Source organism: Enterococcus larvae, from assembly GCF_017830045.1.
In the GTDB taxonomy this organism is placed as follows: Bacteria; Bacillota; Bacilli; order Lactobacillales; family Enterococcaceae; genus Enterococcus_L; species Enterococcus_L larvae.
In genome coordinates this window covers 286,141-343,349 of record NZ_JAEDXU010000004.1, presented here as the reverse complement: position 1 = coordinate 343,349, position 57,209 = coordinate 286,141, and the positions used below count along the sequence as shown (strand labels likewise).

Annotated in this window: 60 protein-coding genes (1 of these 60 running past the window's edge); 32 read left to right on the top strand and 28 right to left on the bottom strand. The window is 40.7% G+C overall.

Going from position 1 to position 57,209, the window contains the following annotated elements; all coding sequences use genetic code 11:
• Nucleotides 1-194: 194 nt before the first annotated feature.
• The 3 genes from I6N96_RS10260 to I6N96_RS10250 all read right to left on the bottom strand — a co-directional run bounded on the left by I6N96_RS10260 (nt 195) and on the right by I6N96_RS10250 (nt 2,357).
• The gene (locus tag I6N96_RS10260; protein WP_209557459.1) at nt 195-668 is read right to left on the bottom strand and encodes a GyrI-like domain-containing protein; all 474 of its coding nucleotides are present in this window, start codon (nt 666-668) and stop codon (nt 195-197) included.
• 147 nt (nt 669-815) lie between these two features.
• Nucleotides 816-1,694: a helix-turn-helix transcriptional regulator gene (locus I6N96_RS10255; protein WP_209557458.1), complete on the bottom strand. Its 879-nt coding sequence runs from the start codon at nt 1,692-1,694 to the stop codon at nt 816-818.
• 78 nt (nt 1,695-1,772) lie between these two features.
• On the bottom strand, nt 1,773-2,357 hold the full coding sequence (locus I6N96_RS10250; RefSeq protein WP_209557457.1) for a DUF4291 domain-containing protein: 585 nt from the start codon (nt 2,355-2,357) through the stop codon (nt 1,773-1,775).
• Nucleotides 2,358-2,516: 159 nt separating this feature from the next.
• Between I6N96_RS10250 and I6N96_RS10245 the strand changes: the two genes are divergently transcribed.
• From I6N96_RS10245 to I6N96_RS10235, 3 genes are all read left to right on the top strand, one after another.
• A complete protein-coding gene (locus tag I6N96_RS10245; RefSeq protein WP_209557456.1) occupies nt 2,517-3,065 on the top strand; it encodes a sigma-70 family RNA polymerase sigma factor in 549 nt (182 codons plus the stop codon).
• Nucleotides 3,049-3,915 carry a hypothetical protein gene (locus I6N96_RS10240; RefSeq protein ID WP_209557455.1) on the top strand — a complete coding sequence of 289 codons (867 nt, stop codon included), beginning with the start codon at nt 3,049-3,051 and terminating at the stop codon, nt 3,913-3,915. The genes I6N96_RS10245 and I6N96_RS10240 overlap by 17 nt, the downstream gene beginning before the upstream one ends.
• Nucleotides 3,916-4,002: 87 nt before the next feature.
• Nucleotides 4,003-4,512, top strand: coding sequence for a hypothetical protein (locus I6N96_RS10235; RefSeq protein WP_209557454.1), 510 nt, complete (start codon nt 4,003-4,005; stop codon nt 4,510-4,512).
• A 167-nt stretch (nt 4,513-4,679) separates the two neighbouring features.
• On the opposite strand, the gene I6N96_RS10230 is transcribed toward I6N96_RS10235, so the two are convergent.
• The 3 genes from I6N96_RS10230 to I6N96_RS10220 form a co-directional block, all read right to left on the bottom strand.
• Entirely contained in the window at nt 4,680-5,513 is an 834-nt protein-coding gene (locus I6N96_RS10230) for a MerR family transcriptional regulator (protein ID WP_209557453.1), read from the bottom strand.
• 88 nt (nt 5,514-5,601) lie between these two features.
• Nucleotides 5,602-6,342 carry an ABC transporter permease gene (locus tag I6N96_RS10225; protein ID WP_209557452.1) on the bottom strand — a complete coding sequence of 247 codons (741 nt, stop codon included), beginning with the start codon at nt 6,340-6,342 and terminating at the stop codon, nt 5,602-5,604.
• Nucleotides 6,335-7,057: an ABC transporter ATP-binding protein gene (locus I6N96_RS10220; protein ID WP_209557451.1), complete on the bottom strand. Its 723-nt coding sequence runs from the start codon at nt 7,055-7,057 to the stop codon at nt 6,335-6,337. The genes I6N96_RS10225 and I6N96_RS10220 overlap by 8 nt, the downstream gene beginning before the upstream one ends.
• 230 nt (nt 7,058-7,287) lie before the next feature.
• Here I6N96_RS10220 and I6N96_RS10215 point away from each other — a divergent pair, with 230 nt between their 5' ends.
• Nucleotides 7,288-7,689: a hypothetical protein gene (locus tag I6N96_RS10215; RefSeq protein WP_209557450.1), complete on the top strand. Its 402-nt coding sequence runs from the start codon at nt 7,288-7,290 to the stop codon at nt 7,687-7,689.
• A gap of 156 nt (nt 7,690-7,845) precedes the next feature.
• Here I6N96_RS10215 and I6N96_RS10210 read toward each other — a convergent pair whose 3' ends face one another.
• Complete coding sequence (locus I6N96_RS10210) at nt 7,846-8,601, bottom strand: MurR/RpiR family transcriptional regulator (protein WP_209557449.1); 756 nt, start codon at nt 8,599-8,601, stop codon at nt 7,846-7,848.
• Nucleotides 8,602-8,812: 211 nt separating this feature from the next.
• Between I6N96_RS10210 and pfkB the strand changes: the two genes are divergently transcribed.
• From pfkB to lacD, 4 genes are all read left to right on the top strand, one after another.
• Entirely contained in the window at nt 8,813-9,739 is a 927-nt protein-coding gene (gene pfkB, locus I6N96_RS10205; protein ID WP_209557448.1) for a 1-phosphofructokinase, read from the top strand.
• Nucleotides 9,740-9,812: 73 nt separating this feature from the next.
• The gene (locus I6N96_RS10200; RefSeq protein ID WP_209557447.1) at nt 9,813-11,219 is read left to right on the top strand and encodes a PTS fructose transporter subunit IIC; all 1,407 of its coding nucleotides are present in this window, start codon (nt 9,813-9,815) and stop codon (nt 11,217-11,219) included.
• A gap of 62 nt (nt 11,220-11,281) precedes the next feature.
• A complete protein-coding gene (locus I6N96_RS10195; RefSeq protein ID WP_209557446.1) occupies nt 11,282-11,737 on the top strand; it encodes a fructose PTS transporter subunit IIA in 456 nt (151 codons plus the stop codon).
• 3 nt (nt 11,738-11,740) lie between these two features.
• Complete coding sequence (gene lacD, locus I6N96_RS10190; RefSeq protein WP_209557445.1) at nt 11,741-12,727, top strand: tagatose-bisphosphate aldolase; 987 nt, start codon at nt 11,741-11,743, stop codon at nt 12,725-12,727.
• 100 nt (nt 12,728-12,827) lie between these two features.
• On the opposite strand, the gene I6N96_RS10185 is transcribed toward lacD, so the two are convergent.
• Nucleotides 12,828-13,463 carry a FadR/GntR family transcriptional regulator gene (locus tag I6N96_RS10185; protein WP_209557444.1) on the bottom strand — a complete coding sequence of 212 codons (636 nt, stop codon included), beginning with the start codon at nt 13,461-13,463 and terminating at the stop codon, nt 12,828-12,830.
• Nucleotides 13,450-14,631 (bottom strand): MFS transporter, encoded by a 1,182-nt coding sequence (locus I6N96_RS10180; protein ID WP_209557443.1) that lies wholly within the window; start codon nt 14,629-14,631, stop codon nt 13,450-13,452. Before I6N96_RS10180 ends, I6N96_RS10185 begins: the two co-directional genes overlap by 14 nt.
• A 311-nt stretch (nt 14,632-14,942) precedes the next feature.
• Between I6N96_RS10180 and I6N96_RS10175 the strand changes: the two genes are divergently transcribed.
• The 3 genes from I6N96_RS10175 (at nt 14,943) to I6N96_RS10165 (ending at nt 17,110) form a co-directional block, all read left to right on the top strand.
• Entirely contained in the window at nt 14,943-15,545 is a 603-nt protein-coding gene (locus I6N96_RS10175) for a DJ-1/PfpI family protein (RefSeq protein WP_209557442.1), read from the top strand.
• Between the two features lie 160 nt (nt 15,546-15,705).
• Nucleotides 15,706-16,314, top strand: a complete 609-nt coding sequence (locus I6N96_RS10170; RefSeq protein WP_209557441.1) for a helix-turn-helix domain-containing protein — start codon at nt 15,706-15,708, stop codon at nt 16,312-16,314.
• Between the two features lie 214 nt (nt 16,315-16,528).
• Nucleotides 16,529-17,110 carry a phosphatase PAP2 family protein gene (locus I6N96_RS10165; RefSeq protein ID WP_209557440.1) on the top strand — a complete coding sequence of 194 codons (582 nt, stop codon included), beginning with the start codon at nt 16,529-16,531 and terminating at the stop codon, nt 17,108-17,110.
• 43 nt (nt 17,111-17,153) lie between these two features.
• On the opposite strand, the gene I6N96_RS10160 is transcribed toward I6N96_RS10165, so the two are convergent.
• Both I6N96_RS10160 and I6N96_RS10155 read right to left on the bottom strand, forming a co-directional pair.
• Nucleotides 17,154-17,546 carry a VOC family protein gene (locus I6N96_RS10160; RefSeq protein WP_209557439.1) on the bottom strand — a complete coding sequence of 131 codons (393 nt, stop codon included), beginning with the start codon at nt 17,544-17,546 and terminating at the stop codon, nt 17,154-17,156.
• A gap of 47 nt (nt 17,547-17,593) precedes the next feature.
• Nucleotides 17,594-18,025, bottom strand: coding sequence for a MarR family winged helix-turn-helix transcriptional regulator (locus tag I6N96_RS10155; RefSeq protein WP_245186917.1), 432 nt, complete (start codon nt 18,023-18,025; stop codon nt 17,594-17,596).
• Nucleotides 18,026-18,165: 140 nt separating this feature from the next.
• Here I6N96_RS10155 and I6N96_RS10150 point away from each other — a divergent pair, with 140 nt between their 5' ends.
• On the top strand, nt 18,166-18,465 hold the full coding sequence (locus I6N96_RS10150) for a DUF2316 family protein (protein WP_209557438.1): 300 nt from the start codon (nt 18,166-18,168) through the stop codon (nt 18,463-18,465).
• Nucleotides 18,466-18,610: 145 nt separating this feature from the next.
• Here I6N96_RS10150 and I6N96_RS10145 read toward each other — a convergent pair whose 3' ends face one another.
• Nucleotides 18,611-19,102, bottom strand: a complete 492-nt coding sequence (locus I6N96_RS10145) for a prolyl-tRNA synthetase associated domain-containing protein (RefSeq protein WP_209557437.1) — start codon at nt 19,100-19,102, stop codon at nt 18,611-18,613.
• A gap of 36 nt (nt 19,103-19,138) precedes the next feature.
• On the bottom strand, nt 19,139-19,591 hold the full coding sequence (locus I6N96_RS10140; RefSeq protein WP_209557436.1) for a hypothetical protein: 453 nt from the start codon (nt 19,589-19,591) through the stop codon (nt 19,139-19,141).
• Nucleotides 19,592-20,028: 437 nt separating this feature from the next.
• Here I6N96_RS10140 and I6N96_RS10135 point away from each other — a divergent pair, with 437 nt between their 5' ends.
• Nucleotides 20,029-20,646: a TetR/AcrR family transcriptional regulator gene (locus I6N96_RS10135; protein WP_209557435.1), complete on the top strand. Its 618-nt coding sequence runs from the start codon at nt 20,029-20,031 to the stop codon at nt 20,644-20,646.
• A 34-nt stretch (nt 20,647-20,680) separates the two neighbouring features.
• Complete coding sequence (locus I6N96_RS10130) at nt 20,681-21,370, top strand: M23 family metallopeptidase (protein ID WP_209557434.1); 690 nt, start codon at nt 20,681-20,683, stop codon at nt 21,368-21,370.
• 187 nt (nt 21,371-21,557) lie between these two features.
• On the opposite strand, the gene I6N96_RS10125 is transcribed toward I6N96_RS10130, so the two are convergent.
• Nucleotides 21,558-22,466 (bottom strand): DUF2268 domain-containing putative Zn-dependent protease, encoded by a 909-nt coding sequence (locus I6N96_RS10125; RefSeq protein ID WP_209557433.1) that lies wholly within the window; start codon nt 22,464-22,466, stop codon nt 21,558-21,560.
• Between the two features lie 386 nt (nt 22,467-22,852).
• On the bottom strand, nt 22,853-23,830 hold the full coding sequence (locus tag I6N96_RS10120) for a MerR family transcriptional regulator (RefSeq protein ID WP_245186916.1): 978 nt from the start codon (nt 23,828-23,830) through the stop codon (nt 22,853-22,855).
• Nucleotides 23,831-24,102: 272 nt separating this feature from the next.
• Here I6N96_RS10120 and I6N96_RS10115 point away from each other — a divergent pair, with 272 nt between their 5' ends.
• Together I6N96_RS10115 and I6N96_RS10110 are read left to right on the top strand one after the other, a co-directional pair.
• The gene (locus tag I6N96_RS10115; RefSeq protein WP_209557432.1) at nt 24,103-24,264 is read left to right on the top strand and encodes a hypothetical protein; all 162 of its coding nucleotides are present in this window, start codon (nt 24,103-24,105) and stop codon (nt 24,262-24,264) included.
• Between the two features lie 536 nt (nt 24,265-24,800).
• Nucleotides 24,801-25,595 (top strand): hypothetical protein, encoded by a 795-nt coding sequence (locus I6N96_RS10110; protein ID WP_209557431.1) that lies wholly within the window; start codon nt 24,801-24,803, stop codon nt 25,593-25,595.
• A 165-nt stretch (nt 25,596-25,760) separates the two neighbouring features.
• Here I6N96_RS10110 and I6N96_RS10105 read toward each other — a convergent pair whose 3' ends face one another.
• Entirely contained in the window at nt 25,761-26,279 is a 519-nt protein-coding gene (locus I6N96_RS10105) for a hypothetical protein (RefSeq protein ID WP_209557430.1), read from the bottom strand.
• A 202-nt stretch (nt 26,280-26,481) separates the two neighbouring features.
• Entirely contained in the window at nt 26,482-27,078 is a 597-nt protein-coding gene (locus I6N96_RS10100; protein ID WP_209557429.1) for a TetR/AcrR family transcriptional regulator, read from the bottom strand.
• 512 nt (nt 27,079-27,590) lie between these two features.
• Here I6N96_RS10100 and I6N96_RS10095 point away from each other — a divergent pair.
• A complete protein-coding gene (locus tag I6N96_RS10095) occupies nt 27,591-28,040 on the top strand; it encodes an AAA family ATPase (protein WP_209557428.1) in 450 nt (149 codons plus the stop codon).
• On the top strand, nt 28,030-28,785 hold the full coding sequence (locus I6N96_RS10090) for a tRNA(His) guanylyltransferase Thg1 family protein (RefSeq protein ID WP_209557427.1): 756 nt from the start codon (nt 28,030-28,032) through the stop codon (nt 28,783-28,785). Before I6N96_RS10095 ends, I6N96_RS10090 begins: the two co-directional genes overlap by 11 nt.
• Before the next feature lie 385 nt (nt 28,786-29,170).
• Here the strand turns inward: I6N96_RS10090 and I6N96_RS10085 are convergent, their stop codons facing one another.
• The 8 genes from I6N96_RS10085 to coaA form a co-directional block, all read right to left on the bottom strand.
• A complete protein-coding gene (locus tag I6N96_RS10085; RefSeq protein ID WP_209557426.1) occupies nt 29,171-29,488 on the bottom strand; it encodes a DUF4274 domain-containing protein in 318 nt (105 codons plus the stop codon).
• Nucleotides 29,489-29,854, bottom strand: a complete 366-nt coding sequence (locus tag I6N96_RS10080) for a hypothetical protein (RefSeq protein WP_209557425.1) — start codon at nt 29,852-29,854, stop codon at nt 29,489-29,491.
• Between the two features lie 26 nt (nt 29,855-29,880).
• The gene (locus I6N96_RS10075) at nt 29,881-31,581 is read right to left on the bottom strand and encodes an LXG domain-containing protein (protein ID WP_209557424.1); all 1,701 of its coding nucleotides are present in this window, start codon (nt 31,579-31,581) and stop codon (nt 29,881-29,883) included.
• Complete coding sequence (locus I6N96_RS10070) at nt 31,571-31,933, bottom strand: DUF3958 family protein (protein ID WP_209557423.1); 363 nt, start codon at nt 31,931-31,933, stop codon at nt 31,571-31,573. The genes I6N96_RS10075 and I6N96_RS10070 overlap by 11 nt, the downstream gene beginning before the upstream one ends.
• Nucleotides 31,930-32,247 (bottom strand): TIGR04197 family type VII secretion effector, encoded by a 318-nt coding sequence (locus tag I6N96_RS10065; RefSeq protein ID WP_209557087.1) that lies wholly within the window; start codon nt 32,245-32,247, stop codon nt 31,930-31,932. The genes I6N96_RS10070 and I6N96_RS10065 overlap by 4 nt, the downstream gene beginning before the upstream one ends.
• 389 nt (nt 32,248-32,636) lie before the next feature.
• Nucleotides 32,637-33,608 (bottom strand): hypothetical protein, encoded by a 972-nt coding sequence (locus I6N96_RS10060; protein ID WP_209557422.1) that lies wholly within the window; start codon nt 33,606-33,608, stop codon nt 32,637-32,639.
• A gap of 174 nt (nt 33,609-33,782) precedes the next feature.
• Nucleotides 33,783-35,339 (bottom strand): glutamine-hydrolyzing GMP synthase, encoded by a 1,557-nt coding sequence (gene guaA, locus I6N96_RS10055; protein ID WP_209557421.1) that lies wholly within the window; start codon nt 35,337-35,339, stop codon nt 33,783-33,785.
• A gap of 175 nt (nt 35,340-35,514) precedes the next feature.
• Entirely contained in the window at nt 35,515-36,438 is a 924-nt protein-coding gene (gene coaA, locus I6N96_RS10050) for a type I pantothenate kinase (protein ID WP_209557420.1), read from the bottom strand.
• A gap of 273 nt (nt 36,439-36,711) precedes the next feature.
• Between coaA and I6N96_RS10045 the strand changes: the two genes are divergently transcribed.
• From I6N96_RS10045 to I6N96_RS10035, 3 genes are all read left to right on the top strand, one after another.
• Nucleotides 36,712-37,290 (top strand): SGNH/GDSL hydrolase family protein, encoded by a 579-nt coding sequence (locus tag I6N96_RS10045; protein ID WP_209557419.1) that lies wholly within the window; start codon nt 36,712-36,714, stop codon nt 37,288-37,290.
• Nucleotides 37,291-37,546: 256 nt separating this feature from the next.
• Nucleotides 37,547-38,152: a class I SAM-dependent methyltransferase gene (locus I6N96_RS10040; protein ID WP_209557418.1), complete on the top strand. Its 606-nt coding sequence runs from the start codon at nt 37,547-37,549 to the stop codon at nt 38,150-38,152.
• 297 nt (nt 38,153-38,449) lie between these two features.
• Complete coding sequence (locus I6N96_RS10035) at nt 38,450-39,433, top strand: hypothetical protein (RefSeq protein ID WP_209557417.1); 984 nt, start codon at nt 38,450-38,452, stop codon at nt 39,431-39,433.
• Between the two features lie 112 nt (nt 39,434-39,545).
• Here I6N96_RS10035 and I6N96_RS10030 read toward each other — a convergent pair whose 3' ends face one another.
• The gene (locus I6N96_RS10030) at nt 39,546-40,277 is read right to left on the bottom strand and encodes a TraX family protein (protein WP_209557416.1); all 732 of its coding nucleotides are present in this window, start codon (nt 40,275-40,277) and stop codon (nt 39,546-39,548) included.
• A 672-nt stretch (nt 40,278-40,949) separates the two neighbouring features.
• Here I6N96_RS10030 and I6N96_RS10025 point away from each other — a divergent pair.
• On the top strand, nt 40,950-43,385 hold the full coding sequence (locus I6N96_RS10025; RefSeq protein ID WP_209557415.1) for a glycoside hydrolase family 3 protein: 2,436 nt from the start codon (nt 40,950-40,952) through the stop codon (nt 43,383-43,385).
• Between the two features lie 86 nt (nt 43,386-43,471).
• On the opposite strand, the gene I6N96_RS10020 is transcribed toward I6N96_RS10025, so the two are convergent.
• Nucleotides 43,472-44,347, bottom strand: coding sequence for a PhzF family phenazine biosynthesis protein (locus tag I6N96_RS10020; RefSeq protein WP_209557414.1), 876 nt, complete (start codon nt 44,345-44,347; stop codon nt 43,472-43,474).
• Nucleotides 44,344-45,381 carry an adenosine deaminase gene (add, locus tag I6N96_RS10015; RefSeq protein WP_209557413.1) on the bottom strand — a complete coding sequence of 346 codons (1,038 nt, stop codon included), beginning with the start codon at nt 45,379-45,381 and terminating at the stop codon, nt 44,344-44,346. Before add ends, I6N96_RS10020 begins: the two co-directional genes overlap by 4 nt.
• Before the next feature lie 158 nt (nt 45,382-45,539).
• On the opposite strand from add, the gene I6N96_RS10010 reads away from it, so the two are divergent.
• The 10 genes from I6N96_RS10010 to I6N96_RS09965 all read left to right on the top strand — a co-directional run.
• On the top strand, nt 45,540-46,565 hold the full coding sequence (locus I6N96_RS10010; protein ID WP_209557412.1) for a LacI family DNA-binding transcriptional regulator: 1,026 nt from the start codon (nt 45,540-45,542) through the stop codon (nt 46,563-46,565).
• Nucleotides 46,566-46,688: 123 nt separating this feature from the next.
• Nucleotides 46,689-47,990: a pyrimidine-nucleoside phosphorylase gene (locus I6N96_RS10005; protein WP_209557411.1), complete on the top strand. Its 1,302-nt coding sequence runs from the start codon at nt 46,689-46,691 to the stop codon at nt 47,988-47,990.
• 207 nt (nt 47,991-48,197) lie between these two features.
• Entirely contained in the window at nt 48,198-48,860 is a 663-nt protein-coding gene (deoC, locus tag I6N96_RS10000; protein WP_086349867.1) for a deoxyribose-phosphate aldolase, read from the top strand.
• An 82-nt stretch (nt 48,861-48,942) separates the two neighbouring features.
• Nucleotides 48,943-49,338, top strand: a complete 396-nt coding sequence (locus tag I6N96_RS09995; protein ID WP_209557410.1) for a cytidine deaminase — start codon at nt 48,943-48,945, stop codon at nt 49,336-49,338.
• 368 nt (nt 49,339-49,706) lie between these two features.
• On the top strand, nt 49,707-50,813 hold the full coding sequence (locus tag I6N96_RS09990) for a BMP family lipoprotein (RefSeq protein ID WP_209557409.1): 1,107 nt from the start codon (nt 49,707-49,709) through the stop codon (nt 50,811-50,813).
• 538 nt (nt 50,814-51,351) lie between these two features.
• The gene (locus tag I6N96_RS09985) at nt 51,352-52,920 is read left to right on the top strand and encodes an ABC transporter ATP-binding protein (RefSeq protein ID WP_347339079.1); all 1,569 of its coding nucleotides are present in this window, start codon (nt 51,352-51,354) and stop codon (nt 52,918-52,920) included.
• On the top strand, nt 52,913-54,049 hold the full coding sequence (locus I6N96_RS09980; RefSeq protein ID WP_245186915.1) for an ABC transporter permease: 1,137 nt from the start codon (nt 52,913-52,915) through the stop codon (nt 54,047-54,049). The genes I6N96_RS09985 and I6N96_RS09980 overlap by 8 nt, the downstream gene beginning before the upstream one ends.
• On the top strand, nt 54,049-55,011 hold the full coding sequence (locus I6N96_RS09975) for an ABC transporter permease (protein ID WP_209557407.1): 963 nt from the start codon (nt 54,049-54,051) through the stop codon (nt 55,009-55,011). The genes I6N96_RS09980 and I6N96_RS09975 overlap by 1 nt, the downstream gene beginning before the upstream one ends.
• A gap of 532 nt (nt 55,012-55,543) precedes the next feature.
• The gene (gene deoB, locus I6N96_RS09970; RefSeq protein ID WP_209557406.1) at nt 55,544-56,710 is read left to right on the top strand and encodes a phosphopentomutase; all 1,167 of its coding nucleotides are present in this window, start codon (nt 55,544-55,546) and stop codon (nt 56,708-56,710) included.
• A 10-nt stretch (nt 56,711-56,720) separates the two neighbouring features.
• On the top strand, nt 56,721-57,209 hold the 5' portion of the coding sequence (locus I6N96_RS09965) for a purine-nucleoside phosphorylase (RefSeq protein WP_209557405.1). Its footprint extends 330 nt past the window's final position; only the first 489 of its 819 coding nucleotides appear in the window; the start codon lies at nt 56,721-56,723; its stop codon lies off the right edge, out of view.

The window sequence follows — 57,209 nt, the reverse complement described above, 5'->3', positions numbered from 1 at the left end:
GAAGTATACGAAAATAGCTTTTCCTATTTTCAGTATCCAAGTAGGTACTTTGCCACATCAGCTCTACTGCGGTGGTTGCTGTGTGCTAAAGCAATTTCGGCTGAATTTCGAAGGAGCTGCTTTTGGCTCGCCGTTTATTCGTGTTTAGAGTGTGGGACAATTCCTAATTTGGTTATTGTCTTACACTCTTTTTATTAGCGATAGGGCAGTTCAATGATTGTTTCCTGCTTTGACAGGTCGATTTCTTCGTCGCTTAGGTAATATTCGTAAGAGCGATTCATGAAGATCCCGCCGTTTGCTTTGATTTCTTCAAAAAGCCGGCGATAGATGTCGATCATCCCCTGATCATAATCACCTACATATAGGACAGATACAGCTTTATATGAGGGTAAGCGATAGGCTTTGATCGACTCGTTTTCAGGAATCAGCTTGTCTACAGGAAAACCAATCTCCATTTCAATTTGTGATTCGTCCAGCTTGCCGGTTTCATCCATGTTTTTAAAGGAGACAAATGGATTACTGAGTATGGCGGCGCCCTGTTCAGAAATATATTTCCCGATTTCCATAAAGGTTGGTCCAATGATTTTTGGAAGCTCTGTAACGTTTAGACCTGTATGGGTAATGGAGATGATGATTTGCTCAGGCTTTGTGATTTTTTCGATGTTCATGGTCATGCTCCTTTCGTTTTTAAGGAAGAATCACTATCAGAGTAATCACGCTCTCTAGAAGGTGCACAAGCTGAACTCTGATAAAATAAGTGAAACAATGCATTGTTTTCTATAGTCTATCATGGCAGAGTGCCGAATCATGTCATATTATAAATTGTTTTCTAAAAAATACTTGGCATGAGCACAAACCGTTTCTTTGACCCATTCCGGTTCGATGATTCGAACATTTTTTCCAAAGGGGAGCAGAAAGCTGTAGAGATCGTCGATTCGGGAAAATTCAAAGGTAATATTATAGCTGTTGTCCGCATTGACCGTAGCTTTTTCGTGGAAAAAGCGATCATAAAGATTATAGGCGATCCGTTTGCTGAATTGCAATGTGACTTGGAAGGTATCAACTAAGGCGTCGATATCCTCGGGTAATTCTGGATGAAAACTTTCATCCAGCAGCTGAACAGATTTGATACTCTCTATTGGGAAAAGGCGGTATTGCTGTTCTTCTGAAAGGTGTGCAAGCAGAAACCATGATTGCCCTCTAAAAATGATTTTTAGCGGCTCGACAGTCAGCAGCATCGTCTGACCGTGCTTGCTGTAGAAAATGAATGTCACTTTTCTTGTCAGCAAAACAGCTTTTCTCACTATCGAAAAGGTATCGTCTCCGTCAGGGAGCGAGGAAGGCAGGCTGATTTCAATCCAGTCTTTCAACTGGAAGACAGATTCAAATTTATGCAGGAGCTTATCTGTTTCCAGAATTCCTAAGGATTTTAGGAGGTTGAGTGCTAAAAAAAGATCTTCCTGCTGTGACCCGTTAAGTAATGCTTGATCCAATGTAAAGGAATCGTCTAAAAAAATTCCGCCGTTTTTTCCTTTGATGGAATAAACCGGGATTCCGGAAAGGCTTAACGCATCGATATCTCTGTAAATCGTGCGAGAAGAGACCTCGAAGCGTTCTGCCAGTTCTTTGGCAGTAGTTTTCTTGCGGTATAAAAGGATCAATACGGTTTCCAGCATTCGATTGATTTGCATCATATCACCTCGTTATAGTTCATTTATTTAAACCGTTGCCTGCTGAACATCGAAAATAATCAACAAGAGCTTAATGGAAAATTATTTAGTGATGCCTAGGATTTTCTTTTCAGCAGCTGTAAGTGGAAATTCTGTCTCCGTCGGCAGGTCTATTTTTCCTATATCCCCTGTACCCAACAGTTTCTTAGCTTCACGAACTTCGGCTGTGATATCTGTGATTTTCGTTGTCCATTGATGGACATATTTTTCCACCATTTCCCCACGTAGTCCAAGCTGGATCGCTTTTCTTTCCATTGGTTGAGAGTAGATATCTTTGTCCGGGTCCCATTGACATCTAACTAAAGCCTGTTTCCCCTTCTCCCGCCAATTTTCATCCGTCTGATAAATTTCTTTATTGTAAGTTGATAAAACAACTCCCTGAAGGATTTCGCGAAACCCTTCAATCGATAGGTCAATTGCGAGTATCCGCTCCTGTCCTTCTTTCGATGCCCATCCAGCCCGATACATCATCCAAAGAAAGGACGGCTTGATCCAAGTCATTCGCTCCATTTTGAAATGCGGACCGAAATGTCCAAGTTTAATGGCCTCGTCAGCAATTGTATGATTATATGCTTGATAAACACGAATGGTCTGCGCATCAAAAGATGCATAAATTTTTTTCTCCATGATTTTTCTCCTGTAAAAAAGTTGTTATCATTATTGTATAGTAGACGATGCGACTTGAAAAGCGTTGTTTAAACAGCGTATCCTGTGTCAGAAAAAAAATAAATTTATTGAAACCAATCGCGAACTTTTCGGCACTATTATAGTAAAGGGGTGAAAAAAATGGGGAACAGCAAAAATGAAGAAATCGTTTGGGTGAAAAGGGCAATTAAAGGAGACAAAGAGGCGTTGGGCCTCATTTTAGAAAAAAATCAGGCGTATATCTATAAGATGGCCTATATTTATACAGGCAATCAACAGGATGCACTGGATATTTTGCAGGAGGCAGCGGCACAATCAGTTGATGCAATCCGTACGCTGAAAGAACCAAACTATTTTTTAACATGGTTTTGTAAGATCATGATTCGCCAAACTGGGAAGCTGTTCAAGAATAGACAGCATGAAGTGTTAGTTGAGGGAAATCAGGAATGGGTGGATCGAGCAGGCCTTATATTTACGGATAGTACTTCCATAGATATACTGAAGGCGGTCATGATGTTGGAGGATAAGTATCGATTGGTGCTGCAGCTGTATTATTATCAGGATTTTTCCGTCAGGGAGATTGGTCAATTATTGGAGCTGAAAGAAGGGACAGTCAAAACAAATTTGAAACGAGGGCGTGAACAGCTTCGTAAAATACTGGGGGAGGATTATTATGACAGATCAAGATAAAGAACTTTTTCGAAAAGCCGTTGATCAGATCAGCGTTCCAAAAAATGAAGTTCAGCGAGCATTGGCTCGCGGGCTTCAAGCGGCACCTGCAGCTAAACCAAGGCGAGCTGGCTTGTGGGTTGAGATCAGTGTGACATTGGCAGCGGTGGCCAGTATCTTGATTTTGGTACGTGTCACTATGCTGAAACCAGAAACATCTAAACCGAACGACTTGCTTACTACAGTTTCTTCAACAGTAACCGAACCTATGATAAGCAGAGGAGAACTATCAGCGTATAATTGGCGGACAGCAGATGAAACCTTTTATTCTTTTTCAGTTGGTGAAGTGCAGGTGAAAGCACTAAATCAGGAGTCGGTATTTTATGGCTATACGATTGTGGGGGATACATTGCAGTTATTTGATTCGACAGAGACGATTCAATATTCTTATACACTGACTAAGGAAGGTCAAGCTATTACTTTGACACCAGTAGAGGATGAGTCAGAGAAGATAGTGCTGGAGCCGATTATTGTAAAGAGATATACACAGGCAGACGTGGATGCGTTGGAGACTGAGACAGCTCCTGATTTAATTGCTCATGAATGGATGATGGAGGGCGATGATGATGAGGCTTTCAGTATTTTGACTTTTGATGCTGCGATATTGAAAAATACTCTGGATGATAATGACACGGTGATTTTTGGTACGTATACAGTCAATGGTAATGAAATACAAATTACTTATGATGCGATAGGCGGGCTTCATTCGAGTTATCATATCTATAGAGATGGCGACAGGCTTGTTTTTTGGCCATCAGATGCAAATGACCATAAGGAAGAGCGGCAAATGGTTCTGGAGCCTAGAAAATAAAAAGTTGAAACCATTTCGGTTGTTTTCGGCACTATTCTAATGAAGTGGCTATTTTCTGCCGCGGATCAGTAAACGAGGAGAGTGACAATGATGAAACGAACAATTGGGAAGTGGGTAGTTTTAGGAGTTAGTGTTGTATTGATGGGCGGTACTGTTTTGTTGTATACCATGAATAATTCAGCAGATGCCGGTCAGGAAAGCGGACCGGGAGCAAAGCTGAATAAGGTAGCGAAGAAACCATTTGCTTTACCGGAAAAAGCAGAAACAAGTGCGGTCGAAGAACCAACTGTTGCTGGGACAGCTGCTGTACGCCCAATCGAAATTGAGCATGGAGCGCAGGTAACGAAGGAAGATCTGATGAAATATAAGTGGATTGTAGTAGACATGCACTCGGAAGCAGGGGAAGAAGGTTTCGCGTCGACTACATTTGCAACGCTCCATACGTTTACTGAAACGGAACGGAAAATGATAACTATAGACAGACAAACAGGCGAAACCCTCGAAAATGTCAAGGGAGCCGATACAGGGAGTATCTATACGTTGATTGGGGACATATTCCATGAAGAGTTCCAACGCTGCAGGCGACCTATCAGCTAAGCTGGCAAGGGAGCAGGATACTTTTTAATCCCTATGATGAATACGATCACAAGGAAGAACGCCAATCAATGCTGCAGCCGGTTGAAATCGTAAAATAGGATAGTTTTTACAAATGTGAAAAAAACACTTCGAGTCGTGAATAAATCAGGCGACTCGAAGTGTTTTTTCTAATTTTTCTGAACGGGGAATTGAATTTCTGTCAGCCATTCTTCCTCGGTGTCTTTGTTCCATAAACCATCGATGTAATGCTCTCGAGGCGCGCCAATGATTTCATAGCCGTTTGTCTCAATAAAACGAATCGCAGCAGCATAGGCCTTCGGAAAGCCTTCGTAGGCACCTTGATGGAGAACACAGATGGCTGTATCGACTTTTGGAAATTCTTTGAAGGTAATTCTTTCGCTGTCTTCCTTCTTCTCAACAACAGCTTCACAGATTTCCGCATCAATATCTTCTTCTCGGTATTCGCCGTCATGATAGATATTGAAGCAATAGCCGGGCTCGATACATTCACAGCCCAGTTGCTCCATTTCCGCACCCATTGCCGGTACATGAGAAAATAATGCGCCGTAATTAGGCAGCTGAATACGCATTGCAGCAACAGTGACTTCAGGCAGCTCCTTGATGACTGGATGATAGGCTGTTTCTTCATCCTTCGTCTGGACATAGCCTTCCAGTAAAGAGAGCATCGTCATTCGATCAGCGATTTCTTTCATTAGCTGCTGCTTTTTCCTTTTCAGAAGATTTTCTTCATGAGTACCGCTTTGTGCCTGTTTGATCTCATCTAACGAGAAGCCGATTTTTCGCAACGCAATCAGCTGATGAAGTACAGGCAGTTGGCTGGAGCTGTAATAACGGTAGCCGTTTTCCGGATCGATGAACTGGGGGTTTAAAAGACCAACGTCATCGTAGTGCCGCAGAGCTTTGATGGTGACGTGATTCATACGGGAGAACATGCCGATACGGTAAAGCTTTTCCTCTTCTTTCTTGCATTCGAGATTCATAGATGATCCCCTTTCTTATTACTCTATTTGATTTGTAGGTTAATTTATTGAGCTGATCCCCGAAAATCGGGGAATCAGCGTATAGTTGTTATTCCCAACGAAACAGCTTGATGGCTAGTGAACCGCAAATCAAGGTGATGGTAACCATCAATAAGATGATCATCAGCGGATTTCCAATCGGTTCATTTAGTGTGATCGATTTTAACAGCTTGATCCCCTGTGTCAGAGGCAGGACGCTTGCGACATTCTGGAAAGCCTTTGGAAATAGCTCAAAGGGAATGACTGCTCCGGATAAAAACAACATTGGAAAATAGACAAAGGTGCAGACCAGATTAGCGATTTTCAGTGTTGGGCATAGACTGGCGATCAGCATACCGATACTGTACATAGAAAGCATAACCAAGAAGTACGCACCAATCAATAGCAGCCAGCTGCCATTCATCTGATAGCCTAGAAAAACCGTTGCGGTAAAAATGATCGTAAGTGCAGAAGCAACAGCCGTTAGCGTGCCGACGAAAAACTGAACCGTCAGGATTAAGGTCGGACTGGCAGGAGTCACACAATAATGCTTCAATATCTTTTTATCGCGATAGTCACAAATTGTCAATGGTATCCCCATAAATGCAGTGGCACAAATCCCGACTGCAAGCAGGGAGCTGAAGCTGCTGTCTAAAAAAGTATAATCGCCGTTTGCGACCTGCTGATTGCCGGCGATAAAAGAAATAAGTACGAGGATTCCCAGCGGCATACCGATACCAAAGAGTACACCATCCAGAGAACGTAGGCCCAGCTTTCCTTCGATTTTGACTAATGTTAGAAATTTACGCATAGCTTACACCCTCCATATGATATAGATACGCATCCTCCAAAGTAGAGGCTCCGCTTTGTTCGATCAATTCTGCAACTGTTCCTTCAATCACTTTTTTTCCTCGATTGATCAGATAAAGGTAATCACAAAGTGCCTCTGCTTCTTCCATGTAATGAGTGGTCAGAAAGATCGTGATACCAGATGCTTTTAGTTTCTTCAAGATTCCCCAAACTTCTCTCCTAGCTTCTGTGTCCAAGCCGGTAGTCAGCTCATCTAAGAAAATGATTTCAGGATTAGGGATCAAAGCAAGAATGATCGATAGCTTTTGTTTTTCACCACCAGATAATTTTTCAACCGGTTGCTTTTCATAGTGGGAGAGATGAAAGGTCTCCAGTAGTTCTTTGTAATCTTTCGGATGATCGTATAAAACAGCAATCTCTTCGCATAGCTCGGCCACCTTGATATTGTTCTGATAGCTAGAGGCCTGCAGCTGAACACCGATTTTCTGAAACAGTGTCTTACGATTTTTTCCAGGGGCCTCCCCAAGTATCTCAACCTGCCCGCTATTGAATTTTTTGATGCCTAAAATACATTCGATCGTTGTGGTCTTTCCAGCCCCATTCGAGCCAAGCAATCCAAAAACCTGTCCTTTGGATACGGAAAATGAGAGCTGATCAACAATTGTGCGATCCCCTATTTTTTTGACTAAGTCGTTAACAATAATGTGATTTTTCATTAGAATTCCTCCTCTCAGTAAGAGCATATATCCTCCCCTAGCGGGAGGGTCAAGGAGAGTTATAAACTTTTTTAAGAAAAACGAAGAGGAAAATTAATTTTTTGAGGGTAAACTGTTGACTTAAAGTTGACTCTAACCTTTAAACTGTGATTATACAGGTGTTTCGAGAAGATTGAGATGAGCGTCGTTGCTCATATAGTTGCATAAAAATATGAAAGGATGGCTGAAGGATGACTAAGAAAATACGTGTCCTACTTATGGAAGATGAAAAAAACGCAGGCTTTGATATAGTCAAAGTTTTATATGAGAAGCTGGTTGGGTTGTTGGAAGAGAGTAGAGAAATTGAGCTGATGGTTTCGTCTTATTCGGAAATGAAGCAGCGGTTTGTCTCGGCAGATGTTGTATTGGTGGGTTATCCAAATAGAGAACTGATTCCGCGGTTGGCTTATCTATATGGCAAAACGACCTATGTGGATATGATCGACCTTCCGGCGTACAGTGTAATGGATGCAGAGGGAGTCATGAGGCAGATCATGGCAATCAAAGAAATGGACCAACAGGATTTTACTGTGCATCATCAAAATAAATGGAGCATCTTATGTTCATTTAAAAAGGAGAAAAATCGTGTGTAACAATAGTTGGAAATAAAAAAAGAGGCTGAGCCGAAAACGGGCTGCTCCTTCAGCGTAATTCCGAGGGAGCAGCTTTTGGCTCGCCATGTATTCGTGCTTAGAGTGTCAGACAATGTCTGTTTTGATGATTGTCTGACACTCTTTTTTTCATCTCGTTCAGTACATTGATTTTTGGCTGCGGATTGCATAGGCATCCAGCAGGATTCTGGCAATGACAGATAAGGGGAGTCGAGAGCGAACTTCATAATCTGGAAAGTAAGAGCCCTCGGATTTAAAACCGATACATGCCAGCTCTGACAGGTTGACCAGCTGACTTGTTCGATTGGCGGAAATCGTCAAGGTACTGATTTCCTGATCGTAGCAATTCTGTGCAGCAATAACCAATTCAGGTGTTTCCCCATTTAGAGAAACAAAAATCACAAAATCGTCCTTATCCAGCTTTTTACTGATACTTTTGATGATATTTGGATCGGTGTGCATTTGCGAATATTTTCCGGCAAGCTGGAATTTGACCATCATCTCTTCGGCTATCAGCTCAGAGAAGCCGCGGGCGAAGATGACGATGCGTTTTGCTGAGTAGCATTTTTGAACAACATCTTCAATCACGCCGCTGTCGATCATATTGATCGAGCGAATGACCTCCTGTTCGTTTTTCAGGATTGCCTTTTTTATTTCATTATCTACTTTTTCAACGACTGAAAAATTGACTGCTGTGTTTGCCTGATCTTTTAGGGAGTGCTTAAAGGAAGTAAAGCCCTCATAGCCCTTTTTCTTCATAGTTCGAACAATAGTAGCAGTAGATACATTGGCTTCCTCGCTTAGCTTAACGATTGAGTAGGAGGGAATCTGTTCAATATTTTCCTGAATAAACTGCCAGAGATATTTTTCCGTTTCGCTTAGTTGGGCACTCATAGTTTTTCTCCTCTTTCATTGGTAGATAAAATGATGCTGCTGTGTATCGTGGATCAAAAACACGATAGAATGATTTGTCTTTATAGAAGGTATTGTACCTTCTTTTTTTATTTTGTAAAAGTTTTCATCGATCCGTACCGTTTTAGAAAACATTTTCCGAAATTTCTGTAGCATAATAAAAGCAAGAAAGAGACAGGAGGAAGGGGATACGATGGCAGCAATATATACCTGCACGATGAATCTGGCAATCGATCTATTTATCGAAACAGATACAATGCAGCCGGATGTCGTAAATCGAAGTGTCGATGATGACATTCAAGCGAATGGGAAAGGCGTCAATGTGTCACTGATTTTGAAACAACTGGGGTTGACCAGCACAGCACTTGGTTTTAGTGCTGGCTTCACTGGGGCCTATATCAATCAGTTTTTAATAGAAAAAGAGATTCAAACAGATTTTGTAGAGGTGGAAGGGATGACTCGAATCAATGTGTTTACACAGGTCAATCATCCGAAAAGTGAATACAAACTGGTGAATAAAGGGCCGAATATCCCAAAAGAAAAAATCAGTCGATTACTGGAACAGGTTCGGAAAATCCCTGCAGGCAGCTACCTGTGTATTTCAGGAAGTTTGCCGCAGGGGGTAGAGCCGGAGATTTTTCGAGAAATTGGTAAGCTGACAGCACAAAATGGTGTTCATTTAATTATTGATACCAGTTATCAAAATGTATTGGATTGCTTGCCCTATCATCCATTTTTACTGAAGCCGAATGAAGATGAGCTGGCAGAATGGTTTGGCAAGGAGACGCTAACCTTTGAGGAGTGCATTATTTACGGAAAACAGCTTGTTGCAGAGGGCGCCCAGCATGTATTGGTATCCCTTGGCAGCGAGGGCGGTCTGTATATAACAGAGGATGCAGTATTTCACGGGAATGCGCCAAAGGGAAAAGTAGTAAATACTGCCTGTGCCGGCGATACGTTATTGGGTTGCTTCATCGGAAATTATTTGAAGGAAATACCTGTGGAAGATAATTTGGCCTATAGCTTAGCTGCCGCCAGTTCGACAGCCTTTCAAAAAGGATTGACAGATTTATCAGATGTAGAAGCGTTGGGTCGACAGATACAGATCAGAAGATTATGAGAGCATTTATCAAGGGAGAAAGTTAGTTAAGTAGGAAGAGGATCGCATCAACAATAAGAGGGAGGAAAAAGTAATGAGTAGTTACAAAATAGTTGCGGCAACAGGTTGTCCGACAGGGATTGCCCACACGTATATGGCACAGGAGGCATTGGAGCAGGCTGCGAAAAGAAAAGGTGTGACGATCAAGGTCGAGACGCATGGACAGGTCGGAATAGAGAATGCACTGACGGACGAAGAAATTGCTGCGGCAGATGCGGTGATCATCGCAGCCGATAAGGATGTACAGGCAGAGCGTTTTGCAGGAAAACGAGTAATCGAAGTTTCTGTAAGCAAAGGAATCAAAGAACCGGATCAGCTGATTGAAGACGCATTGGCAGGAAAAGGTACAATCAGAAAAGGAACTGGGACAAAAAACGATGACACAAGCAAAACTATTGAGACAAAGAGTTCTACAGGAATTGGACACAGCATTTATAAAAATTTGATGAACGGCGTTTCTCATATGCTGCCTTTTGTGGTCAGCGGTGGGGTTTTGATTGCTATTTCTTTCTTGTTTGGGATCTATTCAGCAGATCCGAGCAGCAGCCAATACAATGAATTTGCGGCACAGCTGAAGGATATCGGTGGTCTGGCTATGGGGATGATGGTACCGATCCTATCAGCGTTTATCGCAGAAGGAATCGCCAAACGCCCAGGCTTAGTTGTAGGTTTTGTCGGCGGGCTCGTTGCTTCGAATGGCGGGACAGGCTTTCTTGGAGGAATTGTTTCCGGATTCTTAGCAGGATACGTGATTCTTGGATTGATGAAATTATTCAGCTCATTGCCAAAATCTTTAGACGGACTAAAAGCCATTTTCCTTTATCCGGTATTAGGTGTCTTTATCACAGGGATGATCATGACACTGGTTTCTGAACCGATGTCATCGATCAATCAGGCGATGATGGATTTTCTGGCGGGTTTCCAAAATTCAAGCCCATTGATCCTAGGCGTCATTGTCGGCTGTATGTGTGCTTTTGATATGGGTGGACCAATCAACAAAGCTGCTTATGTAACAGGTACAGCACTACTGGCAGAAGGAAATACCAGCTTCATGGCGGGCGTTTCAGCAGCATGTATTGCACCCCCTTTGATTACAGGCGTTGCAGTGATTTTATTTGGAAAATATTTTGATACGAATGATAGAAATGCCGGATTGGTCAATATTATTTTGGGCAGTACCCATATCACGGAGGGGGCAATCCCGTTTGCGGCAAAAGATCCGATTCGTGTGCTGCCGACAATGATGCTGGGCTCTTCAATAGCTGCTGTATTGACTTATATGTTCAAGGTTCAGGTGCCTGCACCTCATGGAGGTTTTCTGGTACTGCCTGTTGTGACTCACGGTCTGCTTTGGGTAATTGCCATTTTAGCCGGTTCACTTGTTGGCGGTGTGATTTTAGGGTTGATTCAAAAGCGCAGAGTTGAGAAAGCTGCTGCATAAATGCAACAGGTACATTGGCGTATTTCAAGTGTGTTAGAGAAATGACTTTCAGGAGGAATAGTATGAGCATGATCACAAAAGACCATATATTTTTAAATCAGACACACGCTAGTCGAGAAGCTGTCTTCCAGTTTCTCGCAGAGAAGGCGGTGGAATTGACTATTGCTGCTTCTGCTCAACCGGTACTTGAAGCATTGGAGCTGAGAGAATCGGAAGGAACAACTGGTATGATGGATGGTTTTGCGATCCCACATGCTAAAAGTGCAGCGATTACAACGCCAAGTGTTATGATCGTCAGCTTTACGGAAGGTGTGGAGTGGGATAGTTTAGATGGACAGTCGATTCGTTACGCAATTGCGCTATTTATTCCAGATGGCGAAGCGGGTACAACACATCTGCAGCTGCTGTCTAAAATTGCCCGAATGCTGATGAAGCAGGAGTTCAAGGAGCAGTTTGCCGCATCACAGACGTCAGAAGCGTTATGTGAGCTGTTTACAAAATATTTGGATGGAGAGTAGAAGATGAGAACAATCAGTCAGGAAAAATATGAAAAATTGAAAAACACAGCGAATGCTCAGGGGGTTATCGGTGCTTTAGCGATCGATCAAAGAGGAGCCTTGAAAAAGATGTTTCAAGCAGAAGGAAAGCCTGCTGAGCAAAAGGATATCGAAGAGTTCAAACGTCTGGTATCGCAAGAGCTGACCCCTTACGCTACATCAATTCTGTTAGATCCTGAGTATGGGTTACCGGCATCTCAGGCTCGTGCTGCATCGTGTGGTTTGTTGCTGGCCTATGAAAAAACCGGCTATGATACAACGGTGCCCGGTCGTCTGCCGGACAGCTTGGATGTTTGGTCAGTCAAGCGTTTGAAGGAAGCTGGAGCAGATGCTTGTAAGTTCCTATTATATTATGATGTGGACGAGGCACAAGCGATCAATGAGCAAAAGAAGGCATATATGGAAAGGATTGGTTCCGAATGTGTCGCAGAAGGACTGCCGTTTTTCCTTGAGCTGGTTTCTTACGATGCTGAAATGACCGATTCCAGCAGTGAAGCATATGCGAAAATCAAACCAAAAAAAGTGATTGAGATGATGAAGGAATTTTCTGATCCGCGCTATAACGTAGATGTTTTAAAGGTGGAAGTGCCGGTAAACATGAATAAGGTAGAAGGCTATGGTGACACTGTCTGTTACACTCGTGAAGAAGCGTTGGCCTATTTCAAGGAGCAGAGTGACGCAACTGATCTGCCCTTCATCTTTCTGAGTGCCGGCGTTAGCTCACAGCTGTTTCGTGAAACGCTTCGATTTGCCAAAGAAGCGGGATCGACCTTCAATGGCGTATTGTGTGGACGAGCGACTTGGGCGCAAGGTGTCGAGCCTTATGCTGTATCAGGAGAAGCAGCAGCAATTTCTTGGCTGCAAAAAGAAGGTAGAAAGAACATCGAAGAGCTGAATGAAGTGCTGGCTGAAACTGCCGCTTCATGGTTTGATAAGCTGAAGATGAAATAAATTGAGAAGAACACAGGAAAGTATTCTGTAAAGAATGCGATCCTGTGTTCTTTTATGTGTGAGTAGAGCAGCTTTTAGTTGTCATTGAAGAAGATGTCACTCATTTCTCACTGTAACTATTCTGTTTAACTAATTTTACCGCTTGTTCCTTGTTACCATCGATCAATGCCTGATAAAGGTCATTATGGATTTCTGTATTATCCGCATAATCCTTCAGTTTTAGGACTTGTCCGCTAAGATAGGTTTTCAATTCAGGTTTGATTTCCTCATACCACTTAGCTAGAAAAGGATTTTTAGCCAGCTCGATTATTTTTTGATGGAAAGCTAAATCGGCAGTGACATATTCGGAAAATTTCCCATTCGCCAACAACTGATTTCTTAGAAATAGTTTCTCTTTCAGTGTCAGCATCTCTTCCGGGTCGAATCCATACGTGATGATCGAGGTCACAGCCTGAGTTTCCAGCATTTCTCGAGCAGTTAATAGTTCATCAGAAGAATAATCTCCTGTATAAGCCAGATTTTTTATATATGTGCCTGAGCCATGTCGGACATCAAGCACATTGGAGAATGCAAGAATTTTGACAGCCTCTCTCAGCGTAGAACGTCCAACATTGAGAGTAGAAGCCAAGATGGTTTCATTAGGCAGCTTTGTCCCTACAGGAAGCTCCTTGTTATTGATGTAAATAATCAATTCTGAGATCGTCTCGTTTACCAGGTTTCTTTTAGTGTCTGTCATTTGTCGTCAACTCCAATTTTTTTGCTAGATTTCCCCCGACCAATGCCAGAAGTAGGCTGCCAATGATGATTTGATAGGTCAGGCTGTTGTAATTATTGGTCAAATCAATGATAACACCCATGAATATTGGGAGCAAGCCGCCAATGATATAGCCGAAGGACTGCGTCACACCTGTCCAAAGACTGGCTTCATCAGGGGTTTGTGTTGCTTGGATAGGAAACAGCATCGCTATTGGGAAGAAGCCTCCTGTTCCGATGGCCAGCAGAATCACACCGATAGCATACATAGTTTCGATAGAAAATACTATAAGTAAAACTGAGCCAAGCATTGTACACAGAGAACAAAACATGATCCAGCTGCTGGTTTTCCCATACTTGTCCATCAATGCAGGGATAAGGAAGCTGCAGAGCATCTGAACACTGGTGAATGTCGTCAGTAATAAAATGCTGTGGGCAGAAGAAATCTGTTTGAATCTGAAAAATTCAGTGATCCATGTAATCAGACCATAAAAAATCCCCGACTGTACACCAAAGAAAAGAATCATCTTCCAAACGCTGCTGTCTTTCAGAGGGAAAGGCTCCTGTTGATTTTCTTTGTTCCCTCCTTTATTGTCCTCTTTTGGTGCATAGAGAAACCAAATAATTGCCGTTAAAAGAGCGGGTACTCCCCAAATACCTAGAGCAACAGAATAGTTATCAGAAAAATTACTTGTCAGCCAACTCGTCATGCTTGAAGCACTTACTGAGCCCAGCCCCATTCCCAGAGAGTAGATGCCGATCAACAAACCAGATTTGTTGGGAAACTCCTCCTTGATGAATCCGGACAATAAGGGCCCGGTAATTGCAACGGAAAAACCGATGAGAAGTGCACTGCTCAGCAATCCAAGATAACTCTGTACAAAAATTCTACTCAAGGTAGCAAGGCCTAACAGCATCAGTAACCCTAATATGCCGACACGTCGACCAAAGCGCCTTTGAAAGCGACTGATGAAAAATGCAAAGAGACCCATGCAGATCACAGGTACACTGGTCAGCAGACTAACCTTGAAATTAGTAAGCTGAAGCGTCGATTTGATAGCAGCAATAAGCGGCGGTACGCTGGATATCCCCAGTCGTAAATTGAATGAAACAATAAATATCAATAGAACATTTTTTAAATTCTTATTCATGAAACTCTCCTTATAACCAAAAATCATATGACGACTTTTTATACATCATATCATTTGTGGAGGGAGAAATGCAAGCTTACGTCGACTCGGTTTGATAAAGGAGTATCAAAGAGGCTTTCTTAATAGAAAATCTATACGAATTCTATTAAAGATTCATCACACGAAAAGTGACCGCTGTACAAAGTGTATAGCAAAGGAATTAGAAGCAGTGGCCATTTATTTAAACGGATTTATATAAACTTTTCTTGTAATGTTGACAGACTGTTGTCAGTATTTGTTTGCTATCATTGTATTGAAAGGAAGGGATTATTATGAAAAAAGAAATTACTGTACTACTTACAAAAAATTATGCGGATTGGGAAATCGCGTTTATCTGCCCTGAATTGAACAAGCGTAGTGAAGCGTTTCGTGTTACTTATATTGGTTTAGAGAAAACAGTGATCAGTATGGGTGGTTTGCCAGTGACCGTTGATTATACAATTGAGGAATACATGGAACAGATACGTAAGGAAAATCGGAAAATGGACATGCTATTGCTTTGTGGCGGCACATTCTGGGCAGAGACGAAGTATAAAGAGGCAATTGTTGAGGCACTTGTTAACGAATGCCTTGCACAAGGAAGTACGATTGCAGCAATTTGTGATGCGGTAACATTTTTAGCTTCCTATGCTTATTTGAATGAAGTCAAGCATGGAGGGAATTCATGGGAATACATAGCTAGTCAGTGTCCGGAGTACTCAGGTTCGTCCCTCTATCTAGAGAAGCAGTGTGTTCGTGATGGTCAGTTTATAACCGCAAATGGCACTTCTACATTGGAGTTTTCTGCTGCCATCATGGCGAGCTTTGAGGACTGGTCAAAGAAGGAAATTGAGGAATGGTACCTGCTTCAGAAAAAAGGTTACTATGAATCCTGATTAGTTCAGGTCATGATTTGAAGAATTAGCAGTCAGAAGCATGGGCTGTTTTTTTCTATTGTCAGCTTTTTTCAAGATCGTTCTAAACTTTACGGGTCGGCAAAGCAAATGATACTATATACATACTGACGGGATGAAGGAAGAAAAGTGGTGAGACAGCATGGAACTAAATGAAAAGCTGAAACAGCTAAGAAACGAACAAGGTTGGACACAGGAGCAGTTGGCAGAAAAGCTGTTTGTCTCAAGAACTGCTGTTTCAAAATGGGAGAGCGGGAGAGGGTACCCCAATATTGATTCGTTGAAGAATATCTCTCAGTTGTTTTCAGTTTCCATCGATGATTTGTTGTCCAATAAAGAGCTGCTTCTTGTGGCAGAAACGGAGACGCGGAATGATCGACTGGAAACTTTAAGTCTGGTGTATGCCATGCTGGATTTTCTGATCTTTTTATGTCTGTTTCTTCCGTTGTTTGGTCAACGAGATGGAGAGATCATTCGTATGGTATCCTTGGCCTTTTCTTCAGAGCTGACAACGACGAGAGGGATTATTTTTCTAATTGTGTTTATCATGATCGGGATACTTGGGGCAGTCGAGCTGTTCGCTTATTTGTTGAAGAAGAGTCAGTTGATGAAACGGGGGAGAGAGGCTTCTCTTATCCTCCATACAATGACAGTTTTGTTATTTTCTCAAGCACAGCTGCCGTATGTGACAGCCTACCTGTTCATGATCTTCATAATAAAAATTATTTTACTGATAAAAACAAGAAAATGATAAAACCAGTAACAGAGCCTTTGATACGAAAAGTATCAGGGCTTTTTTCTATTGATACGATTCGTTTCTTGTGGATCAGACAAAGAGAACAAATAATGAAGCTGTACCCCTTAAACGTATTTGGAAGGAGTGAACGTGTTATCCAATAGGATCTATACCTATTGAATAACAATTAAACGAAACATAAGGGGATAAAAAATCAGAGGTGAAAAAAATGAATGCGATAGATATACAATTGTTTCGAGGAATAAATAACTGGGCCAATCAATTTTCCGGACTTGATACGGTCGGTACCATCATAGCAACATATTTTCCAGTTTTTTTAGCAGTTTTTCTGATTGTGAAATGGTTTCAAAAAAGAAGGGATTCGGCGTATCGTGTCATGCTGTTGATTTCGATCATATCCTTTATTTTTTCGGAAATTATAGCGAAATTGGTAGGAAAACTGTACGAGCATGTCCAGCCGTTTGCGGCATTATCAAATGTCCATCAGCTGATCGAAAAGGAGGTCGGTAACAGCTTTCCCAGTGACCATACAGTTCTGATCTTCAGCTTTATGATTGTTTTGTTTCTTTATACAAAGAGCAAGGGACGTTACTTCTATCTTCTTGCGGCAATAACAGCCGGCTTATCTAGAATTTTTGTAGGTGTGCATTACCCTTCCGATGTAGCAGCCGGTGCAGGGATCGCAATTGTTGTGGGAAGCTGCTGTTATTATTTGATGAAGGATTCGGCGTTTTTAGAAAAGGTAGTTGACTTTATTACAGGAATTGAAAATAAAATTTTAGGGAGCTGAAAGGATAAAAAAGTTATCTCTTTAGCCGATAGATAAGGCGGGGCTAAATCCCTTTGTTATCCCTGAACTCAATGATCGTGCCTTCCGGTGCTGCAGCCTTGCATAGTGAACCATTGGCAACATGATAGATGATAGCTCCATTTTTCTTGATAAATACTTGTTCAGGTAAGTTACTGTTTTGAATGAACTGTTCAAGATTTTCCACCCAAAGACAGACATGGGCAATTCCTGTATACTCCTTGTTTTCGTGGCGGGATAATTCTCTTTTTCCAGTTTGCAGCTCGATATAGAACGAGCCTAGCTGCAGCCATGAGTTATAGCTTCTGCCATGAAAATTCGGTGTTTCTTCCGTCAGAGTGAATCCAATATGTTGATAGAAAGCCAGTGATTTTTCATAATCATTGGTTTGAATGCAAATATGATGAACAAATGTCATCGCCGAGGACCTCCATTATAGACTCTATTTTTGTACGTAGTTAGCTCCTATTTAGGAAAATGCTGTTGGATTTTTTTTAGAAGCTGCTTTGTTGTCGCTTGCTCTGATTTTGTGAGAAGGCTGGAAAGTGCCTCCTCCAGTTCAATGAAGATGGCTTGGATCTCTTGAACGGCGGTAATACCTTTATCTGTTAAATAGAGCTTTTTCTGACGCTCATTATTTTCAGGGATTTCTCGTGTGATATAGTGTTTTTTTTCCAAGGTCTTCAGCAGATTCGTGATAGTTGCATCCTGCTTTCCAAGGTAGATTGCCAGCTCTTTTTGAATCGTACCTGAGTTTGAAAAAATATAATTGAGTGTACGTGCCTGTTGAGTATTGAGATCGATTCTTTTCAAGCGATGCTGAATATATTCCTGCTGCAAATTATTGATTGAGTAGAGTTGCTCTGAAAGACTGTTTTCCATTCCGAATGTCATCATTACCACCTCGAATTTAATTGTTTGTTCTTCGAATAGTTTAAATCACAACCTTTAAGTTGACAACTATATTTTATCGTATTATTATGTGTATATCTAAAAGTTGTATTTACAACTTTTGGGCTTTGGAAGGAGAATGCCCTATGTCATTAACAGTGGAGCAACAAGAAAATACGATTGAAGAATTCAAGGAGAATGTTGCGTTGACAGGATTGACGACAGAACAGATCGCATTGGATCTGCATACGGATACAGCAACAATTGAACAGATTTTACAGTTATCCAGCCGCTCTATTGAAGATCCTTGGATCGTGAAAAATTATCTGACCGAAAAAATCATGGAGCTAGGCAAAGAACCGATTCCATTTTCAGCATTAGTTGGAGACTATCATGATTATTGGTTTTTAAATGCGAAAAAAATCGATCGAAAAAAAATACGTTGAACTTCGACAGTCCGGACGGCTATGTTGAATAGAAAGAGCTTCAAACGCCGTTTATTCAGTTTTATAGTAAAGAAAAAGCAGGACACTAATCAGTGCCTGCTTTTTCTTTACTATTGGTCGAGTATTATACTATGGATTTTCTAATTTATAGATCTGCAACGCCATAGGTATAGCCGAGTGCTTCTACGAATCGAAGGACATCCTGTGTGTCAAGAAGGATCGTCTTTGTGTTGTCATTTGGGTGAAAGCTCATCCTCTTTTCAGCTAAGATATCCTTTGCGAAATATACGTGAACATCTTTTTCTCCATTGTTCAGCAAGCCGAAAATGGAGACAGAGCCAGGTGTCAGTTGGAGTTTTTCCATGAGACTTTCAGCAGAAGCCATTTTGATGCGGTTCGCACCAACGATTGTCTTGAATGCGTCCATATCAAGGCGCTGTGCATCATCCATGATCAGCAGATAAAAGGCCGTCTTCTTTTTATTGGTTAGAAACATGGATTTTGTCCGAACGCCCTCAAGACCTTCAATGTAGTGGTCTGCTTCTTCCGTCGTGAATACAGGGGGATGCTCCACGCAGTCAAAAGGAACAGCGAGTTGTTCCAGCATCTCTTTTACTTTTTTGTATTGCTCATTCATCCTTGTCACCTCTTCTTATCAAACCTCGTGTTACGGTCAGTTGCTATCTCTGTAGTCTAAGTGATTGATTTCCTCTCTTTGCTTTTGTGTGAGCAGCCCTATTCTATAGCTTTTCTTTTTACCGCTCTGCTGATTTTCTATATTCAGATAATAGTTAGTGCTCCGATTACTACCCTGTCCATTTACCCGTGTTATTGCATTGAATGTATATTCTCCATATGAATATAACGATGAATGCTTCCTTCGAAATTGCTTGATTTCTATATGATCCTCTGTAAAGGTAAGTTCTTTGACGAAGCCGCCTAAAAAGAAAAACAAGAAAGAATTGAAAACGGTAAGAAAGAGCGCAACATATGCTAGTGTGTTGACTATACTATAGTTGTTCGATGTACTTAAAAGAATTATTCCTACACAAATCATTAGTTCAACGAGTGAAAGCCAAATGGCAAAGAAAATTTTGATTCCTTTACGGACATTGATTTTTTTCACGTATCCGATCCCTCCTAAAAACAGACTTTATGTTCCGTCCTATATTTAAAGTAGTCTTAACTCTGTCACCTTTCTATTCGGCGGTTATTTGCTAATAAGTATACTGAAGATTGGGAAAAAAGGAAGAGGTAAATAGAGAATCGCTGGATGAATTCAGAGGTCAGATAGAAAAAATCGTCAATTCTTAAGCAGAAGTAGGTACAGCCCTATTTAAGTATGGGCTCTATGTGTTAGTGAAGATCGATTTTTTGAATTGCCTAGCTGGGATTCATGCAATAATCAAAGTAGATAAATTTTGGAAGAATGTGAGCCTATTATAATGGGCTTCACGTATGTTTGACCTGTTAGGTAAATGGTGGTAGACTGATGTTGACCTGTTAGGTAAATTAAGGCTTTTAGACTATTTGATTATGTATATAACAGAAGGAGAGGTAGGTTTGAATCTTTCGAAATTGGATGAGGAAAGAAGACAGGCACTGTTAAACTCGGCTTTAAAGGAGTTTGCTGTCAAGGGGTATGATGACGCCTCAACGAATACAATTGCTAAAAATGCGTGTATCTCCAAAGCATTGATGTTTCACTATGTTCATAGCAAAGAGGAACTGTTTCTTTTTCTGATGGATTATTGTCAAGAAGCAATCGATAGAGAATATCTGAGTAAAATGGATTTTACAGAGAAGGATATCTTTAAAAAGCTGCGTCAGTCGTACTTGCTGCAAATCAATTTGCTAAAAAAGAATCCGTGGATTTTAGATTTTAATAACTTGTCCGATCTGACGAAATCAGAACAAGTAAATAAAAGTATGAAGGAAAAAGCAAATCAAAAGGAAGCCATCTGCTTTGAGACGTTGTTTCATGCAATCGATGAAACTAAATTTAAGGAAATACTCAATATTGATAGCTGTAAACAGTTGATTTTCTGGGGAAACATCGGTTTTACGAATCAGCTTATTGAGGATATGCGAAGTCTTGAATACAAAGAGGTCGATTATCATGGGATCATTCGTAAAATCGACAACTATTTTGCTGACCTGATGGAAGTTTTTTATGCGTAACATGGGATTAGTATGATAAGGGAGGCGCTCCATTATGAAGGAAAGGGCAGTAACAATTGAGTTCCCATTGCGTGGAGAATGGCAGGCACCAACTACTCCGGCGAAACAAGTACCCAGTCATGGAACAAATCGGATGGGATTGAGGTATGCATTTGATTTTTTACAGGTTGATTGGGAGCAGAATAAAAAGCCGTTCCATCGACTCAGTTCGTTACGTTACTTGTTGATAGGCGTTCCTTTAGAGGCCTGTTACTGCTGGGGACAGGAAATATTCGCTCCTTGTGATGGTGAAATTCTAACGGTAACAGATGGTATTCCTGAACGGAAAACGGTTCACTGGCTTGTAGATTCGGCGATTGCCATAAAGAACGCAGCAACATTTAATGAAAGAAGGGATAAGTACAGTCAAATCGCGGGCAACTATCTCGTGATGAAGTGTGCGGAGGATGTCTATATCGCCTTTGTTCATCTGCAAACCGATTCTATCGCTGTAGCTCCTAATGAGAAAATCAAAAAAGGAACTTTTTTGGGAAGAGTGGGTCATTCAGGTAATTCAACATCGCCGCATCTGCACTTTCAAGTCATGGATAGCAGCGACATAGCAAATGCCAAGGGGATTCCCTGCCGGTTTGAAAAATACGAGATTTATCAAAAGAATACATGGCAAACAGTCTATGATCAAATGCCGGACGCAGATGACAGAATCAGGTTTATAAAAGAATAAGAATCAACTGCTCTGATTCGAATAAGAGTAAGACGAAGCAGAAGTACCGAAACCCTTTTTCAACCAACGGTTTTCTATACTTCTGTTTTTTTTCAAAAAAATACTCGCTTTGAAGACAATCAACTAAGCAATGGCGGTGTAAAGCTTTTCTCCGTGCTTCGTTTAAAAAAAGAGTTACAGGAGAGAACTAAGCAAAGACATGTGAATCTTCCACAATGATTTTAGAAGGTGTTAACGTTGCTTGTTCAATGGTTTGTCCAGTATTCTTCAGGTACTCTTTCACAATATGATAGCCAATCGTATAGCCGGCATTTCGTGATAAACCAACAGGCGAATACCCCTGTTCACGTGCCACTTCGTCTCCGTACATATAGGCAGCTACCTGATCGAAGCCTTTTGCTTCACGTCCTTCCTTTATGACTTCAATCGTGTAAGCCATCTCTTCGTCATCATAATCCTGTACCCAAGGTCCACGATGTTCAATTCCGTAAAGTTGTTCAGCGAATACTTCTGCCAAGCCTTCAATGACTAAATATTCCTCCACACTGACATCTCCATGGTTAAAGGGTTCATAGGTGAATCGAATGTTATGGTTGAACTCGTGGGCTAAAGCGGACTTTAATCTGGTCTTGTTAAAGTCATTAGGATAGACAAGCAGCATCATATATCCTGGTATTCCTCCGAAACCGCTGTAGCCCTCACTGGCCATTAGAATTTTGTTTTCCGGATCGCCTAATAAAATAGTTACTGTAAATTCTTCGAGTGGGATGAGGTAGCCTGATTCAGTAAATCGCTGAATCCCTGTTGTGATCACATGGTCGCAGTCTTCGAAGATCCCGGTTTGCTTTAACTCATCTATCTTTCCTTCGATGAGCTGAACATCTTTTCGTGGTGTCCAGATACCCATCATTTCTGATGCCATCACAACGTCGTAACCACCCGGAGATTTTGGTGTCATGGGCGCATTAAGATACTGCCACATCTTCTCTAAGGGCTTCATCAATTCGTAGCGATAGTTCTCTTCGTTACTGTTTCCTTGAGTACATTTTTTATAAAATGACAGAGTATCTACTGTTTTTATACGTATTTCATTCATATCTAACGCCTCCTTATTTGTAAGGCTAAGCGTTTACGCGACGTGAATGTCAACAAGAAATTTGAGAGAAATCCCTCTTTTATTGCTGAGTAAAAAGGAGGCGGAGACAGAAGTGTTTAGCTACAAGCATCAGGTAGGTACTTTTCAGCACCTGCTCTGCTTACTTTGTAAGCAATCACAGTGAATCAAAGCGATAAGCCGAAATTTACGAAAATTATTCCACAAATTTTTGTTGAATTCCGGCTTATTGCCGTAGCAGCTACTTCTAACTCGCCGTTTATTCAGATTTAAGGTATGAAAAAGAGTGGGAACAGATTGTTGTCCCACTCACTGTTTGTTTTCGAAAGAATAGGGGCATAGTAAGTAGTAGTTGCATGCGGCTGTGTCTATATTCCATCCTTCAGCTTGATTGGAACATAGCGCTGCATTTGCTTGTAGCCAAGTCCTCTTTCAATGTCGTTGTTGTACTCGTTTTCTTCATCTAAAAACGGCATATTGAACATGAAACTGCGGCTGTTATCAACTTCAAAATTTGTACTTTCGACCCATTTGCTGATCTTATCATGTACCTTTTGAATACTTTCGTCATCTTCGTCTATGCTGACCGCCATTGCATATAATCCACCCGGGAAGTCAATCAATTCAAATGGACCAACATCCGCTGATGTGACACCGTCCTTCACTGCACAAATCATCTCGCCTTTATCGTCCTTTGGCAAGGCAAAATCCAGACAGTCAAAAAATATCGGCTTAAACAAGTGGAAATACTGCCATAGTTGGAACATATAGCCACCGGGTTTGAAGATTTCTTCCCACGAGTGCAGTCCGGAAGTCACAGCTTTGAATTCAGGGATTCTTACAACCATCACGTCAGGCACCTTTTTGTCCAGCTTATCCGTTATTTCAATCAAGCGATTCACATTGGAGGGTTTTCCGATATAGTCAATATTGGTCACCTGCGTCTCAATTTCCTTCGCCTTGTCATACAACTGCTTGATATCGGAATCGTCAGTGAAGTTTACTTTTTCGATGTCCTTTATGAAATCCAGTACAATGCCCTTCAGTTCATGCAGCAGAGATACTTCTTCATCAATGTTATCTACTTTTTTCCCCAGCACGTCTAAAACTACTTCCGAACCAGAAGCTTTGAAGATACGCTGGATGTCCTTTATGCTGATGTTCAATTTACGTAAGATGAGTATTTGCTCAAGTCGTCTTACCGCGTTCTCGTCATATAAGCGGTAGGACACCTCCTCGCTTCGAATGCTGTTCAGCAAGCCCATATCTTCATAATAGCGCAGTGTACGGGCTGTCACATCATACTGGCTTGAAATGTCTCTAATTTTTATCAGGTTATCCATCATTTATCTCGTCCCTTCTTTTTATGCTACATACGAAATTATAAACGCTTCCCTAAAGGAAGAGTCAAGGCGTTTTCTAATATTCTGATTATCATACGATGAAAGAGGCGGAATGCGCTATTGTCCCTTTATCTTTGCTACAGTTAAAAGCTAAAGAAATCCTCTGACAAGATTTATATGGTACTGAAGATAGATGTGTTCTATTCCTTCGAGGGTGCTATGGTGTATTTCAGCAATGTGTCTTATTCTACATAAGTGTATCATTCTGATAGAAAATGGAAAGAACGATTGTTGTTGAAAAAGCTAGTTACTGCAGACCAATTTTACTGGTAGCTACACCATTCAAATTCTCTGTGAAGAAAAGTGAGTCAAATAAGAAGGAAGTTGCGAAGGAAAATGCACCAATCGAGTCGACCAATACTACTGGGAAAAAATAGTATCAGTAATAATGACAACAGTAACGATCACAGCATAATACAAGTAGTACGACAAATAGCAACACTGCTCTTTTAGAAATACTCCTCATACTGTTGACATTTTTTATGTATTTCGAAAAAATAAAAAGAACGAAATGAGAAATGATTTCTTGTGAAAATATCTATAAAAAACGACCTATAATAAGACAATATACCGAAAATTAAAAGATACATGCATCAATACCGACAATTTCAATTTGTTGAACTAACTAAAAATTGCTGTGAAATCCTTTGTATAAAGGTTTTTTTGTGATGGTTGTATAAAGTTTAATAAACTGTAGTGGGAGGTGATAGAAAGAGAGGAACAGCTGGTGCTTCAAAAGCCGATTGGCCCAAAGTCGAATCAATGTGCATTTAATCATGGAATTCATCCAACTGCTTTAACGATAAAATATTTTTAAATCGAGATGAAGTAGATAAAAATTCTAAAAAGTATATGGGAATTATCCTATAGGTAATGTATAATTATTACAAGGTGTTAAAAAGGAGGAAATGAAATGCAAAAAAGGTTAATTGCTTTAGGGGTATGTTTTAGTGGGATCGTATTATTTCCTACGTTAGGTTTCGCAGAATCAGCGGAACAAAATTTAGACGCAGTTGTTGAAACAGGTGGATTCGGTATTCGACCATCAGGAAGTCCATTGCTAACTTTTGATTTAGGGAAGTGGGGCGAAAACACTGAAGGATATGTCAATCCAACAGTCGTTATTGATTCAATCAGTGCTCCGGATCAAAAAAGTTCCACGTTTTTACCTAACCCTTATGATGGCTCAAATCCAGTGATCGATCCAGAGCCATGGTTTGATGAAAAGGATTATATGATCAGGATTTACAATTATGAAAGTGCTGCTTCTGATTTTAAAGTAACATTGTCTAGAACGGCCTTCACGAATACTGTAACAGGGAAAGAAATTGCGGGCGAGTACCTCTATTTTGGTGATTTTCATGACAGCATAGACTTCAAAGGGGTAAATCGTACGAGAACTCTTGGAGAAGCCAATAAATACTGGTTGGCGGAATCTGCTGAAATTTCAGCAGGAGCATCCACTCTTATCGCTGACTATAGAGGAGACGCTGCTTTAGGAGAGCACTGGCTATCACCGTTTAATGTTCCTGGAACAGATGCAAATGGCTACAGACCATTTGACGATAGCGTTTCTATGCCTGGAGAAGAGAAGAAGAGCTACAAAGAGAGCAATATCTCTTTAGCAATCAATAATGACACGGTAATACCAAGTGATGGGAGTTATACGACTACGTTGGTATGGACAATTGAAAAAACACCTAACTAAGTCATTTGATAATGAAAAAATTTAGGAACGATAGAAAATAAAAAGGCCACATAAGAAGATATGCAAGAGGCATATCACTCTTATGTGGTCTTTATTGATCAAGAATTTTTGAAGTAAAGAATTATTCAAAAAGTCAACTGGAATAATTCAATGGTGCAGAACTCCTTATAACTCAATCGTATTCATCAACTCAATAAATTTATTTTGTGAGGCATCTAGTTTATCTGCTAAATCCGTATTCACTTGATTATACGCATCTTTATCTTCAGCTTCTGCTAACTTGTTAAAATAATCTGCTTGAATTTCATTATATTCTTTCAACGCAGTCTGTAGCTCAGTAAGCTCTTTTACTTTTTCTTCATTTGCATCAAATTGAAAGTCATCCATTTTTTTAGCTTCTGTTTCCCAAGCCTTGTACTCGTCGGAATTAATGACATCCTTGGCATGCTGACTTACCATCTCAAAATCATCCGATTGCCCTTCTGACTGCTTCATCATCAATGCCTGCTGCTTCTCGAAATATACCTCAGTAAGTGCAACAAAATCTTCTGCTGACGCTTTTTCTGTTTCACTGCTGCCGGCCGCGCTATTTGCATCTTTGCTCGCATCATTGCTTGCTCCACAACCTGCCATTCCGATAGTCAATAGTGTTAACAAGAACCCTACAAATAATTTTTTCTTCACGTTGATTTCCCCTTTTTCCCAAAATTCATTCATTGTCTATTAAAAAGATGCTATTCACAGGTCAGATTACCCTTGATAAATAGCAACTATTCTATAGATTAATGATACTTTATTGGCAGGTGAAATTCATTTACACTTAACACTCATTTGTCTATTGTTATTAAGAAACACTATGATTAATTCTCACCAATTAGTGAGTACTCTAAATCTGTTTTGAATTTTTATACAAGCTGTTTAAAGAATCGCTCAACATTTTTAGGATGCTGTCTGAAATGAATGCTGCAGGTTGCTGGAATCCTTCTTGAAACCACTTTTCTATAATTATAGCTACTCCCTTTGTCATATATGAAGCGTAGTAATCCAAATCTCGTTTAGAAAATTTCACATAAAAGATAGTCGGCAACACGTGGATAAAATGATTGAAATAGACAGCATATAGCTCATCCATTAACGCTACACCGCTATTTTTATTCATCAGCATTTCTATTGTCTCTTTCTGTTCGTAAAAATAACCAGTAATCTCTAATACATTTGGTAATAAGCGATCAGTTATTTCTGACTTTGATTCCATATCTATCGTCAATAAAAAAGCAGCATTCTTTTTTTGAATCTGTTTAAAGGTTTCGATAATTTCTTCTAATAATGATTCAATCACTTCATATTTATTTGCGTAATAATTATAGAATGTGATCCGACTGATAAAGGCTCGTTTAGCAATCTCTGTCGTGCTGATTTTATCAATCTGCTTTTCTTTTACCAGTTCTATGACTGCATTTTGTATAACCCGTTTCATTTGCATGCTAGTATTCCTTCTCTACCATCTTTGAGATTTTAGTATACCGATAAATAATTCGTAGGACAAGGTAAAATTAAGATTTGCTCTCAGCGCATAATCTTGCATCTAACGTAATTAGGAGCTGACATAAGCTTTGTTCTTTTCGTTTATTTCCAGCCATGATTCTAAATGCTCTTTTATTTTATAAAAAAGCCAACCATTTCTGGCTGACTTCGTGGTTATAAACATGGTCATAGCTAGATAGAAAATCTATTTGATCCTATTTTTTCGGATGGATACTGAGGGTATATGCAGCAACAGTCAGTGCTGCACTTAATAATGTGAATGAGCCGATCCCGGTATAGATGCTGAAGGGAGCCCAAATGCTCAATGCAATCCAATTACTGCTGAATATGAATGTGAACAACTCGCTTGCTGTTCTTCTAGTAATTTTGCCTAAACGCAACATTTACTGAGGTTGTTTTGCCTAAACGCCTAAGTTATACTATTTTATAAATAAAAAGGGAGGTAGACCAATGGAAGTTATTTTACTGATGGGGCTTCAAGCCAGCGGGAAAAGCACCTTTTATAAGGAGCATTTTTCAGATAGTCATTTACGAGTAAACTTAGACATGCTGCACACCCGCAACAAGGAGAAACGGCTATTGCTGACTTGTCTAGAAATCAGCCAATCCGTAGTGATCGATAATACCAACCCGACTAAGCTTGATCGTCAACGCTATTTCGAACTTCTTGATCGAGCAGATGTCACTTTTATTGGCTACTATTTTCAATCAAAGTTAACAGACTGCTTAAAGCGAAACCAGCAACGAACGGGAAAGGCGCATTTACCAGAAATTGCATTAAAGGCTACTGCCGCCAAGCTTGAATTACCTAGCTTTGATGAAGGCTTTTCAGAGCTTTATTATGTTACGCAGACAGCAGATCAAGCATTTAGTATAAAGGAGTGGGAAAATGAAGTTTAGTGAGTTAGATGCTAAAATGCGAATTTATGAAACGAATCAGGATCACATTGTTTTACCGGAAATGTATATGGTTGCTCGTATTGATGGCCGCAACTTCACAACATTAACGAAGGATCGGGAAAAATTCGAAGCACCATTCGATGTACGTTTTCGTGACTACATGGTAGAAACAGTGAAGCATTTGATGAATTGCGGCTTTCATGTCATCTATGGCTATACAGAAAGTGACGAAATCTCGTTATTATTCAGCCTGAATGAAGCTGCTTTCAGCCGAAAAACAAGGAAATACAATTCCATTCTAGCAGGTGAAGCTAGTGCTAAATTCTCCCTGCTTTTAGGCTCAATCGGTGCCTTTGACTGCCGAATTTCGGAACTACCTACAAAAAACGCAGTAATCGATTATTTTCGCTGGCGTAATGAAGATGCCAATCGTAACGCCTTGAATGCACACTGCTATTGGCTTCAAAGAAAGCAAGGAGCTAGTGTTGCAAAAGCGACAGGTTATCTGGAAGGCCTGTCCGTCAGTGAAAAAAATGAATTTCTTTTTCAGCACGGCGTCAATTTCAATGAGATACCAAAATGGCAGAAACGTGGGATCGGTGTCTATTGGAAGCAGGAAGAGAAAGTAGGATTTAATCCGGTCACCAAGGAATCCAGCAAGACCATCCGACGCAAGCTGTTCGTTGACTATGAATTACCAATGAAGGATGCATATAGTGAATTTATTGGTGAGTTTTTGGAGTAGAGTTTGCTGAATAAGTGAAGGAACTGCAGACAAGTATTTAGTTCAAGATTCGTTGTATATCGATAAATAAAGAAATAACCGTGAACCCCTCTGATAGTAAAGGGTTCACGGTTTCTTTCATTATTCCCACTCAATAATGAGTACAGGTTATTAAAATTAGAAGTATTGATTTTATGCTGTTTTTAGTAAGTTAAGCAAGGCATGATAGCTTTGAACTTCTTTAAACTGTTATCAAAGTGTTATCATTTTAAATTGTTAAATCCAGTTGTTCACCTTGGGTTCCTTCAAAATAGAATTCAAGTAAATCAGGAGAATTTTTTCTAATTTTGAATGCTTGAATTTTTGTTAGTTCTGGTGAGAACTCATAGTTAGCCTCTTTATAATATCATGAGTTTAGCCTTTCAAAAAGGCTAGTTATAAATTTATACCAATGAGGAAGGTCAATATCCTCTTTTAATAAGAAAGACAATCCGTCAGCTCGAAAGAAAATAAGTAAGGCAATAGATAAATCGCAATATTGATTGTCAAGCACTGCCTGAGGAATTTCCAAACCATTGTCCCAATTGTAGTGCCAAATAAAATAATACAAGACGCTAGAATCTTTAGCTTGAGTTCTCTTCTGAATGACTTCTTCAGGACTATCTTCATTGAAAAGTAAATTGTTCGCTTTTTTATTTTTTTCAAATTCACATACTTTATTCATTCAAAGATTTTCCGTATCCTCTAATGACTTAGACCAACTCTTTTGGTAATAAATTCCGTTTACATTTTTTATTTCATCTTCTGTTAAATCAAAAAATTCTTTATTCTCTCCTAGGGACCATAATGTAGCAATAGCGACATACTGTATTTCTGATCTAGGTATTCCTTTCGCGGAAAGAGGATCTTTACCACTCGCCAAACATTTAACACGTTGTACTATTGCTTCATTTTGGGTTTTGATTTTTGCAATTGTTGATAATGAATTGTATAGTATGCTGTCATTTTCCAAATACAAGTATTCCAGCAATTCAGGCTCAGTAAAAATTCCATTACGTAGCTCTTTATTTATTTTTATCCAAGATTTCATCGATATTATCCCCCATACAGTCAATTTTAATAGCCAAGTAAAGCTTTCCTTTCCATTAGATAATTTTCGAATAATTGATTTGCTAATTTATAATTTCCCACCTGTTCTGCTAAGTGAATTTCCTTCATGTAAGCATTAAACTCAGATCTGAATCTGTTAATATCTTGATAGTTATACTCTGGTCCGGGGAAACCATTAGCTAAATCGTCCAAGTAATGTTGTTGTTCATGCAATAATCCACTATAAGAAACATCTGTTGGTATTGTAATTTGGGAATCACGAAAATTACTTTTAGGTGCGTAGCCTTTATGTGCATTATCATATTTATAGTTGAATTCTACCCCTTGATTTGATAAATCATCAATGATTTGTTGGAATTTTAAAGGATCACTACTCTTACCAGGACCAAATACTGTTTTTGCTGGATCATCATTATATTGGTTGAAAACATAAGGTTCTTTACCAATAGGTTTCAATTTACTAATAGGATCTTCTACTCCCAAACGCTCATAGGCAGATTTCCCATCAGCTACATCTTGCCAAAATTTATTGTATCTTTCTTTATCATGCGGGCTCATGTCTCCAAAAGCACTGTTTTTCTTCCCTACATCATCCAAATCATCCAGCACATTCGCCACATTAGAAGAGGTAGACACCTTTGTCTTTTTATTGACATAAGCGAGTCCAGCCATCAATGCTAAATCTAGTAATCCAGTTTTATTTGCCATCCAGTAAGCAGATTCTACATGCGCCCCTGCTTGACCAGGCCATTCCCAGCCTGATGGAAGCTGGTTAGAATTAAGGTAATTTTTCCCATCGCCTCTGCGTCTTGCCGCGAGGTCCAACTCGTAGATTTTATCCCATCCGACAACTTCATAAATGCCTTCTAAGTTTTTTCCGTATCTCTCAACATAGTCCTGCAGTTCCTTATCAAAGACTCTCACGCCGTCTTTGTCGATAAACCACATGATTTTTATTTCTTTGGTTTCTGGGTCTTCATAAGGCCAAGCGTACACGTTATGCTTTTCAAGTTCCTTGATATTCTTCTCGTGGAATTCCTGTTCTTTTTTCTTGATATTATCGGTTCTGGTTTGCCATTTCTCTGCTACACTTGATGTCCAACCAAGGTCGGTAGGAATTGAAAATCCGCTGCCGGTAAATGAACTCCCTGCTTGAGCAGCTCCCTGATTGACGATGGATTCTAACTCTGAAATAGCAGAAAAAATATCAGGAGAAGTCCCATGAAACTCTAAGAGTTTATCTAATTTCTTCTGCAACACTTTTTTTGAATCCTCTAACAGCGTTTTTGCCTGACTGTTTTGATTTAACTGGCGAATCTTGAAATTATCGGCTAAATCCTTTCCTTCAATTGTCGCACGAATTGAATCTAACTGGCTGATGCGCATATCCAATTGGCGGATTTTTTCCTCAAGCTCATCTGATTTCAAGTCGCCGCTGTCTACGTTGGATTGATAGTCCTGAACGAACTTTTGACAAGCTTCTCCAACGGCTTCTGAGAGTAAGATACCTGCTTTTGCCAACGGAGTCAACACTGCGCTGTAAAAACCCTTCGCATTTGTGTAGGCGGTAGAACTCAACCGATCTTCATTAATAAACTGCTGCAATGCCTGCAACATACGTTCATAGGCTTGCTGATCATGTTGACTTTTTGATAAGACACTGGACGCTTGACTTTGAGAAGTGCCGACAAACATACTAACGTTCATTTATGCTTACCTCCTTTTTGGTAAGCGTGGTTTTACGTTCGTAGAAAAGCTCACTTTGCGTGTCTGTTATCGTTTGTTTTTGCTTGTTTAATTGTTGCTGTTCTTCGTCCAGTCCAGTAAAAATATGAAATCGCTGATGACGTAATCCGTCGAGTCGATCGCTTAAGTACCAGTTGAAGTCATTTTTTTCAAATTGTTCGTCCATTTCTGTGAAGGTGATCGATGTATGGTAGAAGAAGTCGTCATACTCTTCTTCAATTTGTTTTAGGTGCCTTGTCTCATCGTCAACCTGTTCCAAATCAACCTCTAATTGACGTTCTTCTTGTTGGATTTCTTCCAATGATTTTGTCATTCTCCCACACCTTTTATAGGCGAGGGGATTGAAATAGACGAAATCAATTTTCTTGTCGCTTGATCTGCGGCTTCAAATTCACTGGCAATACTTTGCAGATTGTTAGAAGCCTGCCCGATCGCCTGCACTATTTTATTCTGGGCGCCGAACATTGATTGGATCGCGTCCTGTGCATTTTGGTTTCCTCCAACGGTTGTTTGTGTGTCTGTCAGTATTGCTCCGCCACCGGCAGCACCATCTAGAGAACTAGCAATCTTTGTAGCAACTTGTCCGGCAACTGCCGAATCACTTTTTACTTCCTTTCCATCACTCATGGTAAACCTCCTTTTTGATGTTACATAAAAATTTTACCATAGGAGTGAATAGCCGGACAATGCGGCAGATAATGATTTTCTTGTTTTTAGTAAGAATTTACTGTTTTTTTATATTTTAAATTTTGAACAAACTTATGAATTTCATCAATCTTTTCATTAGAAGGAAGAATGTTCTCGTTTTTTTGCATAAGTAATATAAGGGAGCCATCCTCATAATTGAATAGCATATAAACCTTTCATCGTTAGTAGAAACTGCAGAAGAATGTTATGATATTTCATTTTAGAAATAAGAAAGCCAGCAGATTTTTCGGCTGGCTTTACAATTTCACTTATTGCTTAATATAAGATTTTGCTTTTTTATGAATTTTTCTAATGCATTCATAAAAATTTTAAGTTAACTGATTTTCCCAAGAGTAAGTTTGACATAAGTAATCATACACTCTGAGAAGTGATGTATTTATACAATCAATACCTTTTAGGAAGTCAGATTTTGAATAAGTCAAATTAATGTCTATCTGATGTATTAATCCATGACGTTGCTCTAAAATTCGATTCAATGCTTCATACAAATTTTCTTTTCTTCTCATATACAGTTTTTTTAAAGAAGATGAAATATCTAATGTTGAATCTAGCATTCCAAAATTTGAATTTATTTTTTTGATATTTTGGAAAGATAGTGTATTTGCAAAAGCTTCTTCGATAGATAAAGTCCCATTACTTATGGAAGCTAAATCAAAGGGGAAAAATCTACTACCTTTTTTTAGTATCTGTTCTTTGTTTTTTGAAAATCTAAAAATAGCTATAAAAGTGAGTTTGAAATACTGTTCAATTATTGAGCATAGATAAGTTAAGTATATATTTGCAGTAAAAATACTTGGGGATGGAATACCAAAAGTAGGAAGTAACAATTCTTGCTCTGAATCATCAGGATAGTTACTTAATGAGTATTTAAGTGTAGAGAAATTGTTCTCTAGCTTGTCTATTGCGTAGAAACAACCATTTTCAGCTCCAAAGGAGTTTGGATTCCCATCGTAAGGAAAGTAGCAATTTTTTCCATAGTCACTGTGGAAATGTGTATTAAAATAATTTTTTAAATGTTTTAATGTGAAATTTTGATGAGATATGTCATGAGCATTGGCAGCTGCTTGTGTATGAACAGCCAGAATGAAGTTATACTCTTCTTTCTCATCGTTGTCGACTTCTATAAAACAGGATCTAACACCAGAATAATGTTTAAATTCTAAATCATCCCCACAATAATAAAAATCTTTTATTTTCTTGAAGTTAAGTAATCTAAGCTGTTCAGTTATCGCTTTTTTTTGATTACCTTTTGGAATATAAACTAGAGCATCTCTTCCCATCGCAATCTTCTTCCTAAGTACTCTGATAAAAAAGCCAGCCATTTCTGACTGACTTCGTGGTTACAAACGCGGTTACACGAGGTACCAAATTTGTATAAAATTATTATTCTGGAATAATTTAATGGAGCAGAAACCCTTATAAATCAATGGGTTTGTGAGTGATTCACCTGTATATTATTCCCACTCCACGGTTGCTGGTGGTTTGCTCGTAATGTCATACACGATGCGGTTGACGTGATCGACTTCGTTTACGATACGTACGCTGATTTTTTGCAGTACATCCCATGGGATGCGGGCAAAGTCAGCGGTCATGCCGTCAATAGAAGTCACAGCACGGATACCTACTGTGTAATCGTAAGTACGGCCATCACCCATAACGCCAACGCTGCGGATACCTGGCAGTACTGTGAAGTATTGCCAGATGTCGCGGTCTAGGCCGGCATTGGCAATTTCTTCTCTAAGGATCGCGTCTGAATTGCGGACGATCTCCAATTTTTCTTCTGTGATTTCGCCAAGGACACGGATACCAAGACCAGGTCCCGGGAATGGCTGGCGCCAAACGATATTGTCAGGCATGCCAAGCTCTGTTCCTAGTGCACGAACTTCATCCTTGAATAATGTATTCAAGGGTTCGATCAATTCGAACTGCATATCTTCCGGTAATCCACCTACGTTATGGTGAGATTTGATGGTTTGAGCTGTCTCTGTTCCGCTCTCGATAACATCTGTATATAGGGTTCCTTGTGCAAGGAAGTCGATGCCGTCTAGTTTTGTTGCTTCGTCGTCGAAGACATAAACGAACTCATTACCGATGATTTTACGTTTTTCTTCCGGATCAGAAACGCCGGCTAATTTATCAAGGAAACGTTTTTGAGCATTGACACGGATGATGTTCAAGCCGAATTTTCCACCCAGCATATCCATTACCTGATCGCCTTCGCCTTTTCTAAGTAAGCCGTGATCGACAAAGATACAAGTCAGCTGGTCGCCGATTGCTTTTTGTAAAAGAACACCCACGACACTGGAGTCAACACCGCCGGAAAGACCAAGCAAGACTTTGCGGTCACCGACTTTTTCACGTACTTTAGCAATTTCCATATCAATGAAGTTTTCCATTGACCAGTTGCCTGAACAGTTACAGACATCGAATGCAAAGTGACGAAGCAGATCATTGCCGTATTCAGAGTGGCGAACCTCCGGATGGAACTGTACGCCGTAGAAGTTACGTGTTGTATCTTGAATAGAAGCGATAGGGCAGTCTTTACTTGTCGCAACAAGCTCGAAGCCTGTTGGAAGCTCTGTGACCAAATCGCCGTGACTCATCCAGACTGTTTGCGGAGATGGCAGTCCGTTGAAAAGAGCCGCATCCTTTACAGTGACTTCTAATTCTGCTTTTCCGTATTCACGGTTTTTCGCAGGTTCTACTTTTCCATCAAGAGAATAAGTCAACAGCTGCATGCCGTAGCAGATACCTAAAATCGGAATACCTAATTCAAGGATTTCCGGATCGATACGAAACGCATTTTCGTCATACACACTATTCGGTCCTCCGGAAAGGATGATCCCTTTTGGTGCAATCTCTTTTACTTCTGCAGCGGTGATACGGTGGCTCAATAATTCTGAAAAGACGCCAAATTCGCGAATACGGCGAGTGATCAGCTGGTTGTACTGGCTGCCGTAGTCTAAAACGATGATTTTTTCAACGCTTGTCATTTCGGACATGTTCGTCACATTTATTACCCCTATCTATTAGAATTTTATATAAAGAGCAGCTGATATGTTTGCCGATAAAAAAGGGACAGACGAATCCGTTCTTTTTCTGTCGACTTTAGCTCTCTTTAAAAGCAAAGTTATGGTGTTTCATTATTGATTGATTTAACACATTTCGCATCTGTCATTTTAAAAATCAATACTTTCGTAGATAGATTTCATCGATGATATGCTTTTCCGTTTTATGGAGTATGATATCAGCTCGTCCTCTGGTAGGCAAGATATATTCTTCTAAATTCTTCAAATTCACACTTTTCCATACGCCTTTTGCCATTTCAAAGGCTTCTTCACGGTTACCGATCGCATATTGATAGTAATAATTATCTGGTTCAAGAAAGGCAGTATCAAGCAATGCGCCGAAGCGATCCAGGTACCATTTTTCAATCAGCTTTGGATCCGCGTCAACAAACACAGAAAAGTCAAAAAAATCACTGACATAAATCTGTTGGTTGGCAGGCAATTGTAAAGTGTTGATCCCTTCAACGATCAATATATCCGGTTGATTGATGATCTCGTATTCGCCATCAATGATGTCATACACGCTATGTGAGTACATCGGCACACGAATCTCATCTTCGCCGTTTTTGACCCGATTCAAGAATCCAATCAATTTTTCCATATCATAGCTTTCAGGGAAGCCCTTGCGGTTCATGATGCCGCGTTCTTCCAATACTTTGTTTGGATAAAGAAAACCATCAGTCGTAATCAACTGTACATTGCGGCGCTTGAAGATCCGTGACAGAATCGTCTGCAGTAGTCGGGCAGTGGTACTTTTTCCGACAGCCACACTTCCGGCAATACCGATGATGAATGGCGGTACTGGAACATATCTATGCAAGAACAGCCCTTTGCTTAATGTCAGAGATTCAAATTCCTTCATATGCAAATGGATCAGATGAGTTAGCGGAACGTAAATGTCTTCTACATCCTGCAGTGAAATCTGATCGTTAAAGCCTTTGATATTTTCCAATTCCTCTTCTGTCATCGGGGCTTCTCCATTTCGGTAGAATCCCAGCCATTCCTCACGAGGAATACGATAATAATTCATTTTTTCGTCCATTTGATCCTCCGCCAACAGTGACATGTTTTTCTTTGCTTATTTTAACACAAACAGCTGTAATTCTACACAGTAATTAGTGAAAGAAATGTTTGTTTGGGAAAAAGTTTTTCTCAGTGGTATCATAAAGCTAGAAGTCAATTCAGCAGTCGGCAAAGATTCTTTTAAGTGCTCTTGTAGGAAGCGCAAGATCAATGTCGGGTCGTGGATGGAAACAACAAGTGATTGAGCATCCAAAGGCAGCTGTTTTTAGTGAGGAAGAAGAGAGGGTTCAGTATGACAAAATTGGTTTTATTTGGAGACAGTATTACAGCAGGATATCTAGGTGAGGCTGCTTCGCCGGTGTTGACGAATCTAGTGAAGGATGACCTTACAGCACAGGGGTTTACAGATATTTTGATTGCCAATGCCGGTATTCCGGGAGATACTTCAGCTGGTGGTTTGAAGAGGCTGGAAAGAGATGTTCTGACAGAAAAGCCGGATTACGTCACGATTTTCTTTGGGGCAAATGATTGCTCTGAAAGCTATCCAATCGATGTGCAGGCATACAAGGAAAATCTTTCTCAAATGATTGAACAAATCGGCGTTGAAAAAGTGATTCTGTTTACACCGCCGTTTATCGACACTGCGCGACAACCAAGTCGTCAAGATGAAGAGGTTCAACGCTTTGTGGCTGCTGCTAAAGAAGTCGGCGGAAAATACAATGTACCAACTGTTGATATGTACCATGTACTGAGTGCCTACCCTGGTGTGGATGAATTTTTACAGGCAGATGGACTGCATTTTTCTGAATACGGCTATGAATTTTTAGCTGCCTTGATTGTTCGGGAGATAAAAGGTAAACTTGTTGCGTAGCTTATGAAAAGCGATGATATAGAATAAACAGATTAGTGGGACAATAATCAAGATGAACGTTGCCCTACTCTCTAAATACGAATAAATGGCGGTACAAAAGCTGTTCCTTCGGAATTAAGAAATATGAGAAGAGCCAAGTCCTGCAACTCTAGCATGCTTCATGTGTAGAAGTTGATGGAGACACTTCACAGATCCTGCCTTAGTTCATGGAGCATCCCACTTTTGTCCCGACCTCTTTGAGTAAAGGAACGAGACAATGACAAACCATTATTATACTGAAAATCCTAATACAGCACATGATATTGAAGAATGGTCCTTTGAGCTGGTTGGGAAAAATTTTCGTTTTATGACAGACAGCGGCGTATTCTCACGTAATGGTGTAGACTATGGTTCGCGCGTTCTGATCGATGCCTTTGATTGGGATAGTCTGCCGGAAGGAAGAATCCTGGATGTCGGCTGCGGCTATGGTCCAATTGGTCTTTCACTAGCGTATGCGTCTGGAAGAACAGTTGAAATGATCGATGTCAATCAGCGGGCAGTATCATTAGCCGAGGAGAATGCACAAAAGAATCACATAGAGAACGTGGATATCCACACGTCAAATATCTATGCGACACTTCATGAAAAACAATACGCTGCAATTGTCAGCAATCCGCCGATTCGTGCAGGCAAGAAGGTCGTTCATGAGATATTGATCGAAGCTGAACCGTTGTTGGCGGTCGGAGGGACTTTAACAGTCGTTATTCAAAAGAAGCAAGGGGCGCCAAGTGCTCAGAAGCGAATGGAAGAAGTTTTCGGCAATGTTGAAATCGTGACGAAGGATAAAGGCTACTACATTCTTAGAAGTGTTAAGGAAGGCTGAATCAAAGGCGCTTCGCTTTTTTCGTAGCTATCCTCTATCAGAGAATATTATCTGTCATTTGAACACTAACATAGAACTTGTTAGTGTTTTTTTATTCAAAAGCTACTTGATACGATCAATGAGCTAAACTAAACTATAGAAGAAGGGACTATGAATGAGATGAAAGGTTCGCTTCTTACATATGTTTGTTGATTGTGGACGGAAATCCATTTGTTTTTTCCAGGAAAAGTTTGCATAATAAGATGCTCTCAAGGATGAATAGAGGATTCGATGTGGAAAATTGAAGGAGAGAATGACATGAGCAATGTGGAGAAATTCATTACTGCATGGATGAATGATTACAATAAGGGGATTGAAAAATTTGGCGCGCCGCAGATTTCATTAAATATAGAAGATTTTGAAGTTGAAAATGAAGAGATTTACAAGAAGTACCTCTCTCAAGAATTTCCAGATACCAATAGACAAGTCAAGATTTATTTAGGAATTCTTGGTCGTAAAATGCGCTTTAGTTACATGCATGCCATGCAACAGAGAGACTGGGCATTGCTTAATAATGTAATCTATCAAAACACTCGATTTAACTTAATCTATGGAGCCACATTGGCAAGTGGAACGGATCATTCAAATGCCCTCTGGGATTTGCTTGCGGCATTCACTTGTAACAATTTTGATGAACTTTCAATCTTTTTTCCAAAAAATTTTCCTTCAGGAAAAGGTAAATTTTATACTGAAATCTGTCGAAATTTTATGGAAATCATGATCTATCATCAGGATGAACGGTTTATTGAAACAAAAGTTCTTGCTGACAAATTTTTGGCGAAGAAAAAAACAACTTGGGAGAAAGAAAGTATTTTATATTTACTTGCACTGCTTGAGCGAGATGCAACGGCATGCAGTGAGCATTTAGAAGCACTTTGTAAAGCGTACCAACGATTGAGTGAGGTTAGTGCTCCGTTCAAATCTTTTCCACTGCAAGTTCACGGCTGGTACCGTTTTGCTTACTATGTTGATCCATCCTTTTTTATACAAATCAAACAACCAAAACATTGGAGCTTTTTTTCAGATTTTGAACGTTGGCATAAAGAATCCAGCTATCCTAAAGGTCAGTTGTTCTACCAGTATCCAGAAAAAATGGATTTGATGAATCGAATCCTCCAAGCAGAGCTGCCGGCTATTCAGCTTTATGAAAATGGAAATGGCAGACATACTGATTTTGTAAAGGATACTGATCGATTTTTATCTGAACTTACACTGGGCATTATGAACAGCAGTCAGCCTTGATTACATTGGCTTTGTGTTAGCCATAAGATATGGATATACAAAGAGCAGGAGCTGCTTCATTCTGATTGAAGCAGCTCCTGCTCTTCTTTAATAACCGAAAAAGAGCGTCCAATTATCCATTGATAACCATTAAGTTAGAGACGATCGCAATCACCCATAAATGCAGTGGATAAAAAACGTAGAAGGCATATTTTGAAAAGTCTGAAGTCTTTCCTTTTTCTCCATTGTATAGATGCAGAAAGGGAATGACTGAGATGAATGCGAAGTCTGAATTCATCCCTAACATCATTAATGTATTCGACCAGTCGCCCATCCATTGAAAGCTGGTAAAGAGTAGTAAAAGAGAAAATATGAGGTAGCAGGCATCACGCAACAACACTTTTTGGTACGTAAAGTAAGTGATCAGGATGAAAGGAAGAAGAACAGTGCCGCCCTCGGTAAACATAGAGCCCACAGCTAATACCCCCACAGCTGCTAGAATTCCGGCAAGCTTGAAGGCGATCACCGGAACAGTCTTGATCCAATCGACGATAATCAACAGCAGCAAGCCCACTGTCAACGTGAGGAAAATATTGTTGTGAGCCTGTACTGCCGGATTTTTTATCCAAAGGTTCAGTAAGCTATTGCCGATGAGCATGATGCCCGCAGCACCAGCTAACCGAAGGAAATAGTTTTTCCGATTTCTAGTATGGAAGAACCCTTCAACGATCATGTAAGCAAAGAAAACACCGACACATCGTGTGATGATATGAAAAATGATCGAGGTGGTATCTGAAACGAAGAAGGAAATATGGTCAAGAACCATCAATCCCATCATAAAAAATTTTAGTTGATTTGCATTCAAAAAAGCACGTCCTTTTCTTTTATGGTTATGTGAAATGATTTCAGTTAACAAGGTCTAAGCTTGGAAGCAGACCTTTATCAGCGTCTTCCAGTGGTCTTGTCAGAGTAGCTGATTTGCAAGGGAGAAAGGTGCTTCCAAGCTCCTACAGCTACTAATTTACCATGGGGAACTGAACTGCTCCATGGAATGAACGAACAGGAAACGAACAAAATTGAAAGGTAGGAGATGAATGGATTATAATGTGTTCTTTGATGGTGAGTGTAGGAGGTACTCTTACGCAGAAACAGAGAGGAAACATCCATTTATCACACTATCCACTAACTATTTCTTCCTTATAAATAAAAAAGAAAGCGTTGACATTTTTAGCTCTATCTTCTACAATGAAGTGGAATAGAGTAGAATATTTTCCAAATGGATAGTGATTGTTTACAGACAAGCTAAACCTGTATGGACCAAGAAACATGCCTTGCGGCGTGCCCCTTTTTGGTTCATTCAGGTCTTTTTTTATGGCTGCAGCAGTAGATCCAACAGGATTTTAAGCGTTTGGGTATGGTTGTAATCACTGAAGGGATGCACCAAGGGAAGGGGATCAGAAGGGAGGATTATTTCCTGCATGTTTTCTTTCAGGTTTATTAATTAGGATTTGAGAATGAAAAAGAGCGGAGGAATATTGTGAAAAAAGTAGGGAAATTCATCACATTGTTATCATTGTCTGTATTGTTGGCAGCTTGTAGTCAGGAAGAAAAGCTAAAGGATGCTTCTCCGGAAAAATATACGACAGAGGAAAAAACAGAGGGGAATGTGACCTATGTACAGGTGGAAAATCCGAATGGCGGAGCTGTTTTAGGGTATCTGAAGGATGGCGGCGTCACTCTTCTGGAGGAAGAAGATGGCGATTATACGTATGCCTTCAAGGATATGAACGGCAACGGCAAACTGGATGAATGGGAAGACTGGCGTAAAGATATTGATGCGCGGGCGAAGTCTCTCGCAGAAGAGCTGACTAAGGAAGAAATTGCTGGATTGATGCTGTTCAGTAGTCATGAAAGAGAGCCGGAAAACGGATTGACCGATGATCAGAAGGCTTATCTGAAAGATGACAATTTAAGGAATGTGTTGAATGCAGGCGGCAACGATGTAGAAGCGGCAGTCAATTGGAATAACGAAATGCAGGCTTATGTGGAGGAATTGAGTACAGGAGAAGGAAAGAAATTTATCCCTGTCAACTTTAGTTCTGATCCTCGAAGTACGGCTGGTTCTGATGCAGCCTATAACGCAGAAGGGGATGACATCTCCAGATGGCCATCAAATCTAGGTATTGCGGCAACCTTTGACACTGAAACGATGTTGACATTTGCACAAGCAGCTTCAGAAGAATATCGGGCAATGGGGATCGCTACGGCATTAGGCCCGCAGATTGAATTAGCGACTGATCCACGTTGGCTGCGTGCAGATGGGACGTTTGGGGAAGATACAGCACTGGCTACGGATATGGCGAAGGCTTATGTGGATGGTTCCCAGTCTTCATATGACGCAGACGGCAAAGATATTGGCTGGGGCGCAGATTCAATCAATGCGATGGTCAAGCATTTCCCAGGAGACGGTATGGGCGAAGGTGGTCGTGAGTCTCATATGAACAGCGGAAAATATGCGGTTTATCCTGGCGGCAATTTTGAAGAACATTTGAAACCGTTTATTGATGGTGCACTGAATCTAGATGGAGAAACAAAGGAAGCTGCTTCTGTCATGAGTTCGTATTCTGTCGCAATCGATAAGGATGGCAACCCATTGTTTGGGGTAAATAAAGGATCTGCTTATGATAAAGACAAAATCGATATTTTGCGCAAGGATAATGGCTATGAAGGAATCATTTGTACAGACTGGACAGTGACCTCAGCGATCGATGACCCTGATAATGTGTTGGGGATCGGAACTGCTTGGGGCGTAGAAGATGAAACAGTGGCACAGCGTCACTATGAAGTGCTGTTGACAGGTGTGGATATGTTTGGCGGGAATAATGCAATCCAGCCAGTTCTCGATGCCTACGACATCTGGGATGAAGCCTATGAAAAGGGCGATGTGGATATTTCCGCTGAGGAGCGCTTCCAGCAGTCTGGTGCTCGCTTAGTGAAGATGATGATGCTTCCGGGAATTTTTGAAAATCCGTACCTATCTTTGGAATCTTCTTCTGAGATTGTCGGCAGCAAAGAGAAAAATGAGGCTGGTTATCAGGCACAGCTGGATTCAGTTGTTATGTTGAAAAACAGTGATGACACAATCAAGGAAGCAGATGTTGAAGTAGATTATAAGGATAAAGTTGTGTATATTCCAAGCTCGATTCATCATGAATTTAAAACTGTTTTTGCAGATGCGAAAGACACAGCAGATCCGACAATGAACGTGGAAATTGCGGAAGGATACTTCAAGGAAGTGTTGACGGACACACCAGTTGAAAAAGATGGAAAAGTGACCGGCTTTGAAGCACCGGATCTGAAAGATGTGGATATGATTGTCGTAGGGATGGGTAGTCCTGATAATGGCAGCCCATTCAGCAGCGCAGGCTTGAAGGACGACACCTTCTATCCCCTTAGTTTGCAATACGGAACCTACAAAGCAGACGGTGACGCAGTGAGAAAAACATCGATCAGTGGGGATGTTCTGGCAGACGGCACAAAAGAAAACCGCAGTTACTATGGAGAAACGGCGATCATCAGCAATAGCTACGATTTGGAAGCCTTTAAGAATGCGAAAAAGCAGAGTGAAGCCATCGAAAAAGAAACAGGGAAAAAGGTTCCGGTCGTTGTGGTATTGAAAGCGAAAAATCCAGTTGTTGTCAGCGAATTTGAGAAGGATGCGGATGCAATTATCACTGGCTTCTCTGTCAGCGATCAGGCGTACTTTGATATCCTTTTAGGAAAACAGGAGCCGAAAGGGCTTCTTCCAATGCAGTTCCCAGCAGATATGGAAACTGTTGAGAAGCAGGAGGAAGATGTAGCTCACGACATGGAATCCTATAAAGACTCAGAAGGAAATACCTATGACTTCGGCTATGGTCTGAACTACGAAGGACAGATATCGGATGCGCGTACGGAAAAATATGTGAAGTGATTGCTTCCATCATGAGTTGGTAAAATAGAAGATAAAACAAAAAAAGGAACAGGAGACCGGCAAATAGGCCAGTCCCTGTTCTTTTTCTAAATCTCTATTTCTTTTTCAATCAGTTTAGAAGCCGTTCCGCCAACATAAATACTGCTGACTGCTCCATGTTCCTGTGTCAGTAAAGCGATGATTTCAGAAGGCTTATCCATCGAATAGCCCTGCTCAAAAATCAGCGGCGCATCTGTCTGTAAGGCTGAGGAATCCAACTGCTTTGTCAAATAGCAAGCGAGTGCCGCATTGGATGTACCAGTAGCACTTTCTTCTGGAATATCGAACAAAGGAGCGAAGTTACGACAGTGAGCGGTAGATGTTGGTTGTTGCGTTTCCAGTGAAAAAATATGGTACCCGGTCACTTGATATTTTTTGCTGATCTGTGTGATTTTGTCGAAATCAGGCACCAGTTCTGTCAATGTCTTTAAGTTTTTGATAGGTACTAATATATCCTTCAAGCCTGTAGAGACGATCTGAACAGGCAGTGTGTCGTGAAGTGAATCAGCAGGAATATTCAAGGAATCAGCAATCTCTTCTGATGGTAAAACATCTAGATACTGAGGAGTGTTCTGCTGAAGAAACACTTGATCTGTCTCAGTGGTTTTTACTGATAAGATCCCTGCATCTGTGTCTATTGTGTAACTACCTGCAGCGGCAATATTTTTTTGCTTTAAGGCAGAGAATAGTGCAACCGTTGCATGACCGCAGATAGGGACTTCTTCAGCAGGTGTGAAATAGCGAATTCGCCAATCGGCTTGATCCGAAGACAGCAGGAAAGCAGTTTCTGAAAAGCCAAGTGTTTTTGCGATAGCTTGCATATCTGTTTCTGAAAGCTCTTCAGCATTTAAAACGACACCAGCAAGATTGCCGCCAGCTTTCCCCTTTGTAAATGCATGTAATACATAGCTTTTTATTTTCATGAAGAAACATTCTCCGTCCTAAATTTTTTATATTCTTTCGTCAATTGCTGATGAAGGATTGATTTTTCTTGATCAGAAATAAAAGCACCATCCACAGCATTATGATTCAATTGCTCCATCTCTTCGTAGGTCAGTTGGAACCATTCAGACAGCTTCATATACTCCTCCACTAAATTTGTATTGGAAACCGTTCGATTGTCAGTGTTGACGCAAACCTTGATTTGCTCTTTTAGAAATTGTCGGAAAGGATAGTCCTCTAATGAATTGACCGTTTTTGTTTGAAAGTTGCTTGTGGGGCAGATTTCAAGCAAAATATCTTTTTCACGTAGCAAATCAAAATATTCCGGGGTATCTTTGAGCGCAATGCCATGACCGATACGCTTGGCACCCAACTTTATGGAATCAGCGACATTCTTCCCGCAGCCGCATTCTCCGGCGTGCAAGGTCAGAGGGATCGTTAGCTGGTTTGCCAGTTCAAGAGTTTCTTTGAAATTTTCAGGTGGATAGGCCGCTTCATCTCCAGCCAGATCGAAAGCTACGATTCCTTTCCCTTGATAGTCTTTCGCCAAACGAACGACCTCTTCCAGCCTTTCCTGCTGATCGTGGCGCATCCCGCAAAGCAGAGCATTGCTCTTTATGCCATATCGTGCTTCTCCAGCGTTCAAACCTCTGAGAACAGCAGTAACAACTTGAACTAATGACAGCCCCTGTTCCTGATGTTGGGTTGGTGCAAAGCGAAGCTCGATATAAGAGATACCATCTTGAGCCGCTTGAGCGAGTACATCTAATGCAGCCATTTCCAAGGCTTCTTCTGTCTGTAAACAGGATAAAATAACATCGAAGCAGGTCAAGTAGTCCTTCAAATTTTGGCAATCCTCTGGTGCATTTACCAGTTTACGTAATTGTTCGGTATCTTCAGGAAGACCGATAGTGTATTTTTTGGAAATTTTCAGTAAAGTTTCGCAACTTACAGAACCGTCTAAGTGGCAGTGTAGCTCGATTTTTGGTAATTTGGATACAATTTCTTTCTTCAAAATTCCGACCTTCCTTTTTTATGATAAAATTTTCATTTAACTATTTTTTTCCGAACATTTCTGCTATTATGTGATTGTTCAATAAGAATTTCGAAAAAAAGTATTTCGAAGAATGTACCATGTCATATGCATCATGTCAATGGGAGAGGGGGACAGGGATGAAACTGACGATCAGAGAGATAGCCAATATGGCTGGGGTCTCAGTAACAACAGTTTCTCAAATCCTCAACAATAAGGGCAGTCGATTCAGTGAAGCGACGAAAAAGAAAGTGCTGGAAATCGTTGAGGAGCATCAATATAAACCGGATTTTTTCGCCTCGAATATCATTACGAGACATTCAAAAACAATTGGGATGATTGTTCCCGATGTAACAGATTTTTTCTTTTCCAAAGTGGTTGAAGGTGTGGAAACCTACCTGAACTCTTTGGGGTATATGATCCTACTATGCAATTCCAAGCATAGTGTGGAGAAGGAAACAAAGTACGTGACTGAGCTGCTGCATCGTTCAGTTGACGGCATCATTCTAGCTACACCGAATGTACTTCCAGAGGATCATGTGTTGAAAAAACAGCTGCAGTCAGTCTTTCCTGTAGTACTGATCGATAGAGGGATCAATACTAGAGAAGAAGGGCAATTACTAGTTGAAGAATATGAAGGCGCCTCTCGAGCGATGGAATATTTGATTTCAAATGGTCACAGGCACATCGGTATGCTGAAGGAAAAGCAAGGATATTATCAGCTGACGGAACGTTTGGCGGCTTACAGAGCCATGATGGAAAAGCATGATCTTCCAATGAATGAGAGCTATATTCAAAGTGGTGAGCTGACCTTGAAGGGCGGCTATCGAGCAGCGAAGGAAGTATTGAAAAATAAAGAAGTCACTGCAATTTTTTGCGGCAATGATGAGATGGCGATTGGTGCGTATCAGGCTATCTATGAAAAGAACCTGCGTATCCCTGAAGACATTTCGGTTATTGGGTTTGATGGCTTGGAGATTTCTGAATATCTGGCACCTAGCTTAACAACCGTTTATCAGCCGGCTTTTGATATAGGCTATTACGCAGCGAAATTCTTAGTCGAAGCGATTCATGGAGATGTAGAAAAGATCCCAAATAAAATTTTTGAAACAACGTTTATAGAGAGAAACAGCACACGAACGATTGACAACACGGAAAAAAAATAGTATTGTTCGTTTTACAAGCGCTTTCTTTTTTGTTGATAAGGATCAGTAAACTGGTTTACTAAATGTTTAAAGAAGGACTTTTTTAGTGTATAATACAACATTGGGAATTCGGAGGAAATTGTAATGAGAATGGTAGATTTGATTGAGAAAAAACGTGACGGCGGGAGCTTGAGCAAAGAGGAAATTCAGTTCATCATTGATGGCTATACGAAGGGCGATATTCCTGATTATCAACTCAGCGCGTTTTTAATGACTGTTTTTTATCAGGATATGACCGATGAAGAAATTACAGATATGACGTTGGCAATGGCTAGCTCAGGGGAGATGATCGATCTTTCCGGTATTCAGGGGATCAAAGTGGATAAGCATTCTACCGGTGGTGTAGGAGATACAACAACGCTGATTTTGGCGCCGCTAGTTGCGAGTGTAGGTGTTAGTGTGGCGAAGATGTCCGGACGTGGGCTGGGCTACACAGGCGGAACGATCGATAAGCTGGAAGCTATCCCGGGATTTCAAGTGGAGCTGCCGGATGAGAAATTCATTCAGCTGGTAAATGAAAGTCACGTAGCTGTTATCGGACAATCAGGAGATTTAGCACCGGCAGATAAAAAATTATACGCATTAAGAGATGTGACAGCAACAGTCAATTCGATTCCTTTGATTGCCAGCTCGATCATGAGTAAGAAAATAGCTGCCGGAGCAGATGCCATTGTTCTGGACGTGACAACTGGCGAAGGAGCCTTCATGAAAAACATCGAGGAAGCTCGACGCCTGGCGGAAACGATGGTTCGAATCGGTAAATTGGCAAACCGCCATACAATGGCAGTGATTTCAGATATGTCACAACCATTGGGCGAAGCAATCGGTAACAGTTTGGAAATCGTAGAAGCAATCGAAACATTGCAGGGAAATGGACCTGAGGATCTAGTTGAAATGTGTTATGCACTAGGCAGTCAGATGGTTGTTCTAGCTGAAAAGGCAGCAACCCTTGAAGAAGCTCGCAGCCTGCTGGAAGAGGCACTGGCATCAGGAAAAGCTCTGGAGAAATTCAGAGAGATGATCCGTAATCAAGGTGGAGATGATTCAATTGTTGATGATCCATCACAATTGCTGACTGCGAAGTATCAAATTGAACTGCCGGCGAAAAGCACTGGTGTCGTTCAAAAAATCGTCGCAAATGAGATTGGGATCGCTGCAATGCTTTTAGGAGCAGGTCGCGCAACCAAGGAAGATGCCATCAATTATGCAGTGGGTATCAAGCTTCATAAGAAGGTCGGTATGCCTGTTGAAGAGGGTGAATCCCTACTGACGATCTACGCAGATTCAAATGAAATCAACGAAGTAAAAGAATTGATTTATAAAAATATTGAAATCGGTGATTCAGGCGAGGAACCTGTTCTAATTCATGATATAATTACCTTATAATGTAAAGAGATATAAATAGTAGTCTGATGTCAGTTACAACTGGATTTATAACGGATAAGGACAAATAAAATGAAGAATCGGACAAAGAGAAAATTTGTTCTTTCTTCTGGTGCTCTTGTTTGACAAACATGAGTGAAGAAAGCAATTGATTTGAGAAGAAGAAGGAGTCGAAATGATTTCTTCAATAGACAGGAAAGGATGTTAAACGTGGAATTAAACCGAATGATCGACCACACAATACTAAAAGCAAATGCATCTGAGGAAGATGTGTTGAAAATTATCGAGGAAGCAAAAAAATATGAATTTTTCTCTGTTTGTGTAAATCCCTATTGGGTAGCACTGGCACATGAAAAATTAGCAGGTACAAAGGTTTCAACTTGTACTGTAATCGGCTTTCCTTTAGGAGCGAATACTTCTGAAGTCAAAGCATACGAAACAAAAGATGCAATTGCCAACGGTGCAGATGAAGTCGATATGGTATTGAATGTCGGTGCGATGAAATCAAAGCAATATAAAAAAGTATTGAAGGACATTCAAGCAGTGGTTCAAGCTGCTGATGGCAAAGCACTGGTAAAAGTTATTATCGAAACAGCTTTGCTGACAGATGAAGAAAAAATCAAAGCGTGTGAAATGGCTAAAGAAGCAGGCGCAGATTTTGTTAAGACATCTACTGGATTCTCTACTGGAGGAGCAACAGTTGAAGATGTTAAATTAATGAGAAGTACTGTTGGTCCTGATATGGGTGTGAAAGCATCCGGCGGTATCCACAATAAAGAAGAAGCTCAGGCAATGGTTGACGCTGGTGCAACAAGAATCGGTACAAGTGCCGGAGTTGCAATTATGGATGGCGAAACAGGTACAGGCTACTAATCTGCGAGTTCTTTTAATATACGATTTGCGGAGTGGTGCTACATGTACTGTAGAGAATAAACGATAGAAAAGTGGGAAGAAAATGACTGCGAAAACAGAATGGGTCGATGTTGCAAGAGATGCATTAAACAAGGCATATGTACCTTATTCAGAATTTCCTGTAGGTGCCTGTCTGGTAGCAGACAATGGACAGACGTACCAGGGAATCAATATTGAAAATGCTTCATATGGATTGACTAACTGTGCAGAACGCACAGCAATATTCAAAGCGGTCTCAGAGGGACAGCGTAATTTTCAACATTTAGTTGTTGCAGGACATACGCCAAGACCGATTTCACCATGCGGCGCTTGTCGTCAGGTAATCGCCGAATTTTGTGATCCAGCTATGCCTGTGACACTTGTCGGTGATAACGGTGTAACGAAGGAGACGACAGTTGCTGAATTACTGCCGTATGCCTTTACTGAAGAAGATATGTAGGAGCTTTGACTCCACTCTGATTTAATTATTCAGCTGACGAAAATTAACCGTTCAGCATTTCAATGTCCAGCTTTACGGATCAGCTCACTCGACAATAAGTGGAAACGAACGTGTGATAAAGAACATCACAAGTTCATTCCGTACTTATTGCTCGTAAGCAGAACAATCCGTTCAGCATTTCAATGTCCAGCTTTACGGATCAGCTCACTTGACAATAAGTGGAAACGAACGTGTGATAAAGAACATCACGAGTTCATTCCGTACTTATTGCTCGTAAGCAGAACAATCCGTTCAGCATTTCAATTGTTTCATTCAGTCATCTGGCTGTTGAAAATACAAAACTATTTTATTTAGGGGGCTTTACAGAAATGAAAAAAGCGAAATTATTTGGTTTAAGCGCACTTGCAGCTGGTCTAGTACTAGGTTTAGCAGCATGTGGCGGAGGCAACAGCGATACTACTGACTCAACAGGTGGAGGTTCAGGATCAGGCGATGCGGCGCATAGTGCAGTTATCGTAACAGATATCGGTGGTGTGGATGACAAATCATTCAACCAATCAGCGTGGGAAGGCCTTCAAGAATGGGGCAAGGAACATGACCTGCCAAAAGGTGCAGACGGCTATGACTATATCCAGTCAAACGATGCGTCTGAATATGTAACAAACATCGATACAGCAGTTTCAAATGGTTTTAAAACTGTATTCGGTATTGGTTACTTATTAGCTGATTCTGTTAGTGCAGCAGCTGACCAGAACCCAGATACTCAATTTGTAATTATTGATAGTGTAATTGAAGACAAAGACAATGTTGTCTCAGCTACATTTAAAGACAACGAAGCTTCTTACCTTGCTGGTGTAGCAGCAGCTTACTCAACTAAGACTGACAAAGTAGGTTTCATCGGTGGTGAAGAAGGTGTCGTAATCGACCGTTTTGAAGCTGGCTTCCGTCAAGGTGTAGCAGATGCAGCAGAAGAATTAGGCAAAACAATTACTGTAGATGTGAAATATGCAGCATCATTCGGAGATCCTGCAAAAGGTAAATCTCTTGCAGCAGCTATGTACCAAGGTGGAGTGGACATCATTTTCCACGCTTCAGGCGGTACAGGAGCAGGTGTCTTCCAAGAAGCGAAAGATTTGAACGAATCTGGTGACCAAGACAAAGTTTGGGTTATCGGTGTAGACAGAGACCAAGAAGAAGATGGCGCTTATACAGATAAAGATGGCAAAGATGATAATCTTACACTGACTTCTACACTTAAAGGTGTGGGTGCAGCTGTAAAAGATATCGCTGATCTAGCTCTTGAAGACAAATTCCCTGGTGGAGAACATAAAGTATACGGCTTGAAAGACGGCGGTGTTGATTTGACTGCTGGATCTCTTTCAGAAGATGCACAAAAAGCGGTTGATGCTGCAAAAGAAAAAGTAATTGCAGGCGATATCGAAGTACCAGAAGCTCCGGAAGATGTAAAAGACTAATCAATTTGTTGAACAAAGGTTGTGACAGGAGCACGAACTTCACGAAAGTTGCTCATGGAACACCAGTTATACAGATTTGGAGATTGAGACTGTATGTTAGTCACAATCAGATAGCGAGAATGCTGGGACTCATAGAAGTCCCGGCAGCTCCTCGCTGATCCAATCAATGTTCCGGTTTCTAAGAAAGCAGGATAGATAAACCAGTTTACTAATCTGTTTTCTTAAAAGTCAAACAACAGAAACTGTCTTTTCAAAACGGAACCGTCCTAAAATGTAGAAACAACATCTGAAGTATGCACTTATTTTTTTCTGATTCTTTTGTAGGAAACTTCGATGTTTTTTCTTGAGTCCTTTTTTAGACATTTTCGTATCTGAATGACGGGGAGAAGGGAGACGTCCCTTTGACTTTTTGCTCCGGGTCACTATAAATCTTTTGGAAATTATTGTGGAAACAGCTGCTTAAAGTCTTTATATCAGGATAAAGTTTGGAAATGGTTGCTTGTCGCAAGTGAAAATAATGTTAGGATGTGAAAAAAACGTGACTCAAGAAAAATATGTGATTGAGATGCGCAATATTACTAAACAATTCGGCACGTTCAAGGCGAATGACAACATTAACCTGAAAGTGAAGCCGGGAGAAATACATGCTCTTTTAGGTGAAAATGGTGCGGGGAAATCAACATTGATGAATGTATTGTCCGGACTTTTGGAACCGACTTCAGGAGAAATCTACATAGACGGTAATAAAGTGGATATCAACGGTCCAACTGCTGCTAACCGTTTAGGGATTGGGATGGTCCATCAGCATTTTATGTTAGTGGATGCGTTTACTGTAACAGAGAATATTATCTTAGGAAATGAACCTTCTAAGGGTGGGGTATTGGATCGCAAAAAGGCGATTGAAGAAATTAAAGAAGTCTCTAAAAGATATGGGATGGATGTGAATCCGCAGGCTTATATTCGTGATGTTTCTGTTGGGATGCAGCAGCGGGTGGAAATTCTGAAGACCCTTTATCGCGGCGCAAATATTTTGATTTTTGATGAGCCTACGGCTGTACTGACACCTCAAGAAATCGATGAGCTGATCCAGATCATGCACGGACTTGTTAAGGAAGGGAAATCGATTATTCTGATTACCCATAAACTAGATGAAATCAAAAAAGTAGCAGATCGCTGTACGGTTATCCGCCGTGGACAAAGTATCGGGACTGTGGATATCAAAGATGTTTCTTCTCAACAGCTGGCGGATATGATGGTTGGACGCTCGGTTTCCTTTAAAACGGAGAAAACACCTGCGAACCCAACGGAAACGGTACTATCTATTAAGGACCTTGTAGTTAAAGAGAGTCGTGGTCTTGAAGCAGTCAAAGGGCTTAGCCTAGATGTTAGAGCTGGCGAAGTTGTCGGGATTGCAGGGATCGATGGCAACGGACAATCAGAGCTTATTCAAGCCCTGACTGGCTTGCGGAAAATCGAAAGCGGGTCTATTGAACTGAATGGCAAGTCCATTGTGAATCAAAAGCCTCGTCAAATCACTGAAGCAGGTGTAGGCCATGTACCTGAGGATCGTCATAAATACGGTTTGGTACTGGAAATGACATTAGCTGAAAATATTGCATTACAGACTTATTATAAAGAGCCGTTGAGTAAAACCGGTGTATTGAATTACAACAAAATCAATGAATATGCACGTAATTTAATCGAAGAATATGATGTGCGGACGACGAATGAGTTGGTTCCTGCCAAGGCATTGTCTGGAGGAAATCAGCAAAAGGCAATCATTGCCAGAGAAATCGATCGTAATCCGGATCTGTTGATTGTATCCCAGCCAACACGTGGTTTGGATGTAGGAGCAATCGAATATATCCATAAGCGTCTGATTGAACAGCGGAACCAAAACAAGGCAGTACTGGTTGTCAGCTTTGAGCTGGATGAAATCATGAATGTTTCGGATCGAATCGCAGTTGTTCATGCAGGGAAAATCGTTGGGATCGTTGATCCAAAAGAAACAAGCGAAAATGAACTTGGGCTGTTGATGGCAGGGTATTCGCTAGAAGAAGCTCGTAAGGAGTTAAACAGTGTGAAGGCAGGTGAGTCTGTTGAATAATAAATCAGAAAAATTGAGAAATATTATGGTGCCGGTCCTTTCGGTGGTAATGGGATTTATTCTCGGAGCAATCGTTATGTTGATCTTTGGTTATTCACCTGTTCAAGGTTATTCTGCTATGTTCACCTCTGTATTTGGTCAGGGACCTAAGAATATCGGAGAAATTTTTGTAACAGCTGGACCGTTGATTTTTACAGCATTAGGATTTTCTGTCGCCAACTCAGCTGGCTTCTTCAATATCGGGTTATCCGGTCAGGCACTTTGCGGCTGGGTAGCGAGTATCTGGGTAGCACTTTCTATGCCTGATAGTCCTCGATTTATCGTATTGCCTTTAGCTGTTATTGCTGGTGCATTAGCTGGCGCAGTAGCAGCAGCGATTCCCGGATTTTTACGGGCGTATTTTGGAACAAGTGAAGTAATCGTTACGATCATGATGAACTATGTATTACTGTATGCAAGTACACATATCGTTAATAATGTGATGTCACCGGATGTGATGAGCAACAAAGGTGTGACTCAGATGGTTGGTGCCAATGGAACACTTAGAAGTGACTTCCTGACACAGCTGACCAATGGTTCTCGGATGAACTTAGGGATTTTTCTTGCATTGATCTTCTTGGTTCTTGTCTGGTTTATGATGAAAAAGACAACAGTTGGGTATGAAATCCGTTCAGTTGGGTTGAACCCTTTTGCTTCTGAATATGCAGGGATGAGTAGTAAACGCACGATCATCTTATCTATGATCATCTCCGGCGCTCTTGCTGGTTTAGGCGGTGTAGTTCAAGGTTTGGGAACATTCCAGAACTTCTTCGTACAAGGCTCGTCATTGAGTATCGGTTTTGACGGAATGGCTGTTTCTCTACTTGGAGCAGGAAGCTCGGCGGGGATTCTACTGGCCGCAATCTTGTTCAGTGTGCTGAAGCTTGGTGGACAAGGTATGCCGCTTAGAGCCGGTGTGCCGACTGAACTGGTAGATGTTGTTATTGCATCAATCATTTTCTTTGTCGGAATCAGCTACTTGATTCGTTTCTTGATGGCAAGAGCATCAGGAAGCAAGAAGGAAGTTGTCGTTGTTCAGGAAATAGAGTCGTCTGGAAATGATGAGAGTCAAGAAGGAGGGAAAATCTAATGGATGCTGCATTACTATCGACAATTCAAACAATTATCAACCAAACATTATTTTACTCCACTCCTTTGATTTTGACTGCATTGGGCGGAACCTTCTCAGAACGCAGCGGTATTGTTAACGTTGGACTAGAGGGAATCATGGTTATGGGGGCATTCAGCTCGATTGTCTTCAACCTGACTTTTGGGGCGACCTTTGGAAGCTTGACGCCATGGCTGGCCTTGCTTGTCGGAGCAGCTGTCGGAATGATCTTCTCTTTACTTCACGCTGTAGCGACTATCAATTTACGTGCAGACCATATTATCAGTGGGACCGTAATTAATCTGATGGCACCTGCATTAGCTATCTTTTTAGTCAAAGTAATCTACGGAAAAGGTCAAACAGACACAATCGCAAAATCATTTGGTTATTTTTCTTTCCCTGTATTGAGAGAAATCCCAATTATCGGTGATTTGTTCTTCAAACGAACATTCTTACCAGCATATTTTGCTGTAGTTATCGCAATTATCGCTTGGTTTGTCATTTTCAAAACACGTTTTGGTTTACGTCTTCGCTCTGTTGGTGAAAACCCGCAAGCGGCAGATACATTGGGAATCAATGTATATCTAATGCGCTATTCAGGTGTTATGTTATCTGGATTTCTTGGTGGTATGGGTGGAGCAGTTTTTGCTCAATCAATCGCCGGACGTTTTTCTGCGACAACGATTGCCGGTCAAGGGTTTATCGCCATGGCAGCGATGATCTTTGGTAAATGGAATCCTCTTGGAGCGATGGGAGCGGCTTTATTCTTCGGTTTTGCTCAGAACTTGAGTATTGCCGGATCAAGCATCCCAATCATTTCTCAGATTCCGGATGTTTACCTACAAGCAGCACCATATGTACTGACAATTATCGTATTGGTACTTTTCTTAGGAAAAGCCTCCGGACCGAAAGCCAACGGTCAGAACTATATCAAGTCTAAATAAATCATTGTATGCAAAGGGCGGGACTATGGGAACATTTCTTTAGTCTTGCCTTTTTTTGCGGAAATTAGTAGAGTGAAGAAAAGAGGTTATCGTCAGTGCGGTTAGCTCTCGAAAAATAAGAAAGTATTTTGGAAAATCGTTCTGCAGATTTTATCAGAATACAGGCTTATTTCTGAGAGAGTTGCACTGAAAGATACCGTTTATCAAGAGGTTGTGCCACGTGCGTCTAGGCTTGAGAATTAAGGCGGGATTTAAAAAAAACGTTTACAGATTTCTACAAAATATCGACTTAATTCCGAGGAGTCTGCATGTGAAATACCGTTTAAAAAAGAGGTTATCGTCATTGCACTCAACCGCATATAACGCAATGCCTCCGCTTTACGAAAGAAACAATAAGTTATGAAAAAAACAGTTTCAACTGTTTTTCATCGAGATTGGATAAAGGTAGTCGACTTTAGCGCTTAGTCTTTGGGCTGGCGGAATCAAATCTCGTATAAAGCACTGAACAAAACTTGAAGAAAGAAGGATGGTTATGTTTAAACGTGTACATTTAGTAGTAATGGATTCAGTTGGGATCGGTGAAGCACCAGATGCCGATAAATTTGGAGATGTGGGTAGTGATACATTAGGTCATATTGCAAAAGAAGCTGGTCTGACAATCCCTCACTTGGAAAACTTAGGACTGGGAACAATTGCTCCTCTTCACAATGTAGAAGCCAAAGCGGATCATTTAGGCTACGCAACAAAGCTTGAAGAAGTTTCTGTTGGAAAAGATACTATGACTGGGCACTGGGAAATCATGGGCTTGAATATTCAAAAGCCTTTTCGTGTCTTCCCTGATGGTTTTCCAGACGAGTTATTAAAGCAAATCGAAGAGTTTTCAGGAAGAAAGATTGTCTGCAACAAGCCATACAGCGGAACAGCGGTCATTGATGATTACGGCGAGCATCAAATGAAAACAGGCGATCTGATCGTTTATACGTCAGCTGATCCAGTGCTGCAGATTGCTGCACATGAGGACATTATTCCTTTAGAAGAGCTATACCGTATTTGTCAGTATGTTCGTGATATTACAAAAGATGAGCCTTATATGATCGGTCGTATCATTGCGCGTCCATATCTTGGCGAACCAGGGAATTTCACACGTACAAGCAATCGTCACGATTATGCGCTAGATCCATTTGGACATACTGTGCTTGATTCTTTAAAAGAAGGCGGCAAGGATGTGATCGCTGTTGGGAAAATCAATGATATTTTCAATGGTCAGGGTATTACGGAATCAGTTCGTACGAAGAGTAACATGGATGGTGTCGATCAGCTCTTGAATGTCATGAAAAAAGATTTTACTGGCTTGAGTTTTACGAACCTAGTAGATTTTGATGCATTGTTCGGCCATCGTCGGGATGTTGCCGGTTATGCTCGTGCTATCGAAGAATTTGATCTTCGGATGCCTGAAATTTTGGATGCGATGCAGGATGATGATCTATTGATCATCACTGCAGATCACGGAAACGATCCAACCTTCCCGGGAACAGACCATACAAGAGAATATGTTCCACTGCTTGTTTACAGCAAAAATATGAAGGGTCAGGGCAAATTAGCTCAAGGACACTATGCAGATATTTCAGCAACGATTGCTGAAAACTTCAATGTAGCGAAAACTGAGAATGGCACAAGTTTTTTGAAAGACTTGAAATAGGAGGAAAACAATGACGAAGCTGAAAGAGCAATTACAGGAAACAACAGCATTTTTGAAGGAGAAAGGAATCGGCGAGGTGGATTTTGGCTTGATCCTAGGATCTGGCTTAGGTGAGCTGGCAGAAGAAATAGAAAATCCAATCGCAGTACCATTCTCAGATGTACCCCATTTCTCTGTTTCAACAGTTGTTGGTCATGCGGGGCAGTTAGTGTACGGCACACTTTCCGGTAAAAAAGTATTGGCTATGCAAGGGCGTTTCCATTATTATGAAGGCCATTCAATGCAAGTTGTTACTTATCCGGTACGTATGATGGCGGCACTGGGGATTCACTCGATTGTTGTAACGAACGCTGCTGGTGGTGTCAACGAAAGCTTTGAACCTGGAAATCTGATGCTGATCACTGATCATATCAATTTTACAGGAGATAACCCATTGATTGGCGAGAATGAAGACGACATGGGGCCGCGTTTCCCTGATATGAGTCAAGCATATACGAAA

What these genes read in the sequence shown, in the direction of transcription:
- I6N96_RS10260 (WP_209557459.1), bottom strand. Translation starts at nt 668, where the DNA reads ATGAACATCGAAAAAATCACAAAGCCTGAGCAAATCATCATCTCCATT.
- I6N96_RS10255 (WP_209557458.1), bottom strand. Translation starts at nt 1,694, where the DNA reads ATGATGCAAATCAATCGAATGCTGGAAACCGTATTGATCCTTTTATAC.
- I6N96_RS10250 (WP_209557457.1), bottom strand. Translation starts at nt 2,357, where the DNA reads ATGGAGAAAAAAATTTATGCATCTTTTGATGCGCAGACCATTCGTGTT.
- I6N96_RS10245 (WP_209557456.1), top strand. Translation starts at nt 2,517, where the DNA reads ATGGGGAACAGCAAAAATGAAGAAATCGTTTGGGTGAAAAGGGCAATT.
- I6N96_RS10240 (WP_209557455.1), top strand. Translation starts at nt 3,049, where the DNA reads ATGACAGATCAAGATAAAGAACTTTTTCGAAAAGCCGTTGATCAGATC.
- I6N96_RS10235 (WP_209557454.1), top strand. Translation starts at nt 4,003, where the DNA reads ATGATGAAACGAACAATTGGGAAGTGGGTAGTTTTAGGAGTTAGTGTT.
- I6N96_RS10230 (WP_209557453.1), bottom strand. Translation starts at nt 5,513, where the DNA reads ATGAATCTCGAATGCAAGAAAGAAGAGGAAAAGCTTTACCGTATCGGC.
- I6N96_RS10225 (WP_209557452.1), bottom strand. Translation starts at nt 6,342, where the DNA reads ATGCGTAAATTTCTAACATTAGTCAAAATCGAAGGAAAGCTGGGCCTA.
- I6N96_RS10220 (WP_209557451.1), bottom strand. Translation starts at nt 7,057, where the DNA reads ATGAAAAATCACATTATTGTTAACGACTTAGTCAAAAAAATAGGGGAT.
- I6N96_RS10215 (WP_209557450.1), top strand. Translation starts at nt 7,288, where the DNA reads ATGACTAAGAAAATACGTGTCCTACTTATGGAAGATGAAAAAAACGCA.
- I6N96_RS10210 (WP_209557449.1), bottom strand. Translation starts at nt 8,601, where the DNA reads ATGAGTGCCCAACTAAGCGAAACGGAAAAATATCTCTGGCAGTTTATT.
- pfkB (WP_209557448.1), top strand. Translation starts at nt 8,813, where the DNA reads ATGGCAGCAATATATACCTGCACGATGAATCTGGCAATCGATCTATTT.
- I6N96_RS10200 (WP_209557447.1), top strand. Translation starts at nt 9,813, where the DNA reads ATGAGTAGTTACAAAATAGTTGCGGCAACAGGTTGTCCGACAGGGATT.
- I6N96_RS10195 (WP_209557446.1), top strand. Translation starts at nt 11,282, where the DNA reads ATGAGCATGATCACAAAAGACCATATATTTTTAAATCAGACACACGCT.
- lacD (WP_209557445.1), top strand. Translation starts at nt 11,741, where the DNA reads ATGAGAACAATCAGTCAGGAAAAATATGAAAAATTGAAAAACACAGCG.
- I6N96_RS10185 (WP_209557444.1), bottom strand. Translation starts at nt 13,463, where the DNA reads ATGACAGACACTAAAAGAAACCTGGTAAACGAGACGATCTCAGAATTG.
- I6N96_RS10180 (WP_209557443.1), bottom strand. Translation starts at nt 14,631, where the DNA reads ATGAATAAGAATTTAAAAAATGTTCTATTGATATTTATTGTTTCATTC.
- I6N96_RS10175 (WP_209557442.1), top strand. Translation starts at nt 14,943, where the DNA reads ATGAAAAAAGAAATTACTGTACTACTTACAAAAAATTATGCGGATTGG.
- I6N96_RS10170 (WP_209557441.1), top strand. Translation starts at nt 15,706, where the DNA reads ATGGAACTAAATGAAAAGCTGAAACAGCTAAGAAACGAACAAGGTTGG.
- I6N96_RS10165 (WP_209557440.1), top strand. Translation starts at nt 16,529, where the DNA reads ATGAATGCGATAGATATACAATTGTTTCGAGGAATAAATAACTGGGCC.
- I6N96_RS10160 (WP_209557439.1), bottom strand. Translation starts at nt 17,546, where the DNA reads ATGACATTTGTTCATCATATTTGCATTCAAACCAATGATTATGAAAAA.
- I6N96_RS10155 (WP_245186917.1), bottom strand. Translation starts at nt 18,025, where the DNA reads ATGATGACATTCGGAATGGAAAACAGTCTTTCAGAGCAACTCTACTCA.
- I6N96_RS10150 (WP_209557438.1), top strand. Translation starts at nt 18,166, where the DNA reads ATGTCATTAACAGTGGAGCAACAAGAAAATACGATTGAAGAATTCAAG.
- I6N96_RS10145 (WP_209557437.1), bottom strand. Translation starts at nt 19,102, where the DNA reads ATGAATGAGCAATACAAAAAAGTAAAAGAGATGCTGGAACAACTCGCT.
- I6N96_RS10130 (WP_209557434.1), top strand. Translation starts at nt 20,681, where the DNA reads ATGAAGGAAAGGGCAGTAACAATTGAGTTCCCATTGCGTGGAGAATGG.
- I6N96_RS10125 (WP_209557433.1), bottom strand. Translation starts at nt 22,466, where the DNA reads ATGAATGAAATACGTATAAAAACAGTAGATACTCTGTCATTTTATAAA.
- I6N96_RS10120 (WP_245186916.1), bottom strand. Translation starts at nt 23,830, where the DNA reads ATGATGGATAACCTGATAAAAATTAGAGACATTTCAAGCCAGTATGAT.
- I6N96_RS10115 (WP_209557432.1), top strand. Translation starts at nt 24,103, where the DNA reads ATGGAAAGAACGATTGTTGTTGAAAAAGCTAGTTACTGCAGACCAATT.
- I6N96_RS10110 (WP_209557431.1), top strand. Translation starts at nt 24,801, where the DNA reads ATGCAAAAAAGGTTAATTGCTTTAGGGGTATGTTTTAGTGGGATCGTA.
- I6N96_RS10100 (WP_209557429.1), bottom strand. Translation starts at nt 27,078, where the DNA reads ATGCAAATGAAACGGGTTATACAAAATGCAGTCATAGAACTGGTAAAA.
- I6N96_RS10095 (WP_209557428.1), top strand. Translation starts at nt 27,591, where the DNA reads ATGGAAGTTATTTTACTGATGGGGCTTCAAGCCAGCGGGAAAAGCACC.
- I6N96_RS10090 (WP_209557427.1), top strand. Translation starts at nt 28,030, where the DNA reads ATGAAGTTTAGTGAGTTAGATGCTAAAATGCGAATTTATGAAACGAAT.
- I6N96_RS10085 (WP_209557426.1), bottom strand. Translation starts at nt 29,488, where the DNA reads ATGAATAAAGTATGTGAATTTGAAAAAAATAAAAAAGCGAACAATTTA.
- I6N96_RS10080 (WP_209557425.1), bottom strand. Translation starts at nt 29,854, where the DNA reads ATGAAATCTTGGATAAAAATAAATAAAGAGCTACGTAATGGAATTTTT.
- I6N96_RS10075 (WP_209557424.1), bottom strand. Translation starts at nt 31,581, where the DNA reads ATGAACGTTAGTATGTTTGTCGGCACTTCTCAAAGTCAAGCGTCCAGT.
- I6N96_RS10070 (WP_209557423.1), bottom strand. Translation starts at nt 31,933, where the DNA reads ATGACAAAATCATTGGAAGAAATCCAACAAGAAGAACGTCAATTAGAG.
- I6N96_RS10065 (WP_209557087.1), bottom strand. Translation starts at nt 32,247, where the DNA reads ATGAGTGATGGAAAGGAAGTAAAAAGTGATTCGGCAGTTGCCGGACAA.
- I6N96_RS10060 (WP_209557422.1), bottom strand. Translation starts at nt 33,608, where the DNA reads ATGGGAAGAGATGCTCTAGTTTATATTCCAAAAGGTAATCAAAAAAAA.
- coaA (WP_209557420.1), bottom strand. Translation starts at nt 36,438, where the DNA reads ATGGACGAAAAAATGAATTATTATCGTATTCCTCGTGAGGAATGGCTG.
- I6N96_RS10045 (WP_209557419.1), top strand. Translation starts at nt 36,712, where the DNA reads ATGACAAAATTGGTTTTATTTGGAGACAGTATTACAGCAGGATATCTA.
- I6N96_RS10040 (WP_209557418.1), top strand. Translation starts at nt 37,547, where the DNA reads ATGACAAACCATTATTATACTGAAAATCCTAATACAGCACATGATATT.
- I6N96_RS10035 (WP_209557417.1), top strand. Translation starts at nt 38,450, where the DNA reads ATGAGCAATGTGGAGAAATTCATTACTGCATGGATGAATGATTACAAT.
- I6N96_RS10020 (WP_209557414.1), bottom strand. Translation starts at nt 44,347, where the DNA reads ATGAAAATAAAAAGCTATGTATTACATGCATTTACAAAGGGGAAAGCT.
- I6N96_RS10010 (WP_209557412.1), top strand. Translation starts at nt 45,540, where the DNA reads ATGAAACTGACGATCAGAGAGATAGCCAATATGGCTGGGGTCTCAGTA.
- I6N96_RS10005 (WP_209557411.1), top strand. Translation starts at nt 46,689, where the DNA reads ATGAGAATGGTAGATTTGATTGAGAAAAAACGTGACGGCGGGAGCTTG.
- I6N96_RS09995 (WP_209557410.1), top strand. Translation starts at nt 48,943, where the DNA reads ATGACTGCGAAAACAGAATGGGTCGATGTTGCAAGAGATGCATTAAAC.
- I6N96_RS09990 (WP_209557409.1), top strand. Translation starts at nt 49,707, where the DNA reads ATGAAAAAAGCGAAATTATTTGGTTTAAGCGCACTTGCAGCTGGTCTA.
- I6N96_RS09975 (WP_209557407.1), top strand. Translation starts at nt 54,049, where the DNA reads ATGGATGCTGCATTACTATCGACAATTCAAACAATTATCAACCAAACA.
- deoB (WP_209557406.1), top strand. Translation starts at nt 55,544, where the DNA reads ATGTTTAAACGTGTACATTTAGTAGTAATGGATTCAGTTGGGATCGGT.